We start from the raw sequence: 55999 nt of genomic DNA on the forward strand, positions 1-55999 counted from the left end.
CCGCACGCCGCTTCAGCTGCACATCGATACCCGACCAGGCCTCCTCCGCCATCTGCCGGGCCCGCACGAGGCCGTTATAGACGAAGATGGCGTAGAGGGCGATCAGTACGATCAAGCCGAGAATGATATACATCGCGAATCCCCCGCAACGGAAATAGAGTTGCGGCGAGACTATGCATGTTGCGAAGAATTGTCATCCGGGAACTCACGCGATCGTGAGCTCCCCAAAGCGGTGATTTACGCGGCGTCTTTCGCGAGGTTGACCCCGCCAGCATCCGTCAGCAGGAAGGCTTCGCCGCAGGCCTTGGCGAGCGTGCGGACGCGCAGGATGTAGCCCTGGCGCTCGGTGACCGAGATGACGCCGCGGGCGTCGAGCAGGTTGAAGACGTGGGACGCCTTGATGCACTGGTCGTAGGCCGGGAAGACGCATTTGTGGAGGCGCTGGTTGTCGGCATCGCCGGGGGCGCCGGCGGCGAGCAGCGCCTGGCATTCCTTCTCGGCATCGATGAAATGGCGATGCAGCATCTCGGTATTGGCGAATTCGAAATTGTGGCGGGAATATTCCTGCTCTGCCTGCAGGAAGACTTCGCCATAGCTGATCTTCTCGTCGCCTTCGCGGCCGTTGAAGTTCAGGTCGTAGACGTTGTCGACGCCCTGGACATACATGGCGAGGCGCTCGAGGCCGTAGGTGAGCTCGCCCGCAACCGGCGCGCATTCGATGCCGCAGACCTGCTGGAAATAGGTAAACTGCGAGACTTCCATACCGTCGCACCAGCATTCCCAGCCGAGACCCCAGGCGCCGAGCGTCGGGCTTTCCCAGTCGTCCTCGACGAAGCGGATATCGTGCAGCAGCGGATCGAGGCCGATGGCGGCGAGCGAGCCGAGATAGAGCTCCTGCAGGTTCGGCGGGTTCGGCTTCAGGATCACCTGGTACTGGTAATAGTGCTGCAGGCGGTTCGGGTTTTCGCCGTAGCGGCCGTCCGACGGGCGCCGGGAGGGCTGCACATAGGCGGCCTTCCACGGCTTCGGGCCAAGGGCGCGCAGCGTGGTTGCCGGGTGGAAGGTACCGGCGCCGACTTCCATGTCGTAAGGCTGCAGAACCGCACAACCCTTGTCCGCCCAGTAATTATGCAGGGTCAGGATCAGCGCCTGGAAGGAGCGCTTCGGATTCATATGGTCGGGGATCGATGCAGACATGGGAATTCACCGTTGCTTATTTTGCCGGGACAGGTGCCACGGCGGGGGACAAGGGTCAATAGATAACGTATGATCGCAATGGTTTCGAACGGATACAGGCTATGAACGTCAAGACCACAGTGACGCTGTCGGATGAGGACCTCCGCTTTGCCGAGGAACTGGTGGAAGCCGGGCGCTTTCCGAGCGTCTCCGACGTGATCGGCGAAGGGCTGGCGCGGCTGCGGCTTGAAGAGAGCGGCGAGGACGATCCGGTTGCGGGGATGGCGGATGAGATCCGGCGGCGGATGGAATTGCCGCGGGATCAGTTCATCAACATGGAAGACGACGACCTCTTCGAGCGCGTCCGCAAACGGCTGAACTCCAGGCCCGCGCGATGAGCGAACGCTACCGCCTGCGTTATCACCCAGGCGCGACCGACGATCTCTTCAATATTTTCACGCTGATCGAAGACTATGCCGGGACGGCTATCGCCAACCGGAAGTTTTCCGAGATCGAACGGGTGACGAAAAGCCTGGTCGACTTCCCATACAAGGCAGCCCCTCGGGACGAGGTCTGTCAGGGGCTTCGCATCATTCCGGCCGCCGAAGAGGCGGTCATCTGCTTCACGATCGACGAAGGCGACAAGTCCCTTCTTATATTGGCGATCGGCTATGCCGGTTCGGACTGGGAAGCACGCGTGAAAGAGCGGCGCTAAGGCGCCTACTCATCCTCCCGCTTCACCCGGTACTCGCCGGTCACCGGATCCTTCACCAGCGTGCCGACGGCGCCGGTCTGGCGCTCCCTTTCGGTGCGGCGGGATTTTTCCTGGAGGCGCTGGGCGTCGGAGATGAAGCGGCGGTAGAGCCACCAGCCGGCGCATATCAGGATTGCAATCGTAACAAGCTGCGCCATGGCCCCCTCGCCTATCTCTTCTTATAGCCCGTAGCGGCTCCACAATGCCTTTTCTTCGGCTGTTTCGACAAGTCCCGCCGCAAGACCTGATGCCGCACCTTCGAGCGACATGGTGGAGATGCCGGGAACGCGGCGGCCGAAGAGGCCGCGGGCGGCGGTGACGAGCTCCAGCTTCGTCTTGTGGCCGTAGCGCTTCTTCAATTCCTGGCGCATGTCGCCGAGGCCGTCGATGAGGCCGAGTTCGAGGCCGCGGGTACCGGTCCAGAACAGGCCGGAGAAGACGGTCGCGTCATCCTTCAATTTGCCGGCGCGGCGCTCGCGCACCATCGATATGAAGACCTGGTGGATCTCGAGCTGCAGGGTCTTCAGATACTCGATGTCCTTTTCCTTTTCCGGCTGGAAGGGATCGAGGATCACCTTGTTTTCGCCGGCGGTATAGACGCGGCGCTCGACGCCGATCTTCTTCAGAAGTTCCGGAAAGCCGAAGCCGCCGGAGACCACGCCGATCGAGCCGACGATCGAGGTGGGATCGGCGATGATCTCGTCACCGGCCAGCGCGATCATGTAGCCGCCGGAGGCCGCGACATCCTCGACGAAGACGAGCACCTTCTTCTGCTTCTCGCGGGCCAGCTCACGGATGCGGGTGAAGATCAGGCGCGACTGGACCGGCGAGCCACCGGGCGAATTGATCGAGATCGCCACAGCCGGCGCATCCTTGGCGGAGAAAGCCTTTTCGAGCATCGGGGCGACCGAGGCCAGATTGAGCGCAGGACGAAACTGGTTGCCGCCGCTCATGATGGCGCCCTGCAGCCTGACGACGGGGATCACCACCCCTTCCTTGCGGAAGCGCTTCGGCATCAGCTTTCTCAAAAATCCGGCCATTTTCAAATCCTTCTTCGCATTTCGGCGTCGCAATCCATGTATGCAGCGCAACGGCAAACACAATGGGAAAGCGCCGAAAACCGCGTCAGAATTACCGGAAAAACGCACACTCCATTTTCTTGTTGCGAATGACTTGCATTATCATTCTAATCGGTCATAGTGCCAATATAAGCAACAGGTGGAAATGACATGGATGTTTTGAATCCGCAGAGAAAAGGCGGCTGGCGGTATGAACGCCAGGAAGCCTCGCTCTCCGACGTCTATCGCAGCGTCAATACGAGACGCGACGGATCGAAACTCCGCAGGATCGCCGCCTTTGCCGGCCCGGGCTACATGGTCGCCGTCGGCTACATGGATCCGGGCAACTGGGCGACCTCGCTCGCCGGTGGTTCGAAGTTCGGCTATGCGCTGCTGACGGTGGCGCTGCTTTCCAACCTGATGGCGATCGTGCTGCAATCGCTCTGCGCCCGGCTCGCCATCGGTTCCGGCCGCGATCTGGCACAGGCCTGCCGCGATGCCTTTCCGAAGTGGGTTTCCGTTCCGCTCTGGGCCTTTGCGGAAATCGCCATCATCGCCACCGATATCGCCGAGGTGATCGGCACGGCGATCGGTCTGAACCTGATCTTCGGCGTGCCGCTGGAGCTCGGCGTGCTGATCACCGCGCTCGACGTTTTCCTCATCCTCTACCTGCAGAAGATGGGCTTCCGCTGGGTCGAGGCCTTCATCATCACCCTGCTCGGCGTCATCGCGCTCTGCTTCGGCGTGCAGATCCTGCTTGCCGATCCGCAATGGGGCGCGGTTCTCAAGGGCTTCTTCCCGACGACGGAGATCGTCACCAATCCGGAAATGCTCTACCTGGCGCTCGGCATTCTCGGCGCCACCGTCATGCCGCATAATCTCTACCTGCATTCCGGCATCGTGCAGACACGCGACTTCGGCCACACGCTGCCCGAAAAGCGCGAGGCGCTGACCTTTGCGACGATCGACTCGACGGTGGCGCTGTGTTTCGCGCTGCTGATCAACGCCTCGATCCTGATCCTGGCGGCAGCCGCCTTCAACGCCAATGGCCAGACCAATATCGTCGAGCTCGGCGAAGCGCACTCGCTGCTGGCGCCGCTGCTTGGCCTCGCCATCGCGCCGACGCTGTTCGGCATCGCTCTGCTCTGCTGTGGCCTGAATTCAACGGTGACGGCAACGCTTGCCGGCCAGATCGTCATGGAAGGCTTCATCAAGATGAAGGTCCAGCCATGGGTGCGCCGCCTGATCACCCGGGCGATCGCCATCATCCCGGCCGCCTTCGTCACCATCTGGTACGGCGATGCGGGGACGGCGGAACTGCTGATCCTGACGCAGGTCGTGCTCAGCCTGCAGCTCTCCTTCGCCGTCTTCCCGCTGGTGATGTTCACCGCCAGCAAGGCGAAGATGGGCGAACTCGTCGCTCCCCGCTGGCTCTCGGCGATCGCCTATCTGATCGCCATCGTCATCGCCGGACTGAACATCAAGCTGCTCTTCGACTTCGTGATCGGCTAAAGCCGCTCATAGGCCGCGCGGCCGTTGTTGAAATCATCGACGAGGGGGGAGAACTTGTGGCTCCCCTCTTCGTGCATGATCAGCGGCGCGCGCAGCGACAGCCGTGCCCGCGAGCCCTTGATCGCCGTCAGCAGGATGCGCACGGCGTTTTCGCCCTGGCGGGGATGGATGGCGGTGATTTCGATGCCGCCGAAGCGGCGGCCGCAGGCGGCGATGATCTCGGCGATCGATTCCGGGCGGGCGATCAGCGACAGCTGGCCGCCAGGGATCATGATGGCGCCGGCGGTGCGGATCCAGCTTTCGAACAATCCTTCGGTCATCGCATGCGCCTCGGCCTTCAGGGCATCCGGCGTCTTGCGGTCGCCTGAAGCGTTAAATGGCGGGTTCATGATGACGTGGTGGAAGACCTCGTCGGGAAGCCCAGCATCGTTGCGCGCCTTGGCAGTCAGCGTCACATCGGCCTCGATTACCGAGACGCGCCCGGCCATATGGGCGTTTTCGGACAGAGCGATGCTGCGGCGGGCATAATCCGCCATCTCCGCCGAGCGCTCGAAGAGAACGGCTTCAGCCTTCGGAAGCCGCGAGGCGACGCCGAGCCCTGCCGCACCGGCACCGGCGCCGAGATCGGCAACCCTGACCGGCCTGTCATCGGCGACCAGAGCGGCGAGCAGCATGGCATCCATACCCGACCGGTGCCCCCTGCCCTTCGGCTGGACGATGTGGAAGCCGCCGCGGTGGAAGGCATCGATCGTTTCGGAAACCGGGCTCGTCATAGGTTCACTTTTCCGCGCGCAGCTCGTCTGCCAGACCGGCATCGGTGAGGATGCGGCGGGCCTGAACGGCGCGCTCGTCATCGACAAGCAGGCGGCGCGGCAGCATGCCGAGCGAACCCTCCAGAATGCTCATGCCCTGATCGGCTACGAAGCAGTGAATTCCGGCATCCTTTAACAGGCTCTGCGCAAACGAGAGCAGGACGGGATCGTTGGCACGGATAAGTTCATGCATTTGCGGTCAATTCCGTTTCAAATTTGCGCTACGCGACAATTCACCCCTTGCCGCTTCTGCCGCCCCTTTCTATTGTCAAATTCAAAGAGTGAACAGGAGTCCGGGTCGTTGGGCGTGGTCATACCGCTTGAAGAAAGCAAAAACAAACTGGCATCCGTCAAGCCGCTGGTCGATTTGACAAAGGCGGACATGGAGCGGGTCAACCAGCTTATCCTTTCGAAGGCCGGTTCCGACGTGCAGATGATCCCGGAGGTGGCCAACCACCTGATCTCTTCCGGCGGCAAGCGCCTGCGCCCGATGCTGACGCTCGCCTCGTCCTGTCTGTTCGGCTACAAGGGCGAGAACCACATCAAGCTCGCGACCTCGGTCGAATTCATGCATACGGCGACGCTTCTGCATGACGACGTGGTCGACGAAAGCGACCTGCGCCGCGGCAAGTCCACGGCCCGCACCATCTGGGGCAACCAGGCCAGCGTCCTCGTCGGCGACTTCCTGCTCGGCCAGGCCTTCCGCATGATGGTCGATGTCGGCTCGCTCGATGCGCTCGACGTTCTCTCTTCGGCTGCCTGCGTCATCGCCGAGGGCGAGGTACTGCAGCTTTCGGTCGCCAAGAACATGGAAACGACCGAGGACGACTATCTCTCGGTCATCCGCGCCAAGACGGCGGCGCTGTTTGCGGCAGCCGCCGAAGTCGGCCCGATCGTTGCCGATGCCGGCAAGTCCGGCCGCAACGCGATGAAGTCCTACGGCATGAATCTCGGCCTCGCCTTCCAGCTGGTCGACGATGCGCTGGATTACGGCGGCAAGGCTGCCGATCTCGGCAAGAATGTCGGCGACGATTTCCGCGAAGGCAAGATCACGCTTCCCGTCATCCTCGCCTACCGCCGCGGCACGCAGGAAGAGCGTGCCTTCTGGCGCGATGCGATCGAGGGCGGCAACAGCAGCGATGCGAACCTTGAAAAGGCCCTCGGCCTGATCACCAAATACGGCACGCTGAACGATACGATCGCCCGGGCGGTCCACTATGGCACGATCGCGCGCGACGCTCTGGCGCCGCTTCCCGATACGTCCTGGAAATCGGCCATGATGGAAGTCATCGACTTCTGCATCGAGCGCGTGAACTAATCAAAGGTCTTTGATCGCGGGCTGATTTTGTTGCAGGGCCGCTTCAAAAAAGCCATCCTGTTGTGAATCAGTCATTGCAACTGATTTCGCAGCCGGAGCTTGCCGGCTGCATTGAAGAGAGGTTTTCTAATGCGGCAGAGATTTGCCATCCGTCTTCTTTCGAGCGCAGCCCTTGCAGCCGTTCTTTCGTTCGGCGCATTGACCGGCGCGCATGCGGAAGACGCGGCCAAGCCCGACGATGCCAGCAAGACCGTGATGTTCGACCCGGATACGGTTTCCACCTTCTCCGGCGCCTTCCTCGCCGCCCGCACCGCCGATGTCGACCACGACTACAAGACGGCGATCGAACTCTACAAGAAGGCCCTGCAGATCGAGCCGGGCAATCCTGAGATCCGCCAGCGCCTGATGATCTCGCTGCTGCTCAGCGGCGATTTCAAGGAAGGCGTCAAATACGCCAACGAGCTGAAGCTCGACCCGAGCATCGAGCGCGTGACGACGGTCGTACGCTCGATGGATGCCGTCGGCCGCGGCGACTACAAGGGCGCCGAAGCGATCCTGAAATATGACGGCCCGAACGATCTCGACCGGATGATGAACGACCTGCTGTCGGCCTGGGCGCGTCTCGGCGCCGGACGTGGCAAGGAAGCCCTGGCGATGGTCGAGAAGATGAAGGGACCGGACTGGTTCCGCATCTTCCAGAACTACCATGCCGGCGCAATCGCCATCGTCAACGGCAATGTCGCCTCTGCCCGCAAGCATCTGAACGATGCCGTGCTCGACAAGGATGGCGGCGCCACGGCGCCCGATACCTTCATGCGCTCGATCATGGCGCTTGCCCGCCTCGAGGCATCGCAGGGCAACAAGCAGAAGGCGCTGGACGCGATCTCCGTCGGCGACAACCTGCTGCCGAACTACGCACCGCTGAAGGCACTGCGCCAGAGCATCGAAAGCGGCGAGAAGCCGAAGCAGCAGGTCGAGAATGCCGCGCAGGGTGCGGCCGCCGTGCTGTTCTCCGTCGGCGCCGCGCTGAACCGGGATGGCGCCGAAGACATCGTCTCGCTCTACCTGCAGACCGCCAATGCGCTCGACCCCGACAGCGCCGATACGCTGGTCTTGCTCGGCGGCATTGCCGAGAAGCAGGAACAGATGGACCGCGCCATCGAATTCTACCAGAAGGTTCCGGCGGATTCGCCGATGCGCCGCATCTCTGAACTGCAGCTCGGCCTGGCACTCGCCCAGGGCGGCAAGGTGGAAGAGGCCCGCAAGCATCTGCAGCAGCTGATCGCCTCCGACCCGAAGGATATCCGCAGCTACCTCGCCTATGGCAGCGTCCTTTCCGATGCCAAGGACTATCCGGCCATGGCCGAGAACTACGACAAGGCCGTCGAGGCGATCGGCTCCCTGCCCGGCCGCGCCGACTGGACCGTATTCTTCCAGCGCGGCATTGCCTATGAGCGGCTGAAGAAGTGGGATCAGGCCGAGCCGAACTTCCGCAAGGCGTTGGAGCTCAATCCGGACCAGCCGCAGGTTCTGAACTATCTGGGCTATTCCTGGATCGACATGAACAAGAACCTCGACGAAGGCCTGACGATGATCAAGAAGGCCGTCGATCTGCGGCCTGACGACGGCTACATCATCGATTCGCTGGGCTGGGCCTACTACCGGCTCAACCGCTTCGACGATGCCGTTGCCGAGCTCGAAAAGGCCGCCGAAATCAAGGCCGGCGACGCGACGATCAACGATCACCTCGGCGATGCCTACTGGCATGTCGGCCGCAAGCTCGAGGCCGTCTATCAGTGGAACCGGGCGCTGAACTCGCAGCCCGAGGAAGCCGAGATCCCGAAGATCAAGGACAAGATCGCCAACGGCCTGAAGCCCGAGAACGACGAGGCCAAGTCCGCCGACAAGAAGCAGCCGGACCCGGCGCCGGTGACCCCGCCGCCCGTCGACAAGAAGTCCTGATAACGGATGCCGGATGCGGAGAGCCGCCGTTTCACGGTGACTGAAGACGCGCCTGCGAAAATCAATCTGGCCCTGCATGTGACGGGCCAGAGAGACGACGGCTACCATCTGCTCGACATGCTGGTGACCTTCACCAGTCACGGCGACCGGCTGAGCTTCACCGCCGCCGATGCCGACGGCTTCACCATCGGCGGGCGTTTTGCCGGCGATCTTGGTGGCGATCCCGGCAGCAATCTCGTTCTCAAGGCACGCGATCTTCTGCGCCAGGCCGTGCTTGCCCAGGGCGGCCATGCGCCGACAGTTTCCATCCATCTCGACAAGAACCTGCCGGTGGCCTCCGGGATCGGCGGCGGATCGGCGGATGCGGCTGCGGCACTGCGCGGGCTTCAGCGCTTCTGGAACGTGCGGGTGCCCGCCGATATGCTTTCGGCGCTTGCGCTGCAGCTTGGCGCCGATGTGCCGATGTGCCTGGAAAGCCGGCCGCTGATAGCGCGCGGGATCGGCGAGGAGATCGAGCGGGTGGCGCTGCCACGGCTCTTCCTGGTGCTCGCCAATCCGCTGAAGGGCGTGTCGACGCCGCAGATCTTTCGCGCACTGGCAGAGAAGAACAACCGGCCGCTCGATCTTTCGGCCGGCGACTGGATGCGGGTGATCGAGGTGAACCGCAACGACCTCGAGCCGCCGGCGCGCAGCCTGACGCCCGAGATTGCCGAGATTTCGGCCCTGCTTGCCGGGAGCGGCGCCGATCTCGTCCGCATGTCCGGCTCCGGCGCTACCTGCTTCGGGCTCTTCCCTTCCCTGCAGGCGGCGGAGGCGGCTGCGCAGCAGCTTCACAGCCAGCGGCCGGACTGGTATTTCCAGGCGACGGAAACTGTTTCGGGAGAGTGACATGCCTGGCATAGACGAGAACCGGCCGTTCATTCCCGTCGGCATCGCCGTGCTGACCGTCTCCGATACCCGCACGCTCCAGGACGACAAGTCGGGCGACACGCTCGCTGCCCGTATCGCCGAGGCCGGCCACAAGCTGATCGAGCGCGCCATCGTGCAGGACGACAGGCAGGCGATCGCAGCGCAGGTGAAGGCATGGACGGAGACCGATGGTATCGACGTTGTCATCACCACCGGCGGGACCGGCTTTACCGGACGTGACGTGACGCCGGAGGCACTGGAGCCGCTGTTCGAGAAGCGCATGGACGGCTTCTCGGAAGTCTTCCACCGGATTTCCTACGACAAGATCGGCACCTCGACGATCCAGTCGCGCGCCACGGCCGGTGTTGCCAACGCCACCTTCATCTTCGTGCTGCCCGGCTCGCCCGGCGCCTGCAAGGATGCCTGGGACGGGATCCTGAAGGCGCAGCTCGACTACCGGCACATGCCCTGCAATTTCGTGGAAATCATGCCGCGGCTCGACGAGCACCTTAAGCGCGGCGGCTGATTCTATTTGGCGGCGCGTGCCACCCAGGAAGGAATCAATTCACTGGAAAGCTGACGCAGCTTCTGGCCCTTCGGGAATTCCGACAGCCGCATGCCGCTCTTGGCCGAGGCGATCGCCTGCTTCTTGGGGACAAGATAGGCAAGCTCCAGCGGCGGCAAGGCACGGCCGACCCGCTGCAGGAACGGACGGCGATAGGCGCGCGAGGCGGTGAAACGGGCGGGCAGTTTGTTCAGCGCCACATATTCGGCGATCTCGTCGATCCAGCCTGCCTGCGGGCGCGCGCCGGGCTCGACGAAGAGCAGCCACTCGCCCCGGGCCGAACGCAATATGTCCTTGATATCCCATTGCGAATGGAAACGGCAGCCGGCAGCATCCGCCACCCGCGAGGTGCCGTCGCGCGAGCCGTGATCGAGCACCACGACATCACTTACAAGCCCTTCGACCGCGCCCGCGACCAGCACCGATAAAGTCTGCGCCAGCTCAGGTTCCTGATCCTGGCACTCCAGAACAACCGTCAACATTGCCTATTTATAATGCGCCGCACAAAATTTTGCCAGCGCGACTTTCCTCATTTTGTTCTTGCATTGTTCTCATTTTCTGATTAGGAATTTAATCATCAAGAACGGGCGAAGGCAACGCCTCCGCTGCGGGAGAATCCGATGAACGAACAGTCCCTTGCAGGGCAGGCCGCATTCGCGCCTGCCAACACGGCAGATATTGCCGAAGCGCTGATCGCCCAATCCGGCCTGCGGGTGGATGGCGAGCGCCGCCGCGGACGTGGCGCCGGGCTTAACCCGAGCGGCAGGTTCGAGCCGCAAAGCCGCGAGACGTTCGACGACGGCTGGCAGACGCTGGAAGAGTTGCCGCCGTTCCGCACCGAAGTGCAGATCGAGAAGCCGCGAACGGCGATCACCCGCAACGAGTCTCCCGACATTCCCTTCGACCGCTCGATCAACCCCTATCGCGGCTGCGAGCATGGCTGCATCTATTGCTTCGCGCGGCCGACCCACGCCTATATGGGCCTGTCGGCCGGGCTCGATTTCGAGGCGAAGCTGTTTGCCAAGCCCGATGCCGCCAAGCTCCTGGAGCGCGAGCTTGCCAAGCCCGGCTACAAGCCGCGGGTGATCGCCATCGGCACCAATACCGATCCCTACCAGCCGATCGAGAAGGAATGGCGCATCATGCGGCAGATCCTCGAAGTGCTGAACAAGGCGAGCCACCCGGTTTCGATCGTCACCAAGTCGGCGATGATCATGCGCGACATCGATATCCTCAAGGATATGGCCGCCAAGGGGCTGGTGCGCGCCTCGCTTTCGGTGACGACGCTCGACCGCAAGCTCGCCCGCACCATGGAGCCGCGCGCCTCTACGCCGCCGCGGCGGCTGGAGGCGATCCATGCGCTGAGCGAGGCCGGCATCCCGACCTCGGTGATGGCCGCACCCGTCATCCCGGCGCTGAACGACCACGAGCTGGAGCGCATTCTGGAGGCTTCGCATGCCGCCGGCGCGCGCGAGGCAGGCTATGTGCTGCTGCGGCTGCCGCTCGAAGTGTCGCCGCTGTTCCGCGACTGGCTGCTGCAGCATTATCCGGACCGCTACCGGCATGTCATGTCGCTGGTGCGCTCGATGCGCGGCGGCAAGGATTATGACGCCGAGTTCGGCAAGCGGATGAAGGGTGCAGGCCCCTATGCCTGGCAGATCTCCCGCCGCTTCGAGATGGCCACCAAGCGGCTCGGCATGGTCAGACGCAGCATGCCGCTGCGCGACGATCTCTTCGTGCCGCCGGATGGCAGCGGCGTGCAGCTGTCGCTGCTTTGAAGACTTCGCGCCCGCTGGCACGGGCGCGTGAGGAGCGTTTCGACCGGCCGGCGGGTATGCCGCCGGCAATGACGCAATACCCGCAGGCTGCCGCCGCCCTGGCTGCCTGCACACCGCGGATGGGTCCCCTGCCCCTTCGCGGCCCTAGCCCCCGGCCGCCGCCCTGTTCCGGGGGCTTGCAGGAAATCGGGTTGGCGTGCGAGGTTCAGCCGCATGAAACGTCGCACGCCACCCGATTCTCCTCTGCTTTTCGAAGACGCGCCGCTCACTCCGGATTTCAAGCTGGAACTGAAGGCCCGCAAGGCCGGTCACTGGCCGGTTGCCGGTGCCGATGAAGCCGGACGCGGGCCGCTCGCCGGCCCTGTCGTTGCCGCAGCCGTCATTCTCGACCCGAAGCGCATCCCAGAGGGGCTGAACGATTCCAAGCAGCTGTCGGCCGCCAAGCGCGAGGAGCTGTTCGTGCAGATCCTGGCAACGGCAACGGTCTCCATCGCCTCCTCCAGTGCCACCCGCATCGACGATACCGATATCCGCAAGGCGAGCCTCGACGCCATGCGCCGCGCCATCTGCGGCCTCTCCATTCCGGCGGCCTATGTGCTGACCGACGGCCTCGACGTGCCCCAGGGGCTCGACTGCCCCGGCCAGGCGGTGGTCAAGGGTGACGCCCGCTCCGTCTCCATCGCCGCCGCCTCGATCGTCGCCAAGGTCACCCGCGACCGGATGATGACCCGCGCCCACCTCGTCTTCCCCAACTACGGCTTCGCCGCCCACGCTGGTTATGGGACGGCGCAGCACCGCGCGGGGATCGAGGCGCACGGCCCGTGCCCGCTGCACCGCATGACGTTCCGGCCGTTGCGGAAGGATGGGGTGGTTGCGGTGACGGAGGAGATGTTGCGGGATTAAGGGGTAGGGTGGTTCCGCTTCTGCCGTTGCGCGCGGAGCCCCCTCATCCGCCCTTCGGGCACCTACCGGGGTCGAGCCACTGGTCTCGACCCGTCCTTCGGACCCCCGCTGGGGAAAAGGGAATTGCGCAACGTCTCGATACACCCTCCGGCCCTTGGCTGGGAAAGGGCGAACAGCCTTCTCTTCCCTCCCTTCTCCCCTCGGGGAGAAGGTGGCCCGATAGCGCCGGATGAGGGGGCTGCAGGCACCAGCCTTTGATGTTTCACACGTCCTCTATGGACCGCCCCTAGACGCGGCCCCACGTGCCACCTCGCTCCGCGGCCACCAACTTCTCCTCCCTCATTCCTGTGCCCTTAGGGCTACGCCCACGGGATGTCACAGGAATCCAGTGCGCCCCAGTCCTGGGGCGCGAGAGACTCATTGGTGCGCTGGAAGTCGTCTCGTGTCATTCACGGCGCAGACGTGCCGTGGCTGGATTCCTGTGACAAGCACAGGAATGAGGGAGGTTGGGGAGGTCTCGGTGATCCGATTGACGGCCTGCGTTGGCTGCGCGGCATGAGGGGGCCCTCCCACGGTGAACAACTGTCGCAGCAGATTGCGAGGCTGCTATAGCCGCCACACCCCAAAAACAAAAAGCCCCGCGCAATGGCGGGGCTTTTCAAACTCAATGTCCGAACCTCAGTTCAGGCGCGTCTTCACTTCGCCGACGGCGGCCTTGAAGAGGTCGGTCTGGACCTTGGCGTCCGCTTTCTTGGCGAGAACGGCTTCGGCTGCAGAGATCGCGAGGTCGACGGCGGCCGAACGGACGGCCTTCATCGCATCGGCTTCCGCCTGCTTGATCTTCTGCTCGGAAAGCGCGGTGCGGTTGGCAACGAACTCTTCCGTCTTCTTCTTGGCTTCGGCGGTCAGCATGTCTGCTTCGCGCTCGGCAGCCGCGACGATGTTGGCAGCTTCGGCTTCGGCTTCCTTGCGCTTGCGCTGGTATTCGGCCAGCAGGTGCTGGGCCTCTTCGCGCAGGCGCTTGGCTTCCGCCAGTTCGTTGCGGATCTGATCGGCGCGGTCGTCGAGCGACTTCGCCATCATGCCGGGAACCTTGAGATAGACAACCAGTCCCAGGAAGAGGAACAGGCCGATCATCGCAAAGAATGTTGCGTCAAGTGCCATCGATCAAGCCTCCTTCTTGGCGGCTGCAACGGCAGCGGCAACGTCGGTCTTGGCAGCGGTGCCGCCGATCAGCTGTTCGACGACGGCGGTTGCCGTTTCTTCAGCGATCGTGCCGACGTCTGCAAATGCCTTCGCCTTGATGTCGGCGATGCGGCCTTCGGCGGCCTTCAGCTTTTCAGCAAGGCTGGCTTCGACAGCGCGGCGATCGGCTTCGGCCTTGACCTTGGCGGCGTCACGAGCGGCAGAGCCGATCTGATTGGCCTTGGCGCGGGCTGCGGCGAGTTCGCCTTCATAGGTTGCGACTGCGGCGTCGGCTTCGGACTTGAGGCGGGCTGCCTCGTCCAGGTCCTGAGCGAGCCGGTTATGGCGCTGCTCGAGGATGCCGCCGATGCGCGGTGCGATGACCTTTTGCATGAGCACGAAGAAAACAGCGAACGTAATCACCAGCCAGAGAAGCTGGGATGCGTAGGTCGACGAATCGAACGGCGGGAAAACGCCGCCATGATGCTCGCCACCGGCAACGCCGGTTTCGGTATGGACCTCGCCAGCAGCCGGGGCGGCGTGCGGATCCGTACCAGTGGCTGCACCCGTTTCTGCCGTTCCCGCCGGAGCCTCTTCAGCATAGGCCGGGGTCACAAAAAACATGCTCACCTCCAGGTGTACTGCAAATGCAAAGGATCACGGCTTGCGGTCTGCAGGCCGTGATCCCTCAATCCACCGAAATTAAACGGCGAAGAGCAGGAGGAGAGCGACGAGCAGCGAGAAGATGCCCAGAGCTTCCGTAACGGCGAAGCCGAAAACCAGACGGCCGAACTGGCTGTCAGCGGCAGACGGGTTGCGCAGAGCGCCGGACAGGTAGCTGCCGAAGATGTTGCCGAGGCCGAGAGCCGTACCGGCCATACCAAAGCAAGCCAGACCTGCACCGATGAACTTTGCTGCTTCCGCTTCCATGTTGAACTCCTTTGAAATGGTTGTTGCGGCGAATGACTGACGCCCTTTGACGTCGATGTCGTTATCCTTAGTGCCCGCCAGGGTGGATCGCGTCGTTGAGGTACATGCAAGTCAGTACCGCGAAGACGTAAGCCTGGAGGAAGGCGACGAGGAACTCGAGACCGGTCAGGGCGACGGTCATGATGAGAGGAAGAATGGCACCGCCGATGCCAAGCGCGCCAAGGGCTCCGAGCGAGGCGACGAAGCCTGCGAACACCTTGAGCGTAATGTGACCGGCGAGCATGTTTGCGAAGAGACGAACCGAGAGCGAAATCGGACGGGACAGGAACGAAATGATTTCGATCGCCACGACCAGCGGCAGAAGAATGCCGGGAACGCCTTGCGGGACAAACACATTCAGGAAGTGGAAGCCGTGCTTATAGAAGCCGTAGACCAGAACCGTGCCGATGACGAGCAGCGCCAGCGCGAAGGTGACGATGATCTGGCTGGTGATGGTGAAGAAGTACGGGAACATGCCGAGCAGGTTTGCAGTCAGCACGAACATGAAGAGCGAGAAGACCAGCGGGAAGAACTTCATTCCCTTGGTGCCCGCGCCTTCCTTCAGCATCGAGGCGATGAATTCATAAGACATTTCAGCGACCGACTGCGAGCGGCCGGGAACGATCGCGCGGTTCGAGGTCGAGAAATACAGGAAGCCTGCGGCAACGGCAGCCGAAGCGACCATAAAGAGCGAAGCGTTGGTGAACGAGAAATCAATCCCGCCGACTTCGATCGGCACAATCTTCTGGATCAGGAACTGATGGGTCGGATCGTTAGACACCGCTTGTTCTCTCTTCTTTGGCCCGCGGGCGCGGGATCATTCATAATGAACGAGGCGCTGGCGCGCCCTGCCCTATTTGCTGCCGTTTCCGTTTCCAGGCTCCGGTTTTGCAACCTTGCCTGCGGCACGGAGAACATTCAAAACACCGGCACAAAATCCGAGAAGCAGAAGAATAATCAAACCCCAAGGCGCCGTGCCGACAAAACGGTCGAGGAGATAGCCCAGAAGCGCGCCGACAATGATAGCGGAGATGAATTCGCTCGAAAGCTTCATCGCCTGGGCATAGCCTTTACGGCTTTCCTCGGCGCGGGCCTCGCTCGCCTGTTCCTCTCTCGCCTCTACACGCTTTGCCTTGAGCTCTGCTCCCAGCTGCGTGCGGCGCCTGTCCAGACTTTCTTCCCGGTCATCCGACATGGTTCCTCCTCCTACATCCCTATCCGCAATCCCGCTACCCCGGTCCCGCGGACGTCAGAGACATGGAATATAGAACCTTTCGGCCCGTTCTGAAGTCGCGCGCAACATAGTTTTAGGGATTGGTATAGTCAAGGCATAGGGCGCCCGTGCCTGGACATAAAATAATCGTTTTATATCAGGCACTTGATCTCAATCTCGGCCGCTTGGCAAAATTCGAGCGGGAGAATCAGCTTTATAGCCGGTGGAAGCTGCAGAGAATCCACAGATTAGCGGCGCTCAGCTCCAGCCGCCGCCATAGGTGCGGTAGAAGACGTGCAGGCCGATGCGGCCGACCTTCTCCATGGTCTTGGCCCATTTCGGGCGGACATAGACCGCGTGATAATGCGTGGCGGAGCCAACCTGCGGCAGCCAGATCTTGCCGGCCGTCACCGCCATCGCCACTTCACGGGCCATGCGCCAATGATATTGCGAGTTCACGCGATCCTTGATGTTGTCGCAGGCAAAGGAGAACTGGCAGCGGTTGCGCCAGTCCTCGTTCTGATAGACGACGCCGCAGATGGTTTTCGGATAGGCCGGGTTGCGAACGCGGTTGAGGATGACCTGGGCAACGGCTGCCTGCCCCTTCACCGATTCTCCGCGGGCCTCGAAATAGATGCCGGACGCGAGACATTGCTGCTCGGCGGCGGAAAACACCGTTGGCGGAAGAACGCTTGCGGCCCAGGCATGATCCCTGGCGCCGATCTGCGGCACGAAGCGGCCGTCATTGGCGCCCTTGTCGGCAAGGATCGAATCGAAAGGAGACTGGCGGGAGTAGTCGGGCGCGGCCGGGGCATAGGCGGTTGCCAGCACATCCGGCTTGTCGTTGTTGACGAGATCGGCAAGGAAGGTCGGCACCACGGTTTCCGGCTTGATCGGCTCCTTCTTATAGAAGGCCATGGCGATCTCGATTTCCTTGCCCTTGATCTTCGGCTTCACGAAGGCCGACTTGTCCTTGAGATTGAAGGCCGGCTGGAAGAGCAGCCGGGTGCGCTGGAGAATGGAGCCGGCGGTGAAATCCTTCGGCGGCTGCATCTTCTCGACGGCGACGATGCGGCCCTTCTTCAGGCTGCGGTTGACGCGTTCTTCATCGGTCGTGTCCTCATGCCCCTTCCCTTCGGCGACGAAGGCGACCTTGCGGCCATCGGGAAGAACCATGCCGGCACCGGCGGCGACCGTGCCCGTCACGATCGGGTCTGCGAAGGTGAGTTCGGCCTGGTGGATGGAGCCGGCCGGCGAATTGGTCATCACCATGCGCCAGTTCTCGCGGCTCTCATCGAGGCCGGCGAGCATGGCGGCGAGATCCGCATGCGAGACGATGGAAGGGAATACGAGCCACCCGCAGATGCCGAAGATGGCGGGTGAGACCCAGTTTTTGGGCACAATACGCAGCTTGCCGAGGGAAACGCTCTTTCGACGCAACGCCAGACTCCGGGAACACGGGACGCATGAACTTTGTATCGAAAATCTCTCATTAACCTTGATGGTTGGTTAATTTGCCGTCCCAGAATCTCCCATGAGCATTTTTTCATATAGCGAAACGCAAAAAGCCCGACGCGATGGCCGGGCTTTGAAAGATGTCTTTGCGTCGCGTCAGATGATGACGTGCGATCCGAGCTCGACCACACGGTTGGCCGGCAGGCGGAAATAGTCCGACGGGTTCGCGGCCGCATTGGCGAGCGCGATATAGAGACGGTCCTGCCAGTAAGGCATGCCCGACTTCGCATCGGGAACCAGCTTGCGGCGGCCGAGATAGAAGGAGGTCGACATGATGTCGAACTTCAGCCCGGTCTTGCGCAGAGTGGCGAGCGCCTGCGAGACGTTCTGGGTTTCCATGAAGCCGAACTGCAGTTCGACGCGCGAGAAGCGCTCGGAAATCGGCTCGACCTTGTAGCGGTCGATGCTCGGAACGCGCGGCTTGTTGACGGTGCGGATCGTCAGGATGACGTTCTTGTCGTGCAGAACGTGATTATGCTTCAGATTGTGAAGCAGTGCAGCGGGCGCGGATTCCGGATCGCTGGTCAGGAAGATCGCGGTGCCCGGAACATGGGCCGGTGAGTGATCGCTCTTGCGCTCGATCGAGCTGACGAAGGAGGCGAGCGGAATATCGGTGTGGCGGGTCTTCTCGGTGAGAATGCCGGTGCCGCGGCGCCAGGTCCACATGATGACGATGAAGGCGCTGGCGATCAGGATCGGGATGTAACCGCCGTCGTGAATCTTGAGCAGGTTGGCGCCGAGGAAGATCAGTTCAAGCGCCAGCAGCGGCAAAAGCACGATCGAGGCAACCAGGATCGACCAGTTCCAGCGGGTGCGGACGAACTCGAAGGCCATGATGGTGGTGACGACCATCGCGCCGGTGACCGAGATGCCATAGGCCGTTGCCAGCGCATCCGAGGTCTTGAAGGTGATCACCAGGAACATGACGCCGAGGAAGAGGATGGCGTTGACCGACGGCAGGAAGATCTGCCCGGTATTGGTTTCCGAGGTGAAGAGGATTTCCATGCGCGGCAGGAAGCCAAGGTTGATCGCCTGGCGCACCAGCGAGAAGGCGCCGGTGATGACGGCCTGGCTGGCAATGATGGTGGCGCAGGTGGCGAGCACGACGCCGAAGGGCAGCGCCCATTTCGGGAACATCAGATAGAACGGATCGGACATCGCCTCCGGATTGCCGAGCACGAGCGCGCCCTGGCCGAGATAGTTCAGCGTCAGCGCCGGGAAGACGAGCGCGAACCAGGCCCACTGGATCGGACGGCGGCCGAAATGGCCGAGGTCGGCGTAGAGCGCTTCGGCACCGGTGATCGTCAGGAACACGGCGCCGAGCACGACGATGCCGTAGAAGCCTTCGTTCAGCAGGAAGCTGACGGCATAGTAGGGATTGAAGGCGGCGAGAATGCCGTAGTCGTCGGAGATATGCGACAGGCCGACGACCGCCATGACGATGAACCACAGCGCGGTAATCGGACCGAAGAAGCGGGCCATGGTGCCCGTTCCGCGTGACTGGAAGGCAAAAAGGCCAACCAGGATCGCCACCGAGATCGGCACGATATAGGGCGAGGCATTCGGCGCCACGAGCTTGATACCTTCGACTGCCGACAGAACCGACAGTGCCGGGGTGATCATCGCGTCGCCGAGGAAGAGTGCCGCACCCGTCAGGCCGAGGGCGACGAGGATCGCCGTGTGGCCGTTGGCGGTCTTCATCAGCAAGGCGAGCAGCGACAGCGTGCCGCCTTCGCCTTCGTTGTCGGCGCGCAGCAGCAGCAGCACGTATTTGATGGTGACGATGATGGTCAGCGCCCAGATCATCAGCGAAATGAGGCTGATGACTTCAAAGCGCGTGAGACCGTCCTGGGCCACCGGCTTCAGCGCTTCGCGGAAGGCGTAAAGCGGGCTGGTACCGATATCTCCATAGACGACGCCAACGGAGCCGAGCGCAAGATAGAAGAGCTTGCGCGGCGTCATGTTGCTGTCGTGCGAATGACTTTCGTCGGACATGAAGTAACAAACAGGCTCCTCAGAGCCAGCCTTTCCAGCGGAAAAAGAAAAACGGAATGACGGCGGAGATGACCATCAGGGCCAGCGAATAGGGGTAGCCCGCCGCGAAATGCAATTCCGGCATGAATTCAAAATTCATACCATAGATGGATGCGACAAGCGTCGGCGGCAAGAACACCACCGATGCGATCGAGAAGATCTTGATGATCGAGTTCTGTTCGATGTTGATCAGGCCGAGCGAAGCATCGAGCAGGAAGGTGATATTGCCGGCGATGAAGGATGCGTGCTCGTTCAGCGACTGGATATCGCGCGACACGGTGCGGCAGAGTTCCTTGGTGGCCTGGTCCTGCTGCACCGCCGGCAGCGCATAGAAGAAGCTCGACAGACGCGACAGCGACGCGAGGCTGTCGCGCACCTTGCTGACCAGCCGGTGATGGGCGGCGATGTCGCGGAGCTTCTCTTCCAGATAGTTCGACGGCTTGCGGACCTTCTTGGCGCGATCGCCGAAGACATGGGTCGAGAGGATATCGATGCGGGAGACCGAAAGCTCGAGGATCTCGGCGGTGCGGTCGACGATGGTCTCGAGCAGCTTGGCAAGCAGGGAAGCGCCGTTGCGCCACTGTTCGGGCACGCGATGCAGGGCGGCGATGAACAGCTTGAAGGATTTCGGGTGGGCGTAGCGGATGGTGATCAGCTTGTTGCCGGCCAGGATGAAGGCGACATCGGTCAGCGTCGGAGAGGATGTATCGGCCTGCCAGACGAGCGAGGCGGTCATGAACACGGCGTCGTCCTCGGTATAGAGACGGGCCGACGGTTCGATGTCCTTGAGGTCGTCGCGGGTCGGCACTTCGATGCCGATCACTTTTTCGACGTAGAGCTCCTCCTCGCGCGTCGGCTCGACCATGTCGATCCAGACGACGTCATCCGGAAATGCGGCGGTCTGCGACAGATCGCCAATCTCGACGGATTTGCAATTGGAGCAATAGGCGGTGATCAACGGGCCGGTCTCCAGCCGCGTTCGCGCCTTGCCATGATCGCCATCATCGCACGCCCTTCCATTACGCGGCCGCCGATAGGGCAGCGCCTGCCCTGTAGCCTAACGGAAACGGATAAAAAAAGTTCATACCACTCCGGCTGCGTCCGGCCATTTGCCGGATGCGCATTGTGCTCAACCGCATCGCAGTCACCAATCCTTCAACCGACAAGTCAACTCCGAACATGCAGGCTGGCCGGGAACCCTGGGGCAAAAGGCGGCCGTCATCGAGCATCTGCAGAAGCCGCCCTCATGGCGACGGCGGGGCATATGACGGAAAGCGGTGAAATAATCAAGACGTGTTACGTGAACTGCGCGGTTTCACCACATTTCCCCCGCAATTTGGGGTATGCGGCGCGCGCTCACGAAACCGCGTTTGTGCTATTCGAAGACAATTGCCGGGGCAGCGCGCTGCGGCTGGCCGCCGACTTCCGCCCAGACCTTCGCAGCGATCTCCTTATAGATACCGGCGACGATGCCGTTCGGCTCGGAGGCGACGAGCGGGGTGCCGGCATCCGAGGTTTCGCGGATGTTCATGGTCAGCGGCACTTCGCCGAGGAAGGGCACGCCGATGCGCTCGGCTTCCTTGCGAGCGCCGCCATGACCGAAGATGTCGTAGCGGGTGCCGGTATCGGGAGCGATGAAGTAGCTCATGTTCTCGACGATGCCGAGAACCGGGACTTCCACCTTGCGGAACATGTTGAGGCCCTTGCGGGCGTCGATCAGCGCCAGATCCTGCGGCGTCGAGACGATCACGGCGCCGGCGAGCGGTACCTGCTGGGCCATGGTCAGCTGCGCGTCGCCGGTGCCGGGCGGCATGTCGACGACGAGAACATCAAGATCGCCCCAGGCGACTTCGCGCAGCATCTGCATCAGTGCCGACTGGACCATCGGGCCACGCCAGATCATCGCGGTCTCCTCATCGACGAGGAAGCCCATCGACATGACCTTCAGGCCGTAATTTTCCATCGGGTTGATGATGCGGCCGTCGATCTGCGTCGGGCGGCCGGAGATCTTCAGGAGCCGCGGCATGGACGGGCCGTAGATATCGGCGTCGAGGATGCCGACCTTCAGGCCGTTGGCGAGAAGGCCGAGCGCCAGATTGACGGCGGTGGTCGACTTGCCGACGCCGCCCTTGCCCGAAGCGACGGCGATGATGGCGCCGATGCCGGGGACGCCGATCTTGCCGGAGCGCGGCTGCTGGGTCTGCGGGGCGTGCGAATGGGAATGGCCGTGGTGATCGTGGCCGGCATGCGATGCGGCGGCTGGACGGGCGGCGGGAGCAGATGCCGAGGCAGCCTTCTTGTCCGCCGTCAGCGCCACCAGCGCGCCCTTGACGCCCGGCATTTCCTTGATGACGCGCTCGGCGGCCTGGCGCAGCGGCTCAAGCTCCTTTGCCCGTTCGGCAGGCACTGTGATCGAGAAATAGACCTTGCCGTCGGAGATGAAGACATCCGACACCATGCCGAGCTCGACAATATTATGTTCGAGATCGGGACCGCGCACGGTCTTCAGCGTTTCGAGAACCTGTTCCTTGGTGACCTCAGTCATGCATTCCTCACGCGTATCTTTGTGACACGTAGATAGTCGAGGGCTGCGCCTTCGCCAAACGAAATCAGCATTGAGGGAAACGGAAATCGCGCAATCGAATTCCGTTGCGGCCATCTGGTCCGCCAGGCTTTCGCCTAGATGGCCGCAACGGTCTCCCCGAAAACCAAAGCGATCAGACCCACCTAGCGCAATGGCCCAAAATGACCAGAGCCTAAAGCACACTAATAATTGGGGGGCGGCGATGATCCCGAACCTGCCGTCACAAAAAAGCAACAGCCGCCGCCAGCGACCGGATGCATGAGGAAACGCATCGACAATGCTGGACGGCGGCTGGCCGAAACGGCGCCATTTTTAGCGCTCTTTTCAAAGTCCCCTCTGGACCTCTGCCAAATAAGAAGCAAGGTGCATGCCAAGTGCCGCGCTTGGCTTTGCCGGTACGCGGCTGTATGGCCAGCGGAACCGAAACGGACGACGACGATGGAACTGCCGAGACAATTGCGCGAACGGGTGGAAGCGATGCTGGAGGGCCAGCCGCTGGATGCGCTGAAGCGCGCCTCGGCGCGGCTTTCGAGCCGCTACCGGCAGGAGCTTCGCGACGGCAGCTTCCATATCAGCGACCAGCTGGCGGCGCAGGCCTATCTCGCCGCACGGCTGCCCGCCACCTATGCGGCGATCCGCGCGGCGATGGAGATGATCGCCGAGGTGCGGCCCGGCTTCGAACCCCGCCAGCTCATCGATGTCGGCGCCGGTCCGGGCTCGGCACTGTGGGCGGCCGCCGACTGCTGGCCCGATATCGAGCAGGCGACGATGGTCGAAGCAAGCGAGGCGATCCGGCAGACCGGGAAAAGCCTTTCCGAAGGTCTGGAAGTTGCCTCCACCTGGCTGGATGGCAATCTTATCAAGGCCTTGCCTGACATCGCGCCGGCCGATCTCGTCACCCTCGCCTATGTACTGGACGAGATCGAGCCGCATCAGATCGCCGCATCGATCGGCAAGCTGTGGGCGCTGACATCAGATACGCTGCTGATCATCGAGCCGGGGACGCCGGCGGGATGGGAGCGGATTCTGGCGGCGCGCGACGTGCTGCTGTCGAAGGGCGCGCATATTGTGGCGCCCTGCCAGCATGCCAAGGACTGTCCGATCGTGGCGCCCGACTGGTGCCACTTCTCGCGGCGCGTCGCCCGCTCGAAAATCCACCGGCTGGTGAAGGATGCGGACGTGCCTTGGGAAGACGAGAAGTATATTTTCATCGCCGCCAGCCGCGTCCCCTCGCCTCTGCCGGAGGCACGCGTCATTGCGCCGCCGCAGGGTTCGGGCAGCGTCATCCGGCTGAAGCTCTGCCGCGAGGATGGCAGCGCGGCCGAGCAGATTTATTCGAAGAGAGACGGCGCCGCCTTCAAATGGGCCCGCCGTGCGGATTGGGGCGATGCCCGGGAAAAGGACAGCGGCTGATCCGGCTGCCCATCTTTGAGACGCGCTGCCGATTTTTTCGGCAGCTTACTTGATCAGGCCGATGCGCAGCGCCTTGGCAACCGCCTGGGTGCGGTTGACCGTATCGAGCTTCTTCGTCGCCCGGTTCAGATAGTGGTTCACCGTATGCTCGGAGAGGCCGAGAATATCGGCGATCTCGGCGCTGGTCTTGCCGGCGGCCGTCCAGTTCAGGCAATCGACTTCGCGATCGGTGAGCGTATCGGTCAGCCGGTTGTCGAGATTGCGGATCTCGGCCAGCCGGTCGAAGACGTGGATGGCGATATAGGAGAGATTGCGCATCTCTTCCGGCGTGTAGGGCTCGCGATCTCCGGCAAAGGAGACGGCGCCGCGCAGGCCTGACGGCTCGTGCGTCGGGAAATAGGCGCAGCGCACCATGCGGAAACGCTCGAAAAGCCCGGCGACCATCGCCGACTTGCCGTCGTCGCGGACCCAGCCCTTCGACGTGTCATGGAAGAAGGGCAGAGACGAGGTGCGCAGGCGGCGCAGAACCGGGCTGTTCATCATCAGCCCTTCCTGATCGTAGAGCGACAGCAGTTCGGCCGGCCAGCTGGTAATGACGGTCGTGCTCTGCAGTTCGAAGGAGGTAATCGGCGGCAGGTTGAGAACCATGAAGGCGCGGCTGCCGAAAGCATCCGTCACGCGCTTCATGAAACGGAAGATATCGAACTGGGTCTTCAGACCCGCTATCTCCTGGACGTATTCATCCGTCTGATCGGATGCTTGAGACAAGGCCATCTATTCTTCATCTTCCCGAGCTTGCGGTTCAGATCAACTGCGCTGCTAAATTGCTAAACCTATTGAAAAAATATGGTCTCCCGGCCTTAAAATGCACGGCCGGTCGAAGCTTGTATCTCTTTTGCGAGTTATCGCAGTTGGTGTGATTCGCCACCAAATCTCAATATGGTCCTCATCATAAGCATGCTCTTCTTTTGCGTCCACCCGATGAAGCCATCACGCCCGCGTTACCGGCGCGGGCCGAGCCGGATGCGCATGCCTTCCATGATGCTTTCGGCCGCCGCTCGGACGGGGCCGGCCCACTCGGCAAGCCGCTCCATCGTCAGCCGGTAGGCGGGGCCGGTGATCGAGACGCCGCCGACCAGACTGTGATCGGCCGTCCAGATCGGCGCGGCGACGCAGCGGATGCCCTGCTCGTGCTCCTCCCGGTCGAAGGCGCAGCCCTCCCTGCGAATATCGGAAAGCTCGGCGAGCAGGCTTTCGGGTGAAGCCAGCGTGTGTTCGGTGAAGCGCTGGAACGGGATGGCGGCCGCAAGCGCGGCAACGGTGGCGTCCGGGAGCACGGAAAGAGCCGCCTTGCCGACGCCGGTGCAATAGACCGGCGAGGCATTGCCGATCTGCGAATACATACGGACGGATTGCTGGCCTTCCACCTTGTCGAGATAGATGATCGAGGTACCGCGCAGCACGCCGAGATGGACGGTCTCGCCGCTCATCGCCTGCAAGGCGCGCAGATGCGGCTCGGCGATCAGGCGGAATTCGTTCTTCGCCCAGCTGCGGGCGGCGAGATCGAGCAGGCGCAGTCCCGGCGAATAGCGGCCGTCGGCATCGAGCTCCAGCAGCCCCTCCTCCACCAGATGACCGAGCTGGCGGTGCAGCGTGCCGCGCGGCTGGTTGGCCTGCGCCAAAATGTCCGTGAAGCGCAGCGGCCTTTCGGCATGGGTCACCAGATCGAGCAGAACCATCAGCTTGCCGAGGGTTCCGGTGTCGTTTTCGCCTTCCGTGCCTTTTCGCGGAGCCATCGATCGCCTACCGTTGTGACCGCCTGCGGTCTTGACAGAGAGGCCAGCGTAAATCGATAATTCCACATAGTCAAATTAAGTTCCAAATAATGGAACTTCGGGAGGAATGCGGTGACGGGCGTATCGGCACAGTTTCCGGAATTCAGGGATCGCACGGTTCTGGTGACCGGCGGCGGATCGGGCATCGGCGCGGCGATCGTCGAGGGCTTCGCGCGACAGGGTGCAAAAGTATCCTTCATCGATGTCGCCGAAGACGAGAGCCGCGCGCTTTCCCTGCGGCTTTCGCGCGACAGCGAGCATCCCGTGCATTTCTTCAAGGCCGATCTTCGCGACATCGAAGCGATCCGCCAGACCGTCGATGCGGTGGTGGCGCAGTCCGGGCCGATCACGGTTCTCGTCAACAATGCAGCGCGCGACGACCGGCATGATTTCGATACGGTGACGCCCGAATACTGGGACAACAACCAGGCGACCAATCTGCGCCATGTGTTCTTCACCGCCCAGGCCGTGGCGCCCTCGATGCGCGAAGCGGGCGGCGGGGCGATCGTCAACATGTCGTCGATCGCCTTTCTGCTGAACATGCCCGATTTCCCGGCCTATTCCACCGCCAAGGCCGCCGTGATCGGCCTGACGAAGAGCATGGCGGGCAAGCTCGGGCCGGACAATATCCGCGTCAACTGCATCCTGCCCGGCATGATCGTCACCGAGCGGCAGATGAAGCTCTGGCTCACCGAGGAAGGGATCGCCAAGACCGTCGAGCGACAGTGCCTGAAAAGGGTGCTGAACGCCGATGCGATCGTCGGTCCCGGTCTATTTCTTGCATCCGATTGCGCGGCGGCAGTGACCGCGCAGTCCATGATTGTCGATGGAGGCATTTTCTGATGGCAAAACCCGCATATGTCGCGGTTGACTGGGGTACGAGCAGTTTCCGGCTCTGGCTGATCGCCGACGATGGCAGCGTGCTCGGCGAAAGCCGCGGCAGCGAGGGCATGACGGTGGCGGCGAAGACAGGCTTTGCCGAAGTGCTTGCCGCGCATCTCGACAAGGTTTCGGCACCGGCCGATCTGCCGGTCATCGCCTGCGGCATGGTCGGCGCCAAGCAGGGATGGGTGGAAGCCGGTTACACCGATATGCCGGCGTCGCTCTCGTCGATCCTGACGGGCGCTGTCTCCGTTCCCGGCCAGAGCCGCGATATCCGCATTCTTCCGGGCCTTGCCCAGCGCGACAAGGCATCTCCCGATGTCATCCGCGGCGAGGAAACCCAGCTGCTCGGCGCACTCGGCCCTGAAAGCACAGGCGCGCAGGCGGTCTGCATGCCCGGCACGCATTCCAAGTGGGTGCATGTGCAGGACGGCGAGGTCATCGGTTTCTCGACCTTCATGACCGGCGAGCTTTTCGACGCGATCACCAAGCATACGATCCTGTCGCATGCCGTTGCCGGCGCCGACCAGTCGCCCGCCGACAACTCCGCCTTCAAGGCTTCCGTCACCGCCGCCTTCCGCCAGCCGGCGATGGCGACGAACCTGCTCTTCACCGCCCGCTCCGGCCAGTTGCTTCATGGCGTGACGCCGGCTGCGGCACAGGCAAAGATTTCGGGCACTCTGATCGGCCTCGAAATCGCCGGGGCGCTGTCCGATGCCGCCAACGATACGCCGATCGCGCTCGTCGCTTCCGGCCGCCTGCAGACGCTTTACGAAACCGCCTTCAAGTCCCTGTCTCTTAAATTCACGACGATAGATGCCGATACGGCCGTTCTTCGCGGCCTCTCGGCCGCTGCTGCCGCTATCTGGTCAAAGTAAGAAAGTTAAAGCCATGAACCGTATTCCTTTCCCCTCCATGAAGCGCCCGCTGATCGCCATCCTGCGCGGTATCAAGCCGGAAGAAACCGCTGGCGTCGTCGGCGCGCTGATCGAAAACGGCCTGCAGGCGATCGAGATACCGCTGAACTCGCCGGAGCCCTTCAAGTCTATCGAAATCGCTGCGAAGATGGCGCCTGCCGACGTGCTGATCGGTGGCGGCACCGTGCTGACGGTCGAAGCGGTCGACAACATGCACAATGCCGGCGGCAAGCTGCTGGTGACGCCGAATGTCGAGCCCGACGTCATCATCCGCGCCCGCGGCTATGACATGGTATCGATGCCCGGCGTCTTCACGCCGACGGAAGCGCTTGCCGCAGCGCGCGCCGGCGCCACCGGCCTGAAGTTTTTCCCGGCAAGCGTGCTCGGCCCGTCGGGCATCAATGCGATCCGCGCCATCCTGCCGCCGGAGCTCGTCATTGCCGCCGTCGGCGGCGTTTCCGACAAGAACTTCTCCGAATACACCGATGCCGGCATCAAGGCCTTCGGCCTCGGCACCAGCATCTACAAGCCGGGAATGACTGCCGCAGAGGTTGCCGAGCGCGCCAAGGCGACCATTTTAGCCTATGACGCAGCCGTAGGAGCATAGGCATTATGACCGCTATTTATGAGTTTGAAGGCAAAACACTTTGCGACACCAATTCCGTACTTGGCGAAGGCCCGACCTATGATCCGGCGACCGATACCGTCTGGTGGTTCAATATCCTCGGCAAGGAACTGCATGAACTGACGCTGTCGAGCGGCGCGAAGAAAGTGCACGCGCTGCCGATGATGGCGAGCGTTCTGGCGCGGATCGACAGCAAGCGGCAGCTGCTCGCCACCGAAGAAGGACTGTTCGTGCGCGATGTCGCCGACGGCAAGCTCACTTTCTATGCGGCGCTCGAAAACGACATGCCGGAGAACCGCTCCAACGACGGGCGCACGCATCCCTCGGGCGCGCTGTGGATCGGCACGATGAGCAAGCGCGCCGAGAACCAGGCGGGCTCGATCTATCACGTCGCCTCCGGCGGCAAGGTCACCAAGATTTTTGCCGGGATCAGCATTCCGAACTCGATCTGCTTCTCGCCCGACGGCACGATCGGCTACTACACCGATACGCGGATCAGCCGCCTGATGCGGGTGATGGTCGATCCGCAGACCGGCCTGCCCTCCGGCGAGCCGATCGTCATGGTCGACAGCATGGAAGATCCGGGTGGCATCGACGGCTCGGTCTGCGATGCCGACGGCTATATCTGGAACGCCCGCTGGGGCGCCGGTGTCGTCGACCGCTACAGCCCGGACGGATTGCGGATCGCCCGCTACAAGGTGCCGGCCGCCCAGCCCTCCTGCCCCGCCTTCATCGGCAAGGACGCGGACCGGCTGGCAGTGACGACCGCTTGGGAAGGTCTCGACGAGACGGCCCGCTCCACGCAACCGCAGGCCGGTGCACTTCTGGAACTCGGCGTTGCCGTCAAGGGCGTGTTCGACCCTGCTTTTGTGATCTGAAACGGGTCAGAAACGTTGACGAAGGGCATTCCCGGCGCGAGTGCCCTTTTTCTATTCCGGCGGCAGAATTCTGCAGCCGATGCGATAAATGTTCCCGAAAAATCGCGAAATTTTAGAGATTTTTGAGAGGAACCAATAGCCTACCCACCCATTTTCCCTTTCGAACCGGCACGGCAGAGACGCCCGAACAGAAGCGGCAGCCGCGCTAGAGATCACACTAGGGAACACAAAGGTAGGTTCGAAATGACACGCAAACTCCTGACGACCGTTGCTGCTGGCGCCCTGTTTGCCACGGCTTTCGCACCGGTGGCATTCTCGCAGAGTGCTCCGCAGCCCGCGGCCCGGGCGCTACCCAGTCGGCTCCGGCCGATGCGACGGCACCGAAGATGCCTGATGCGACGGCTCCGGCCGGTGACGCAGCCCAGGCTCCGGCGCCTGCAGCGTCCACTGACACTGCACAGGCCGGTGGCGGCACCTATCTCACCGAACAGGGTGCAGATCAGGTCAGCGCCAACACCTATATCGGCCAGTCGGTCTATACCGGTCAGAACGAAAGCATCGGTAACGTCACCGACCTGATCATGAAAAAGGATGGTGGCCTCGTTGCTGCCGTGGTCGGTGTCGGCGGCTTCCTTGGTATCGGCCAGAAGAACGTCGCCGTGCCGATGGAAAAGATCACCGTCGCCCAGAACACCCAGGACGGCAGCGTCAAGCTGACGACCACGGAAACGGCCGACAGCCTGAAGGCTGCACCGGAGTTCAAGACCCTGCAGATGCAGGCAGCCGAAAAGGCTCCGGCCGCAACGGGTGGCACGATGCCGACCGACTCGACGGCAACCGGCTCGACCACCACCAAGTAATACCGGGCGGGAAACCGCACGGGAGTATAGCGTAGATGGCGGCGCCCTTCGGGGCGCCGCCATTCCTGTTTCTAGAGCAGCGAACAGAAGCGCAGCGCGTCGTAGATCGCCGCGTGAACATTGCGGCTGGAGACGGCGTCGCCGATGCGGATCAGGTCGAAGGCGGCCTCGGCGTTCTTGACCGGGATAGGCTGCTTGCGGGCGATGAGCGATGCGTAGTCGACCGCCCCCAGGTTTCGCGACAGCGGCTTCAGCTCCAGATAGAGATCGGCATTGGCCATGGTGCCGTGCTCGACGACGACCTGGGCCACACGCCGCTCGCGCGTTACCGCACCGGCATAATCCGAGCCGAGAACGGCGACCAGGCCGTTGCCGTCGCGGCGGACCGATTTCAGCCGGGTGTTGATGGTGACGCGAACATCCTTCTCGGCGAAGGTCTTGGCATAGGGCACATGGTTCATGCCGCCCATTTCGGGGGCGAAGAAGCGTTCGGGCGAGACGAGCTCCAGATCGGCGCCGCCATTGGCGATGACCTCGGCGGCCGACATGCCCTGATGGCCGCCATTGTCGTCGAAGAGCAGGACCGAACTCTCGGGCTTTACGGCGCCGGCAAGAATATCCCAGGACGAGGTGACCAGCTCCTCGCCTGCCTCCAGCTCCGGCGACTGGGCAATGCCGCCCGTGGCGACGACGACGAGATCGGGAGAGAATTCCAGGACTTCATCGGCACCGGCATAGACATCGTAATGGATGGCGACGCCGAGGCGCTCGAGCTCTTCCAGCCGCCAGTCGATGATGCCGATCATTTCCTTGCGGCGCGGATTGCGGGTGAGCAGGTTGATCTGGCCGCCGGCCTTGCCGGTTGCCTCCAGCACATCGACGCTGTGGCCGCGCTCGGCGAGCACGCGGGCCGCCTCCAGGCCCGCGGGACCGGCGCCGATGACGACGGCCTTCCTTTTGGCCGCTGCCTTCTCGATCTCATGCGGCATCTCGGCCTCGCGGCCGGTTGCGGCATTGTGGATGCACAGTGCCTCGCCGCCTTCATATATGCGGTCGAGACAGTAGGTGGCGCCGACACAGGGGCGGATGCGCGCCTCCTCGCCCGCCATCACCTTGCGCACGATATGCGGATCGGCGATGTGGGCGCGGGTCATGCCGACCATGTCGAGCTTGCCTTCGGCAATCGCATGGCGGGCGGTGGCGATATCGGCGATACGGGCGGCGTGGAACACCGGGAAGCGGGTCGCGGCCCTGACCTCGCCGGCGAAATCCAGATGCGGCGACGCGGCCATGCCCTGGATCGGGATGACGTTGTTGAGATCGGCATCGTGATCGATATGGCCGCGGATGATGTTCAGGAAATCGACGCCGCCGGATGCCACGAGGCGGCGAGCGATCTCGATCCCCTCTTCGCGTGAAAAACCCTTCTCCCAATCTTCGTCCGCCACCATGCGGATGCCGACGATGAAATCGGGGCCGACGGTCTTTCGCACCGCATCGGTGACCATCAGCGAGAAGCGCATGCGGTTTTCGAGCGAGCCGCCGAATTCGTCGTCGCGGCGGTTGGTGGCCGGAGACCAGAAGCCATCCATCAGGTGGCCGTAGGCTTCGAACTCGATGCCATCGAGCCCGGCTTCCTTCATGCGCTGCGAGGCGGAGACGTAATCGGCGATGATGCGCTCGATATCCCACGCCTCGGCTTCCTTCGGAAATGCGCGGTGGGCGGGCTCGCGGATCGGCGACGGCGCCAGCACCGGCAGCCAGTCGCCCTTGTTCCAGCCGGTGCGGCGGCCGAGATGGGTGAGCTGGATCATCACGGCGGTGCCGTATTCATGACAGTCGTCGGCGAGCTTCTTCAGCCACGGCACGATCTCGTCGCGATAGGCGTGGAGATTGCCGAAGGCGGGCGGAGAGTCGGCCGAGACGACGGCAGAGCCTGCGGTCATCGTCAGCGCGATGCCGCCCTTCGCTTTCTCCCTGTGATAGAGCCGGTAGCGGTCGGTCGGCATGCCGTCTTCTGAATAGGCGGGCTCATGCGCCGTCGACATGACGCGGTTTTTCAGCGTCAGATGCTTGAGCTGAAAGGGCTGTAACAAGGGGTCTTTGGATGACGTCATGAGACACTCGCTTTTCGCGCCGAAGCAAGCGGGGATCATGGCGCAGCGGCGCTAAAATAGAAATGTCTGATGACGCCGTGGACTAGCCTCGATGCGGCTTATGCAGGGATGCGGTCGGCGCCTGCCGAGTCGTAATTCTCGTGCAGGAAGCGCAGCGTGGCGATGCTGTCTGCCGGTTTGCCGAAATGGTAGCCCTGGCCCATGCCGCAGCCGAGCGCGCGAAGCTTCACGGCCTCGGAATAATCCTCGATGCCTTCGGCGACCACCTCGAGATCGAGGCCCTCGCACATCGTCAGGATCGCCTTGATGATATGTTCGGAGGCACGGTCATTGTTGATGCGCGAGACGAAGGCGCGGTCGATCTTCACCTTGTCGAAGATGAAGTCGCGCAGGCGCCCGAGGCTCGACTGGCCGGTGCCGAAATCATCGAGCGAGACGCGAACGCCGGCCTGGCGCAGATCGGAGATGATGCGGTGTGCCGTGTCGGCGGAGCTCATCACTGCGGTTTCGGTGATCTCCAGCTCCAGGCGGTGCGGATCGAAACCGACGCGGCCGAGGATGGAGAGGACGTTGGCGCTGGTGCCGGGGTCCATCAGCTGCGCCGAGGACAGGTTGAAGGAGAGGAAAAGCTCGCGCGGCCAGGAAAGTGCGGCCTCCGCAGCCTTGCGCAGCAACGTTTCAGATAGTGCGTCAATAAAGCCGCGCTCTTCGGCGAGCGGCACGAAGACGCCCGGCGAGACGAAGCCGAGATCCGGATCATTCCAGCGGGCGAGCGCCTCGAAACCGACGACCTGATTGTTGGCAAGCGAAACGATCGGCTGGAAGTGCACGTCGATCGCATCCGAGATGATGGCGTTTCTGAGCGCCTGCTCCAGCTGCGTCGCCCGCTTCATCTCCTGCGCGATCTCGCGCGAATAGACGGTGATCTGGCTGCGGCCGCGGCGCTTGGAACGGTAGAGCGCGGTCTCGGCGCTCTTCAGGAGCTCGTCGAACTCCTCGCCGGCAAACGGATAGATTGCAAAACCGAAGGATGCAGAGAGGCGCACGTTCCGGTCGCCGAGATCATAGGGTGCCGACAGCACTTCGCGGATCATCTGGCCGAATTTTTCGGCACTCGCACGCTCGAAGATCAGCGGCAGGACGAAGGCGAACTCATCGCCATCGTGGCGCGTCACAAGCGCGCCGTCGGGGATGCAGGCCTTCAGGCGGTGAGCGACCTGGCAGAGGATCTCGTCGCCGGCGGCGGATCCGAACAGGTCATTGATAGGCTTGAAGGAATCGAGATTGGCGATGCCGATGGTGAACGGCGCCGGATCGTTGGCGCGCTCGGCCGAAATCTGGGTGACCCGGTCGCGCATACGATGGCGATTACCGAGTCCGGTCAACGGATCGGTATAGGCCATGGCCTGGAGCTCATTCTGGCTCACGGGCATAAAAGGTACGTCCACCGGTTTCATATTTTGACCTGAGATTTCACTCCCTCCGGGGAGAATGGCGGCCAAGTCTTAATAAACCGATAGTGGAAAAGCGATGTTTGGGATTGTTGGCGCCCCAAAATCTGGGGAGTTGACCAGAGTTTCGATCAGCAGACCGCGCGCATCTCTTCGCGCTTCAGATGCTTCTGGAAGATTGTCTCCAGTATATCCGGGCTGACGGGCTTCATGATGACGTCATCCATGCCGGCTTTTGCGCATTCGGCATGGTCGCGCTCGAAGGCCTGGGTGAGCACGCCGATGATCGGCGTCCTGACGCTGCCGCCTTCTTCGATGCCGCGGATCATGCGGGCGGCCTCGAAACCGTTGAGACCGGGAAGCGAGATATCCATCAGCACGATCTGCGGCTTGTGTTCGGTCCACAGACGCACCGCCTCGTCGCCGCTGGAGGCGATCATGTAGCGATAGCCGAGGCCTTCGAGGATCTGCGAAAAGACGATCTGGTTGATGTCGTTGTCTTCGGCGACCAGAACCTGCAGCGTGTCGCTATCGGCCGATGTCGAGATCTCCCAGTCGGCTTCCGGCTCGTTGCTCGTGCGGTTGTTGCGGTTGAAGTGGCGGGCGACCTGGAAGGTCAGCTCATTGGCCAGCTGGAAACCGTCCATGACGAGCGCCGGAATGCCGTGCTGGCCGGAAAGCTCGAGGCAGCGCATGCCCATCTGGTTGTCGATGATGATCAGGTCGAGATCGATGCCGGCCGAGGAGGCGATTTCGAGGAAATGCTCCTGCTCGTCCTCACCGCGCACGGCACAGGCTTCGAAGCCGTATTTGGCGAGCGTGCGCAGCGCCGCGGTCTCGGCGGCGAGATCGCCGGTGACGACGAGGATCTTGCGGCCCGAGAAATTCTCCGGGACGATCGCTTCCATCGCCGCCGGTTCGCGGCGCTGTGCATCGCCGTTCAGCGGCACATAGGCGCGGCGATAGGACTGGTGGCTGGAGGCGGTGACCGAGGTGGCGCGGTCGAACTCGTCGAGATCGGCGCCATCGCGCGGCAGGTCCTGCATGGTGGAAACCAGGAAATAGCGGCCCGGCTTGCCGATGCGGTGCTTGCGGCTGACGATGTCGCGCTCGGCACCGTCACGCGAGACCTGGCGCTGGCGCGAGATCGACATTTCGCCGGTTTCCAGAACGTGGCGGTCGCTTTCCTCGAAGCGCTTGGCGATATCGGCGGAGAACAAGTCGCCGCTCTTGCGGCCGAGCACTTCGTCCGGCGTCGTCTGATATTTCTCGCAGAAGGCAATGTTGACCGCGACGTAATTGAGATTGCGGTCCTTGACGAAGAGCGGGAACGGCAGGTTGTCGAGAATATCCTCGGTCAGCTGCACGCGCTCGAGATCGGCGCGCCACTGCTCCTCGCGCTTGCGCTCCTCGGAAATGTTGCAGATCATCGACACGCAATAGCCGCTCGGCAGGCGGCGCTTGACGAGGCGGATCCAGCGATCCGGGCCATGCCGCTCGACGATCTCGAAGCGCTCGCGCCAATGCGAGGCGATCTTCTGCGACAGCCAGTCCTCGCGGCCGAGCACGCCACCCGGCTGCTTGGCGGCATATTGCTGGCGCACGCCGGTATCGAAAACGGCGCCCAGGAAGTCGCGCAGGCGCGTGCCGGGCTTCAGCATGGACGGCGAAATCGGGAAGAAATCGAGAACCTGACGGCTCGCGAAGATCATCTGGTCGTTCTTGTTATAGACGATGAGGGCGGCGGCGAGGCCATCGGAGACGGCATCGAAAAGCGACGACTGGAGATCGGGCTCGGCCGGCAGCTCCCCGCTCACGGATGATGCGTCCGTCTCTTCAAAGCCGGCACTCATTCCTCAAAATCCCACATCTATCCGATTTAACAGCACTATTTGGTGGTATGCGTCCAAAATGCCAGCTTTCTCCTAACGGTCGCTTAACATTAATCTACCCAAATCTTGGGGTCTGAGACGCGGCTTTGGAGACCGGCTTTTTCACCCTTCCATCGCGCCTGCGAATCCACGAAAATGGCGCATGGCCATCAGACAGCTCTCAGAAACGCTCATCAACCAGATCGCCGCCGGCGAAGTCATCGAACGCCCGGCGAGTGCGGCGAAAGAGCTGATCGAAAACGCTCTGGACGCAGGCGCGACGCGCATCGAGATCGCCACATCGGGCGGCGGCAAGGGACTACTGCGCGTCAGCGACAATGGCTCGGGCATGGATGCCGCCGATCTCGAGCTTGCGGTAAAACGTCACTGCACCTCGAAAATTTCAGAAACGCTCGACGATATCCGCACGCTCGGCTTTCGCGGCGAGGCCCTGCCCTCGATCGGCTCGGTCGCCAAGCTAAGCATATCGAGCCGCCGCAAGGATAGCACCGGCGGCAGCGAGATCGCCGTCTCCGGCGGCAAGTTCCTGCATTTGAGGCCTTCGGCCCTGAACCCCGGCACGATCGTCGAGGTGCGCGACCTGTTCTTCGCGACACCGGCGCGGCTGAAATTCCTGAAGACCGAAAAGGCGGAAGCGGCAGCGATCACCGAAATCGTCAAGCGGATGGCGATCGCCTTTCCGGGCGTGCGCTTCGTGCTCTCCGGCACCGACCGCAGCACGCTGGAATTTCCGGCGACCGGCGACGACCATCTGGCGCGCATGGCGCAGATCCTCGGCAAGGATTTCCGCGACAATGCGATCGAGATCGATGCCGAGCGCGAGGACGTCAGCCTGACGGGCTATGCCGGGGTGCCGACCTTCAACCGTGGCAATTCCGGCCACCAGTATGCCTTCGTCAACGGCCGCCCGGTGCAGGACAAGCTGATCCTTTCGGCGATCCGCGGCGCCTATGCCGAGACGATCCCGGCCGGGCGCTACCCTGTCGCGGTGCTCTCCTTCAAACTCGATCCGGCGCTTGTCGACGTCAACGTGCATCCGGCGAAATCCGATGTGCGCTTCCGCGATCCCGGGCTGATCCGCGGGCTGATCATCGGCGCGGTGCGCGAAGCGCTCGCCCGCGACGGCAGCCGTGCCGCCACGACGGGTGCCGACGGCATGCTGCGCTCCTTCCGCCCCGGTTTCCAGCCGAATGCCTATCAGCGCCCGGCGCAGGCGCCATGGTCGCCGGAGACCTCGCCGTCCCGCCCCTATCAGGCCGCCAATACGGGCTTTGCCGAGCGGCCGCAGGCATCGTTCGACGGGCTGGTGACGCCGACGGCGCGTTCCGAACCGCAGCCGCAGAGCTGGCAGCAGCCGGTGGCCGCGCCACGCGAAGAGGCACCGCAGCGCTTTCCGCTGGGGGCCGCGCGCGCCCAGCTGCACGAGAACTATATCGTGGCGCAGACCGAGGACGGTCTTGTCATCGTCGACCAGCATGCGGCGCATGAGCGGCTGGTCTTCGAAGAAATGCGCAAGGCGCTGCATTCCAAGCGCCTTCCCTCGCAGGTGCTTCTGATCCCGGAGATCGTCGACCTGCCGGAAGAGGATTGCGACCGGCTGATGGTGCATGCCGAAGGGCTCGGCGAGCTCGGGCTGGCGATCGAGCGCTTCGGGCCGGGCGCCATTGCCGTGCGCGAAACGCCGGCGATGCTCGGCGAGGTCGATGCCAACGGCCTGATCCGCCAGCTCGCCGACGAGATCGCCGAATGGGACACGGCGTCGGGCCTATCGCAGAAACTCGAATATGTGGCGGCGACCATGGCCTGCCACGGCTCGGTGCGCTCCGGCCGGCGCATGCGGCCGGAGGAGATGAACGCGCTTTTGAGACGGATGGAAGTGACGCCGGGTTCGGGCCAGTGCAATCACGGCCGGCCGACCTATATCGAGCTCAAGCTTTCCGACATCGAGCGGCTGTTCGGCCGGAGCTGACGGCAGCAAGCCGAAAAATACTGGCAATCGCCCGTGCCGCGCGCTATGGCAGGACGATCAGAGCCGCAGGAATGGAGCAGGATGAACTTGTTTGAAGGTCACGGAAACCGCGAGGCGAAAATCCGCTATCTCGACGCCGATTTCCAGATCCTGTCGCCGGGCTCCTACGTCGTCTGCGCCATGACCGGCAAGCATATCCCGCTCGACGAGCTGCGCTACTGGAGCGTCGCCCGTCAGGAACCCTATGCCGACGTCATCGCCTCCTTCGAGGCCGACAAGCGCGCAGGCGTGCTGCCGGTGCAGAAGCGCTGACTTTCCCTGATGCGTGACTTCGGCCGGCCGATCGTCCATTCGCCACGCCCCTTTCCCGAGCGGATCGTCCATAGCGGACGCTCGGTCAGGCTTGATCCGCTGACACCGGCGCATGCCGAGCCGCTCTGGCCGCTTGCCGCCGCCTCGCCGGAGAGCTTCGGCTATCTGCGCTATGGTCCATTCGAGAGCCTCGGCCCGTTCACCGCCTTCGTCGCGGACCTCGCAGGGCGGGCCGACCAGCCGTTCTGGGCCGTCGAACCTCTCGGCGCCGGAAAGCCTGCGGGATGGCTGTCGCTCTGCGATGTCTCTCCGGCGGATTCCTCGATCGAGATCGGCAGCATCTGGTTTTCACCGGAGCTGCAGCGCACGCGCGCCGCGACCGAGGCGATCTTCCTCCTGATGCGCCACGCCTTCGACGATCTCGGCTATGAGCGGCTCGTCTGGCGCTGCGCCGCGCTCAACGAAGCGTCGCGCAAAGCGGCGCTGCGCTATGGCTTCGTGTTCGAGGGCATCTGGCGCAATGCTGCGATCGCCAAGGGCTATCAGCGCGACGTCGCCTGGCACAGTATCCTGAAAGACGAATGGCCGGCGCACCGGGCCGCTCTGGAAGCCTGGCTCGACGACGGCAATTTCGACGCCGATGGCCGCGCGGCATCCGGGCTTGCCGATATCCGCAAACGGCTGGCGCTATAGGCCGGATTGCTCTTTCAGCCTGCGGGCACGGCAGGCCTCGATCGCCCGGTCGATGATCAGGCCGGGCGCCTGCGGGTCCTCGAAGGCCATTTCCACCTCGATCACCTTCGACTTTTCGGCAAGCTCCTGCGCCCGTCCGTGATGGCCGGCAAGGCGGACGAAATCTTTCGAGGTGGTGACGATCTGCAGCTGTTCGCGTTCGGCAACGGCAATGAGATCGGCGATCTCGTCGTCGCTCAGGTGCTCGTGGTCGCCGAAGGAGCGGGTGGCGGCGATCTCGGCACCGAGCGATTCCACCGTGCGGAAAAACTTCGTGGGATCGGCGATACCGGCAAAGGCGAGCACGCGGCGGCCGGAAAGCTCGTTCATGCCGACCGTCTTCAGCGACGCCGTGAAATAGGGTTTTGCGGCGCGGGCGGCCATGCGGACGATGGCGTCCGCGGCATTGCCGTTGCCGACCTTCAGGAGTGCCGTCGCATAACGCATCTGCACCGCGATCGGCGCGCGCACCGGGCCGCCCGGTACCGTATGGCCATTGCCGAGGCCGCGCGTCGTATCGATGACCAGCAGCGCATAATCGAGCGCCAGTCTGGCGCTCTGGAAGCCGTCATCCATGATGATCAGGTCGGCGCCTTCCTTGACGAGACGCTCGGCGCCCTCGACCCGGCGGCGGGAAATGACGGTCAGTGCCTCGCGGGCGAGCAGCAGCGGCTCGTCACCGACGGCCATGGCGCGGTGATGGGCGGGATCGACGACCGTCGTGACATCGAGCGAACCGCCGTAACCGCGGCTCAGAAATCCGGGCTTCAGCCCCTTCGCCTTGGCCGCCTGAGCGATCGCCAGCGCTGTCGGCGTCTTGCCGGCACCACCGACGGTGAAATTGCCGATGCAGATGACGGGAATGGGCACCGAGGCACGGCGCGCATGCTTCATGCGATAGCCGGCGACCTGCCCGTAAATCAGCGAAAAGGGCGACAGCGTCCAGGCCCGCCAATCGGCTTTCGTCCACCAGAACGGCGGCGCTTCGGATACCATGATCTGCCTGTCCTGCGCTCATCCGGCGCATCCCGCCCGGAAATCCCCTTCAATTGGCGGCAAAGAGAGGGCAAAACCGAAGAAAAAGCAAGCCTTTGCCGGATTTTGATGGGTGGGGCGGGTGGACGGTGGCGGTGGTTCGTCGCATTGGCGATTGGGGCGCGGGACGTCGCGAGTATGGGCGCTTGCAGAGAACACGGCGGCACGTGACGCTTACCCAGCCCGTTCAAAGGAGTCATTCACGGCACGGACGCGCGGTGGCTGGATCCCTGTGACGAGCACAGGGATGAGGGAGTTTGGGGTTGGTCTCAGCGAACAACGGCGATGTCGAGCGTGCTGAGGGACAAGGAGTCGTTCAACACTCTCCACCGGACAGCTTGCCCCTAAGGCACATCCCCAATCCTCCCTCATTCCTGTGCTTGTCACAGGAATCCACCCGGCGTGCGTCTGCGCGGCGAGAGACTCCCGCGTCAACCTCCACCGCGAAAACGTTGCTCACCATTCCACCCCGCCAGAATCAGTGCTAACCCTTTCACCTGATTTGATCTCAAGGGCATCCAGTGTTTCGATTTCCGCTATTTATCGCGATCACGCTGATCGTCGCTTTCGGCGGCGGGATCATGGTTTCGCGGTATGCGCTGGATGTGACGCAGGGTTTCGGGGCCATCAAGCTCGGCGCCTGGGAGGCGTTTCCGGAGCTGCAGACGGCCGATGCCGATCCTTATGCGAAATCGCACCGGGCGCGGGCGGGCAAGCTGCTTTACGGCAGTGCCGAGGGACTAACCTTTACGGCGAGCGTCGACGATGGCGGGGAGCGGCTCAATGCGGGCTGCAGCTATAGGATCAGCGGGCAAACGCCGGCGGCGCGGTTGTGGACGCTCTATACATCCGACAATGGCGGCAATCCGGCTTCCGTGCGTCCCGGTCTGCCGGGCGCGCTGAATTCCTGGACTGTGCTGCGCCAGCCCGACAGCAGCTTCGTGATCGACGTCTCGGCCAATGCCCGGCCGGGCAACTGGCTGGCGCTGCCGGCCGCCGGCACGTTCCGGCTGGTGCTGACGCTGTTCGATACGCCGACGGCGGGCAGTTCCGGGGTTATCGATCTTTCCATGCCGAAGCTCGAGAAGACCGGGTGCGGCAATGCTTAGGATCGTCTTTGCCATCATCACCGGCCTGTTCGGCGCCGCCCTGCTGCACCTGATCATCATTCTGGCGCTGCCGCATTTCACCGGCAAGGATGCCGAGACGCGGGTGATCGCCGAGGGCGATCCGAACAATTTCTATCTGCTGTCGTCGAACTACGACGATGCCGGGCTTTCCAACAGCGATCCCTTCGTGCGCACCGCCGTCTGCTCCTTCGATCTCGAGGATGGCCCTGTGCGCTTCACCGCCAAGGGCAGCGTGCCCTTCTGGTCGATCGCCGTTTATGACGGCGCCTCGAACGAGGTGTTCAGCATGAATGACAGGACGTCTGTGGGGGGCGCGCTCGATGTGCTGGCGGCAAGCCCGATCAAGCTGACGGAGCTGCGCAAGTCGCTGCCGCAGGATCTGCAGCAGACCATCCTGGTGGAGATGACGCATAATGAGGGCTATGCGGTGCTGCGCACTCTTGCGCCGCAGGCGAGCTTCGATGACGCAGCCAAGAATTTTCTCACCGAGGCAGGCTGCGAGACCTACGGTTCGGACAACTGACGCCTACTTGGTCTTTACACGCGATGCGCGCGACGGGGCGCGACGCTTCGGGCTCTCCACGAGACGCTCATAGCGAACGCCGGTGAACAGCAATATCTGAGCCTCGACGGGCTCCCGGTCTTTTCGGCGCGGCTGTTGCGAGCGCCTGTCAGCCAATGCGACTATAGTGGCCATTCTCGTCTCCATGCACTGCCCGAGACGGATGAAGCAAAGCGGATTTCACCCTGCCCGCCTGTGCGGGCCAGCGCGTCCTGCAATGCCGGAAACCGGAACCGAGGTCATTCGCGCCTTTCTCACGGCACCTGTTTGAATACCGTGATGTGGAATCTTTACGGCCGAAGCATCGAACCGCGCCGTTCCTGTCCGAATTGAGACATACGATAGTTAACAGTCTCCTAATATTTCAGCCCTGTTGTAGGGCTGTTCAATAAACGCTGCGAGCTGGCTTTTAGTTTCAATCGGCAATAAGTCAGATTTAATTAGGAAAAACTTATGAATTCATAGGCTTGACCAAGTACAGCCGATCACCTTTACGTCATAAGGATGTGTTGCCGATTTGCGTCACCGAAATATCAATTGCAGTTCAGGTGAATAGGCGTATGGTCGGCGCATCGGTCAAAAGTTTTATGGCGATGACCGCTTGAGAGACAACCCATGCTCTTGCCGTAGATACGGAGGGCAGAAAATGTCTTTATTCATGAACCCGACATTCTCTCCTGAAGACCTGGATGTGCTGCGCGGCGCGCTCGATGCGTGGTGCTCGGAAAAGCGTCTGGATATCAAAAGCCCCGAGGCCCAGTTTGCAGCTTCGGCTGCGCTCGACCTCTATCAGGCCGGCCATAACGACGGCGAAAAGCTGCTTTTGGCTCTGCGTGCCCACAAGGGACTCTGACATTCATCTCCAGGCCGGAGCGATCCGGAAAGACGGTGGCGCCTCGTATCTGCGGGGCGCTTTCTTTTTGTGCGCCATCCACAGCTGAACACGTTCTGCGTGTGCCATTGCTGCGCATTTGATTAAAATCTTCAGCAAGCATTAACCCTGCCGGTGTAGGATTTGTTCATATTCGTCTGAGCCCGGCCTCCGTCCAGCCGGCACATTCGATCCCTCAGTATCGGCGTTTCCGGGGTATTCTTTGTGCGTGACCGGTTTAGAGACCTAGAAGGGCCTATGGCCAGCCGCAAGAAGGACGTGGTGTTGATGGCAACCGTGAGCAGCTTCGAGGGATTGGCGCATCCGACGCGATCCGAGCTGCGCCAGTTCGCCGAGCTCTTTACCCCGCTGTTCCAAGCCTCTTCCGACGAAGCCCGCCGCCAGGCCGTCGCCGCCCTCTCGCAATGCCCGGTCATTCCGCAGGCCGTGGCTCTCTTCATCGGCAACCTGCCGATCGCCGTTGCCGCACCGTTTCTGACGGCCTCGCAGGCGGTCAGTGACGATACGCTGATCATGATCGCCCGCACGCAGGGCACCGCCCATATCCGCGCCATCGTCAGCCGCGACAATCTTTCGCCGAAAGTGATCGATGCGCTGGTGGCGCTGCGCCAGGCGACCGCCCGCCCCTCGCCCGCCGACCTGACGCTTCCCGCCATCGAGGAACAGCTGGCCGCAGCACCGGCGCCGGTCTTTGCGCCCGTCGCAACCGAACCGCCGGCCGTCGATCCTGACTTTGCCGAGCGCCTCGCCAATGAAGAGGCGATGCGCCAGAAGATCCGCGGTCTCGCCAACCATCTCGGCCGCGATGACGACGACCGGCTGGGCCTGAGGACGATCTCCGACATCCAGGAAGCGCTGCTGGTGCGCTTTGCCCGCTCGCGCGAGGCGAGCCACTTTGCCAGCACGCTTGCCGATGCACTGTCCGCCAGCCGCTGGCTGGCCGAGCGCATCATGCTCGATCTCTCCGGCCAGCAGCTGGCCACCACGCTCGTCAGCCTCGGCATGGGCTTTCTCGATGCCGTCTTCGTCTTGGAGAAGCTCTATCCGCATCTCGCCGAACCGCAGCACAGCGTGACCCGCGCCTGGATGGTGCTCGATGCGCTCGATCCGGAAGAATGCCATGAGCGGGTGGAAGCCTGGCGGCGCGCCGACAGCTATACCTACAAGCCGGAAGAAGGCGAAAACCCCGCCGCGCCTGCCGCCGCCGGCACGATCTCCCGCACAGCACGCCTGATACCGCCGGCCCGCGACCTGAAGACCGTCGGCCGCCGCTGATCTCTTTCAGAGCGGGTTCTTCTTTTCTACCGCCAGCGGCAGCAGCGATGCCGCATCTGCCGTTTCGAGCTCGACGATCCACAGATCGGGATCGAACCTGCGCTCGCGCTCCAGCAATTCGCGCACGGCATCCGGCTCCTGCCGGTCGAGGCGGATCTCGAACAGCCGTCCGGCACTCTCCTCCTCATCGAAGAAGCTCTGCGGCGCTGGGCCGTACAGCGTCTCCAGCCCGTCGCGGAAATGCTGGCGGATGAAGACCGCGCCCGCCTCTTCCGCGCCCTTCTTCTCCACGGCGGCGAAATCGCCCATGGCGAAGACCCGGCGCAGCAGGGCGGAAACGAAGATGTCGGTGCGAAGTCTCATGCGTGACGTATAGGATGAATGGCGGCGGTTACGCTAGACCTTGACCGCCAGCCGCAACCCGCCCCAATGCCGTCCGCGGACGGTGATCGGGGCGGAGATGTCCTTCATCATCACGAAATTGCCGCCGCCCATGTCGCGCCGTAGGTCTGCACCAGGAAGGGTGCGGTGCTTCTGCCTGCCGAGAGGCCGACGCGATCGTTGAAGATGCGGCGGTTGCGGCAGTTGGCGGTGTTCCAGGCGGTGTCGCCGGGGCGCTGCGGCTCGGAGAACTTGCGGTTATGGGTCGGCAGATAGCCATTCTCGTCGATCGCGGCGCGGAAGGCGATGCGCTCGTCGGATGTGGCGACCGGCTCCTGGATCGGCGGCAGAAGACGGTCTGTAAGTTCGGTAAACCCTGCCATCAACTGCACCGGATCGGTGCCGGGGATCGGCCGATAGTTTCGATCGAAGAGCGCTTCCAGGCGGATCTGGCCGGATGACAGCGCCCGCTCGAAGGCAGTGGAGATGTCGGCGGCGACCGATTGGGCGCGGGCGATCCAGCGGCTGTCGGCGGTTTCGACACCGGCGCTCGCCGTCAGCTGCACCAGCTTTTCCGACAGGCCGACGACGCTATCGACGCGCTTGGCGGCGTGCTGCAGCTTGCCGTTCGATTCCAGCACCTCGGCCGACATTTCGCCGAGCGCGGCGACGAAGCCGGCGCATTGGCGATCGACCGCTTCGGTGGTGTTGGCCATGACCGAGGAGCTGTCGAGGATCTGGGTGATCACCTGCTCCATGCTGTGGAAGGCGCCGTGCATGGCCTGCGACTTCTCCTTGACGCTGGCGGCACTATCGCGCGCGCCGCTGCCGGCGGCCGAGAGCCTGCCGATCTTGGCGCGCAGCTGATCGAGCGTTTCCTGGATCAGGCCGGTCGCCTTGGAGGTCTGCAGCGAGAGGGCCCGGATCTCGGAGGCGACGACGGCAAAGCCCTTGCCTGCCTCACCGGCCCGCGCCGCCTCGATCGCGGCATTTAGGGCAAGCAGGTTGGTCTGGCGGGCGATGGTGCCGATCTCGCCGGCGACGGTGTCGACATCGGAGAGCGAGCGGGCAAACGTGCTGATCTCGGCGCTGATCTCCTCGGAGGAGCGCAGCATATGGCCGATCTCCTCGACCGACCCCGAGAGCCGCCCGGCCGATTCCTTCAGCATGTGGCGGGCATCGGCGGCGGTCTGGTCGGTCTCGCGCAGCGACACGGCAACCGCCCGGTTGGTTTCGGCAATCGAGAGCGCCGTGCGCGTCACGTCGTCGAAGGCATTGGCATGGCGGGCGGACATCGCCGCCATGTCCTGGATGGCACCGGCGATATCGACAAGGTCTATGCCGAGCGTCGACGCCTCCTCGGCCAGCTTCGACAGGATATGCCGCAACGCCGGGTCCTCCGGCTGCGCATTCCCCTCTTCAGATACATCGACCGCCCTCATTGCCTGCATGACAAAGCTCCCCCGGTACATTAGCGGAGCGTCAGGCATTATGGTTAACAAGTTGCAAAAATTACGGGGGCTTAGACTTAGGTTGTAGGCGGCGGTATCAGACATTCAGGCCTGCGATATTTTTCCGCCAGCATGTCGTGAGGCTGTAACATGTTCGCGACATTGAGGCGCTGTACCCGCCGGGCCTCTTCATGTATCAGTGCCGCAGGGATAAAAATAACAGATGTGCGCGCAGGGGAATTGTGAGCTCGAACACCGAAGAAAAACCGAAGCGCCCGCGCGGACGCCCGAAGAGCATAGACCTGGATCAGCGCCAGGCTGATATCATCGAGTCCGGTACCGACGTCTTTATCGAACTCGGCTATGCCAATACGACGGTCGATATCATCGCCGCCCGCTGCGGTATCTCGAAGCGCACCTTCTATGATTTCTACGAGGCCAAGGGCGACCTGCTGTCTGCGGCGATCAAGGCGCGCAGCGGTTCGATCTTCCACTTCCCTGAGGCCGACGCCGCTCTCGATGTGCTCCTCGGTCAGGTCTTCTATGTCGACGCCGACGATGCGCCGAGCCCGGCCAACATGCGCCAGTATTTCCTGATCGAAGTTGCCTGGGAAGCGACCGAATATGTGCCGCAGCTGCGGCAGGATTTCGATGCGGCGCGCGCCGAGCTTGCAAGCTGGCTGCGGACGCTGAGCGAAAGCGGCAAGATCATCGCCATTGATGCGGATGCGGCGGCCACGATGCTGATCGGCATCGTCTTCGGCAGCCTCAGCATCGACCGGACGGGCGCCGATCTCGACGTGCGCGCCAAGCGCACCAAGGCCTATCTGCGCTCCAGCCTGAAGATCTTCGCCAACGGGCTGCTGCCTTAAGGCAGCCGCTGCGGCCCCTGCCCTCAACGGCAACTCATCCAGTAAAAACAAGAAGAGCCCGGTTGGGAACCCGGGCTCTCCTTTCGAAACCGATTTGGAGGTCAATCTAATCGGTTGTCAGCGTATGATTAGAAGTCACGCTGCAGACGGAAGAAGCCTTCCGTGTAGCTTGCATCCGGACGGCCGTCGTCGAACTTGTCGTTGACGTAGGTTGCCGTCAGCTCGGTCGAGAGGTTCTCAACGATCTTGTAGTTGAGCGTCAGACCAGCGCGCCATTCATGGCCACCGTCGAAGCTGTCGCCGAGAGCGCCACCCGTCTGGATGTCGTCGATGTACTGAGCGCCGGGGGTGATGGTCAGCTTGTCAGTTGCCTTGAGGGCGTACTGAGCAGCAACAGACCACTTACCAGCGTCGTAGTAGTTGTTGTAGCCGCTGGAGTAGATGCCAGCGATTTCAAACGTGCCCGGACCAACGTCGGCGCCGAGCTTGACGCGAACTGCGCCTTCCTGGGCCTGCGTGTCGTAAGAACCGAGAACTTCCCAGGTGAAGGCGTCGAACTTGCCGCCAACTGCACCGTCGATACCAGCGTCGCTGCCGCCGTTACCGGACGGAGGAGCGTCGGTCTGAACCAGTTCTTCAGCTGCGATACCAGCGTAGAAGCTGCCGCCGTCATACTGATAACGGATTGCGTTCGGCTTGGTCGTGCCATGGAGGGTAGCGAGGACGTCCGTCTCGCCGGAGAAGTCGTTATCCCACCAGTTAGCGAACTTACCAACCGTTACACCAGCAATGCTGATGAACGCTTCGTCGATTGCCGTGCCGTTGCCAGCGCCGCCGAGGGTCGTGGAGTTGCCAACCGTCGGGCTGACTGCATCGCTGCCGCCGGTGCTGGTGCCGCGGTAGTTGGTTTCGAGAACGATACCGCTGGTCAGCGTGCCGTATTCGGTGTCGCTCTTAGCGGTGAAGGTTACGTGCGAACGGGTGTGGGCAGCCCAGTCGTCCTGATTGTTGCCGTCGTAAGGATCGCCAGCGCCGAAGCCGACATCGAAGCGGAGGTAGCCGCCGATCTTGAGGCAGGTTTCCGTGCCCGGGATGTAGAAGTAGCCAGTGCCGTAGGCGTCGCAAACCTTGACGTATTCTACTGCTTCCGGTTCGGCGGCGACGATAGCGTCGGCAGCCTGTGCACCGGATACTACTGCGAGGGCAGCAGCGGAGCCGAGAAGGAGGCTCTTGATGTTCATTTTCTGTCTCCGTTCCAGAGGCCAACCCCAAGGTTGGCTCTTTGCTTAGCGCGATGGATGCGGTCCCCTGAAATTTCAGTCCGCCATGCGTTTCCGAACATTTGCTTCGGTCACGGGCTGGATATGAACAGGAGGCCCCGGAGTCGTCAATTATTTAATAAACGTATTCGTACCAAAATTATCCCGGAAGTTTTTCTCGTTGTATTTTTACCACATTGTGGCCATCCGGGGCGGCTCTTCTGTGTATAACCTCGCGAGCACGTTAAGAAATAATTAAGGAAAGCAAAGCGCTAGCGGCACGGCTTTACGGAGTGGAGTAGGAATTCCGGCGTATCGCAATGCGGGCCGGATGATGGCAGCGAGCCGGCCGCACGATGGCGGCCGGATCCGGCATATCAGGCATCGTGGCGGCGGCAGCCGCGCACGAAGAGCTGGATGCAGCTCTTCATATATCCAATGAGAGAAGCGCGATCCGGCAGGCCTTCACCGGCGCTCATGCGCGATGCGAAGCCGCCGAACATCATCGAGATCAGCATGGTCGCCGCATGGCCGGCATCGTCCACCTGGAGGATCTGGCGGACGTCCTGGAAGGAGAGCCAGTCGGCGAGGTTCGACATCGTCGCCTGTGCATCATTGCTCTGCTGGCCGCCACCGAGCCGCGGGCCGGACGGATAGAGCGCTGCAATGCAGGTCGTGATTCGACGCTCGGTCTCGGCCGAATCGTTGAGATCGAGATGGAAGATCGACATCAGCACGTCTTCCGGCGCCCGCGGCTCGTCGAGCGGCCGAGGGAGTGCCAGCAGCTGACGGGGTGATGCGACGCGCGACGTGCTCCACTGCAGACCGTCCTTCGCATATTTCTTCGTCCGCGAGTTGAGCGAACGGGTGACCGCCGCAAAACGCGAAATATCCGAGTAGGTGATCTCGAAGCTCAAGTCGTTCAGCCCGCGGTGCAGGCGGAACGTCTGGCCGCCGCCGAGATGAAACTCGGATGCGCCTGTTTTGGCAGATACCGGATAGACCGCCGCAAAATGATCGTGCAGGGCCTTGTAGAGCCGGGGATTATTGAGATCGGTCAACGAAGCGATCGAGCGGTACATGGCGCGCTCAGCGCCATCCTGCTCGGCCAGGCCACCGTAAGAAGGTTCACGCAACATTTGATTGATCCTGGCGGGCAATGGCTTCGTTCCGTTCGAGGAACTCGGCTGATGGCCCGCTGCGTGGCGACGAGAGAAAGAAACCATCCGCGTGGCGTCTTTCAGGTGCGGGAAAGTGACATATAGGTCACAGTGTTATGCTCCTCACTGGCCCCCCGGTCGCACTTGGATGAATAGCACCAAGCTCACCCAGTACTTATATCATATTTTTGTGAGCGTAATACACGGATCCCTAATAGAGGGCGCGTTCTGAAACGGCTGATTGCAAAGCTTTCTCAGCTTTTCCCGCGTTTACAGCGCTTTAGACAGTCATATCATCCATTTGCGAAGTATTGCCGCCGCCTGCCCGCGCAAGTCATCTGCGACAATCTGTCATTATTTGCGGAACGCATATGTACCAAAACGCGAGCACGAACACCGCCAAAGGCGTGCCATGCAGCCGTTCATGCAATTTTCGAGTGAATTCCGACTCAGCGCTAAATCGCGCCGATTTCCTTGAGCTTCCTCAGCACCGCCTCGTTCGGCTCGCCATTCTCGGGCAGATTATAGTGCTTCTGGAAGTGGCGGATGGCGGCGCGGGTCTGTTCGCCGGCGACGCCGTCGACGCCGACATTGGCGTATGCCATGTTGGCGAGGCCCTTCTGGATCTTCAGGACCAGGTCGACGCTGGTGAGCTCGCCCGAGGTGACCTGCTTGGGGGCGGCGGGTGCGGTCTTCACCTGCTTTTCGGCGCTGCGGATTGCGGCAGCGACCGGGTCTTCCGCCGAGGCCTGGGAGGTGACGTCCTCGCGCGGCTTTTCGGCGGGGATGGTCGAGGGGCCGACTGAATCGGTCTTCAGAGCGGCCAGCACATCCGGCGTGGCGTCGCCGCTCTGCGGCATGCCGACGGTTTCCTCGAAGAACAGGATGGCGGCGCTGGTGCGCGGGCCGATGACGCCGTCTGCGGTGCCGTTATAGAGGCCGCGACGGATCAGCTCCTTCTGGATATCCATGACCAGCTGATTCGGCTGCTGCCCGCTTACCGCATTGGCGGGCGGCGTGGCGTTGGTGGTCGAGGCATCGCCCTCTTCGCCGGGGCGCTCGATCTTGAAGGTGGTGACGTCGCCCGGATGCGGCTCCTCTATCGACGGACGGCCGATCGAGAAGGGCGAGGTCAGATCGCGGGTGCGGAAGAAGGGATGCGGGTGGTTGCCCGGCTGATACCAGAGCGCATTGGCGGCAACGAAGGAGAAGATAACGACGAAGGCGACGGTGCCGCCCGCGACCGATGGATTGCGCGCAACGACGCCGCCGAGCATCGAAGCGCCCGTCATGCCTACGCCGCCCAAGGCGGCTGCCCCCGTGAGAAGCAGACCCGGCTGCTGCCGGCCCCTCTTCCCCTTAGGCGATTTTCGCTTGCGCGCGGCCATCGAACAGCCCCTCTTCCAAACCGGCAGCCGGTGCTGCCGCAGTCTTCAGGCGCGGCGGAAACTCGACGGCCGTCTCCCGTGCCGCATCCGCGGCAGAGGCGCCGGAACCATCCGCCGCGATCGATATGGTGATAATGGTGCCCTCGCCCGGTGCACTGGCCAGCGCAAAGTGGCCGCCATGCAGCGCCACCAGCCCCTTGACCAGCGACAGGCCGAGGCCCGTGCCTTCATATTGGCGGGTATAATCGTTCTGGATCTGCATGAATGGCTGGCCGAGCATGGCGAGCTTGTCCGTCGGAATGCCGATGCCGGTATCGCTGACGCTGAGCTGCAGGATGCCGCCGCGCATCGACGCATCGACGGTGACCGCCCCGCCCTGTTCCGTGAACTTGACGGCATTGCCGACGAGATTGATGAGGATCTGCTGGATGGCGCGCTGATCGGCAACGACCTCGTCGAGATCGCGCTGGATGCGGCTCGTCAGCGTCACGCCCTTGCTCTTCGCCTGCAGTGCCAGCATCGCCTCGCAGGAGCGGATCGAGGCGCCGATATCGAAGGGCTCGAGCATCAGCTCGTAGCGCCCGGCCTCGATCTTGCTCATGTCGAGCATGGTGTTGACGACCGACAGCAGATGGGCGCCGGAATCACGCACCAGGCCGACATATTCGCGCTGGCGCTCGTTCTCGAACTTGCCGAAATACTCGCCGAGCAGGATATCCGAGAAGCCGAGGATGGCGTTCAGCGGCGTACGCAGCTCGTGGCTGACGGCGGCAAGGAAGCGGGACTTGGCATCGTTGGCCGATTCGGCATCGGCGGCGCGGCTCTGCGCATCGAGGCGCAGCTGCTGCTCGACCGAGACATCGCGCAGCTGGGCGACGACGGCGGCAAGCTGACCCTCGCCATCGCGGCGCGCAGTCATATCCATGCGCAGATAGGCGAACTGGCGCAGATCCCGCGAGACGCCGGGACGGTCGAGCCTGAGATCGACGCTAACGGATTCATCGCCCTGGCGCAGCTGGTCGAGCGCCTGCAGGAAGAGGATGCGGTCGGAGACATGCACCTGCTCGATGAAGCCGCGGCCCTTGGGCTCGCGCATCCAGGCGAGATAGTCGCTTATATCGCGGCCGCCGGACGCGGTGACGTTGCCCTGCGCATCGAGGAAGAGAACGAGGCCGGCGCTGTTTTCCAGAAAGAAGTCTTCGGCCGGCTGCGAGGCAACCGAAACCGTCGCCTGCGTCTGGCGCGACAGCGCGATGCTGCCGACGGCCGAGAACAGGAAGGCGGCGCAGACGGTGGCGACACCGGCAGGCAGCGCCACAGCGGGGCTGGTTATAAAGGAGAGACCGGCGGGCGCCGCAATCAGCGCACCCGAAGACAGGAGAGCGAGGCGGCGCAGGATGGCAAGTTCGCGTTCGGCCACGGCCTCGCCGCTTCCCGTGCGGGAAAGCCAGCTGGCCGCCGCCCGGTCCACGAGGGCTGCTGCCCGGTTGCCGATGTCACTCAATACTCGCACGCAATACCCGCCCGAAAAGGCTCTTTAACAAGACCGGACAATAGGCCCTGGCCGCTTAAAGAAAGGATAAGGCAAAGGCCGCCTCCACAGCCGGAAGGCGGCAAAAGTCCCATTTTGGACCATCCGGAAGCTCCTTTGTTTTTTGTGGTTAATAGGGGGTAAGCGATGGATTTCGCTCGCATTTCAGCTTCGCGTTAACTTTTGCGGCGAGCCCCCCATTGAGATTCCCTGCAATTACAGGCGGCAGGTCCCGCCATGCTTAACGCCGATGGCTACAATTTGACTGAAATACGGTCCAACGGCCTTTATTTAAAATTCGAATTAAATTTGCCGCAAATGCCGCGGAGTTTCGAAAAGTGGCATTCGCACTTCCGCGCTAGGGTGAAAGCACACCGGAAACGGACCCTGATTCGGCAACAAGACCGGACGGGAAAACAGGATGGGCAACGACAATGAGACTACTGATCAAAGGAAGCTTCTGGTTCGGACTTGTGCTGGTGCTGCTGCCGCTTTTCAGCTCGGAAAGCTCGACGCGCCTCGCCAACGACCCCCAGGTTCAATTTTCCGACGCCTTCACCGCCGTCAGCGGCGCCTATGACTATATAACCGGCATGTGCGGCGAGAAGCCGGAAGTCTGCAGCAAGGGCGGCGAAACGCTGACTGCGCTCGGCTACCGGGCCCGCGAAGGCGCCCGCGTCGCCTACCAGCTGATCGACAGCCAGCTTTCCGGCGACGAGAAGGACAAGCCGTCCGCCAAGATCGCCGCAGGCGCCGTCGCCGCACCGCTCGCCAACCTCAGCTCGGTTGCAGCGCCCACTCCTTCCGCAAAGGAAGAGAAGACCGCCGCGCTGAACCAGCCGATGCCTTACCGCCCGCCGGTCGATGATGCGAGCGCCTCCGACACCGTCGTCACCGGAACCGTTCCGTCCGTCATCCCGACGCCGAAGCCGCGCCCGGTCTCCTGAATTTTCGCGGGAGGCCTCCCGCCCCAAAGCTTGCACCGGTGGTCCGCATGATGCGGAGGTACCCCGTGCCTGACGTGCCTGCCCTGTTTATTTCAGCAGTTTGCTGTACGCCGTGAGGATGCCCATCCTTCACGGCGTTTTCTTTTTAATGGTTCAAAACGGCGGCCACTTCACCTATATGCAGGGCATCACGGAAAGGCCCGCGCTCCCATGGCATCGCTCAACGAAATCATCGACGACTTCTCCTTCCTCGACGACTGGGAAGACCGCTACCGCTATGTGATCGAACTCGGAAAGGCGCTGCCTGACCTTGCGGACGACAAGAAGACCTCGGAGAACAAGGTGATGGGCTGCGCCAGCCAGGTGTGGCTGGTGACCCACACGGACGGCAATGCCGACAATCCGGTGATGACCTTCGAAGGCGATTCCGACGCCCATATCGTGCGCGGCCTCGTCGCCATCGTGCTCGCCACCTATTCCGGCAAGACCGCCTCGGAAATCGCATCGCTCGACGCCTTCGAAACCTTCTCGAAGATCGGCCTGGTCGAAAACCTTTCGGCGCAACGCTCCAACGGCCTGCGCTCGATGGTCAACAGGATCAGGGAAGAGGCACGCGTGCGGGCTGCTGCTTGAAGCGTCAGCCTTCGAGCAGTTCGCTCGCTTCCTGCCGGCGCCCCCTCAGCCGCCCCGCGTCGCGGGCCGGTGACTGGCCGAACTGGCGGGTGTATTCGCGGCTGAACTGGGTGGCGCTTTCGTAGCCCACCGAGAATGCCACGCGGGCCGTATCGCCGGGATCGGCGAGCAGGCGGCGGCGGGCTTCGTGGAGCCTCAGCTTCTTCTGGTACTGGATCGGGCTCATTGCCGTCACGTCCTTGAAGTGCTTGTGGAAGACCGACGGGCTCATGCCGGCGATGCAGGCGAGCATTTCGACGGTGATTGTCTTGTCGAAATTCTCGCGGATATGGCCGATGGCACGGCGGATCTGGCAGAGCCGGCTGTCGCTGACGACGAGCTGGCGCAGCGCCGGGCCATGCGGCCCCTGCAAGAGCCGGTAGATGATCTCGCGCTCCAGCATCGGCGCCATGACTGGAATGTCGGCCGGCTTGTCAAACAGTTTCACCAGCCGCAGCCAGGCATCGGCAAGCTCCGGCGTCACCGGGCTGATGCCGAAGCCCGGGCCATCGGCAGGCGGCGGCAGATCGGGCATCGTCAGGATGATGTCGCTGACCACGGCGATATCCAGCGTCAGCGCCAGCGCCAGATAGGGATGATCGGGTGCGGCCTCGACGATCTGGCAGGCGCCGGGCACCTCGATGCTGGCGACGAAATAGCTGGCGCGGTCGTAATGCAGCGCCCTGTCGCCGATGATGGCGCATTTCGAGCCCTGCAGCACGAGGCAGAGCATCGGCTCGTAGATGCCTGCAATCATCGGCGTACGCGCCGAATCCCGGGTGATCGTCACCCGCGGCACCGGCGTCTGCGTCAGGCGGCCGTCTGCGTGTTTCAGCGCACGATCGCGCAATTCGTCCATCACATCCATCATGGACATATGGTGACATGGCGGCCGGACGCAAGACAAGGCGCGCAGCGGGCGCGCATCACACGTCAGGAGGAATAGGCAAGAAGCCGGGACTTTAGGGCTCACGCAGGAGGTGCGATCGACACGATCTCTGTTGCTCCACAAACGGAGTGCGAACATGACACATACGAAGACTGCAGTGGTAACCGGCGCCAACAAGGGCATCGGTTTCGAAATCGCCCGGCGGCTGGCGGCGGAAGGATACCGCGTCTTTCTCGGCGCCCGCGACCGGGACCGCGGCGAAGCGGCCGCCGCCAAGCTCAGGGCGCAGGGCCTCGACGCCCACTGGCTGGAGCTCGACGTCACCGACGACAGAAGCGCCGCCTCCGCCGCCGAGACGCTGGCCAAAGAGACCGGCGCGCTCGACGTACTCGTCAACAATGCCGGGATTGCCGAGGGCTTCGGCATCTCGCCGCTGGAAGAGCCGATCGAGACCACCAAGAAGGTCTACGAGGTCAATGTCTTCGGCCCGATCCGCGTGACTCAGGCCTTCATGCCGCTCCTCAAGGCCTCGAAGGCCGGGCGGATCGTGATGATGAGCAGCGAGCTCGGCTCCATTCAATCACTGCTGGATCCCGGCAACGAATTCTACGCCGTCAACGCGCTCGGCTATAACAGCTCGAAATCGGCGCTGAACGCCGCCACCGTCTCGATCGCCAAGGCCGCCGAACCCTTCGGCATCAAGGTCAACGCCGCCGACCCCGGCTATACCGCGACCGAGATGAACGGCAATAGCGGCTACCGCACGGTGGAACAGGCCGCCGAAGTGGCGGTCAAGCTCGCCATCCTCGGCGAGGACGGGCCGACGGCGGGGTATTTCAACCATAATGGGGTGTTGCCGTGGTAGGCTTTGAGGCTGGCTTCCCCGCCGGTCTATGATGCGTCACTCCGCGCTATTGCCAGATAGCGCGGGACAAACCCTAATCGAGAAGACGCATTGTGGGGTATAAGTATTGGATCACAGCGGCGACGGGCGGCCATTGCTTTGGATAGCGTTGATCTTCTTGAGCAGCTTCAGCGGTTGGTCTTGGTACTGGTTTATCCGGTCGATCATCTTCTACATGAGAAACGACTTCGATTTCAGCATCGATTTCGGTCCGAAGATCTATATGTCTGAAATCGACGATGAACGATATGTCGTAACACCGAGGCAAAAGCTGGTGATCGCTTGGCCGATGATCGTCATCATAAGCTTGGGCATGGTGGCCGGCGTCGTGCTGGCGTTGACGGGCGTCCTAAACGTCTGCCGCGACTGCGTCTCGCTTTGAGGCCTTAGCGGCAGATGCCTTCCGCCTGAGCCACCGCCCCCGGGCGACCGGCGGCCAGAGGCATCGGAAGGCCTCTGGCTTACCGGTCCGGTTGATCACAGAACGGAAACGTCGAGCGGCGGCGGGGGCGGTGGTGGCGGTGGAGCAACGGCCGCCGGAGCCGTGCGAAGCGACGGGCCGCCCTTCCTGTCGCTTCCCTGGTCCGTTCTGGAATCGCTGAAGAAGCCGCCTGCCTGGCAACCTTGAGTGCGATGATTGCGATGCTGTTCCGATGTGACGAAGCGATTGCCGTCACACCCACGGTGCCTGTTCTGATCCGTCGCCACGCAACCGCTTGCGATGACGACGAAAGGCAGGATGCAGAGCGTGTAACGCATTGTCATGATCTCTTCCTTTCGAGGTTGTTACCCCTCTGAGGACAAAATCCACAACCTGGCGTACGTTCCGAATTGCAGCGGCATCAGGCGCTACATCCTGTGATTTGGATAATCTTGGATAAGGATGGGTTTAAGCTGTTGATGGCATTGGGGAAAACTGTTTGATTTTGGGGCTGCGGCGCGTGTTCCGGTGGCTGCGATGAAGCGCGTTCCCGACAACTCACTTCATCTTCAGATCATGCCAACAGCGTTTGCAGATAAAGTTGCGAGGCCAGACGAGCTTGATGCCCGCGGGTTCCCCACAATAAGGGCATGACTGGGCTTTTGCCTTAAAATCAAGACCCCAGCCGAACAGCAACCAAGCGATGAAAGATGCCATAACAAAATACGTCTCAATCTGCTTGTCATACACACCTAGAAGATGGGTGAGGATGTGAAACGATAGAACAACTGCCAAAACTACAGCGGCCGATAGGTTATACACCTTCTCCAAAATTCTTCTCTTGGCGCGAAAAGCCACAAGTTCTTCTCCGATATTGCGTCCCCTCATCCGGCGCCCCCTATGCAAGAACACAATGCCATGGTCGATCACATACGAAAATCGGAACCTATCAGCGAGCGGCGCCGAGCCTTAACGGCAGCGGATACCTGACGGTAGAGTGAGCTGCCGAAGTGGCGGTGAGGCTCGCAACCTCCGGCGAAGACGGGCCGACAAAGCACGTGGCTGCTTTGCGCCAAGCGGGCTTGGGCAGCATGAGATGT

57 protein-coding genes and 2 pseudogenes (1 of these 59 only partly in view) are annotated in these 55999 nt (G+C 62.6%); 27 read left to right on the top strand and 32 right to left on the bottom strand.

The genetic code is table 11. The features are described 5' to 3' along the window. Together F2982_RS03830 and F2982_RS03835 are read right to left on the bottom strand one after the other, a co-directional pair. Nucleotides 1-133: the start of a LemA family protein gene (locus F2982_RS03830; protein ID WP_199626520.1), read on the bottom strand. 419 nt of this gene lie to the left of the window's left edge; 133 of the gene's 552 nt are visible here — the first part of the coding sequence; its start codon is at nucleotides 131-133; the stop codon falls past the left edge of the window. Nucleotides 134-237: 104 nt separating this feature from the next. Continuing rightward, nucleotides 238-1197 carry a glycine--tRNA ligase subunit alpha gene (locus tag F2982_RS03835; RefSeq protein WP_112719098.1) on the bottom strand — a complete coding sequence of 320 codons (960 nt, stop codon included), beginning with the start codon at nucleotides 1195-1197 and terminating at the stop codon, nucleotides 238-240. A 101-nt stretch (nucleotides 1198-1298) separates the two neighbouring features. Here F2982_RS03835 and F2982_RS03840 point away from each other — a divergent pair, with 101 nt between their 5' ends. Both F2982_RS03840 and F2982_RS03845 read left to right on the top strand, forming a co-directional pair. Continuing rightward, a complete protein-coding gene (locus F2982_RS03840; protein ID WP_112719099.1) occupies nucleotides 1299-1574 on the top strand; it encodes a hypothetical protein in 276 nt (91 codons plus the stop codon). Beyond that, nucleotides 1571-1891, top strand: coding sequence for a type II toxin-antitoxin system RelE/ParE family toxin (locus F2982_RS03845; RefSeq protein ID WP_203429289.1), 321 nt, complete (start codon nucleotides 1571-1573; stop codon nucleotides 1889-1891). The genes F2982_RS03840 and F2982_RS03845 overlap by 4 nt, the downstream gene beginning before the upstream one ends. Before the next feature lie 5 nt (nucleotides 1892-1896). Here F2982_RS03845 and F2982_RS03850 read toward each other — a convergent pair whose 3' ends face one another. Further along, on the bottom strand, nucleotides 1897-2088 hold the full coding sequence (locus tag F2982_RS03850; protein WP_112719101.1) for a hypothetical protein: 192 nt from the start codon (nucleotides 2086-2088) through the stop codon (nucleotides 1897-1899). Nucleotides 2089-2109: 21 nt separating this feature from the next. After that, nucleotides 2110-2970 (bottom strand): S49 family peptidase, encoded by an 861-nt coding sequence (locus tag F2982_RS03855; protein ID WP_199626518.1) that lies wholly within the window; start codon nucleotides 2968-2970, stop codon nucleotides 2110-2112. 189 nt (nucleotides 2971-3159) lie between these two features. Here F2982_RS03855 and F2982_RS03860 point away from each other — a divergent pair, with 189 nt between their 5' ends. Then, nucleotides 3160-4500, top strand: coding sequence for an Nramp family divalent metal transporter (locus F2982_RS03860; RefSeq protein WP_112719102.1), 1341 nt, complete (start codon nucleotides 3160-3162; stop codon nucleotides 4498-4500). Here F2982_RS03860 and F2982_RS03865 read toward each other — a convergent pair. Both F2982_RS03865 and F2982_RS03870 read right to left on the bottom strand, forming a co-directional pair. Beyond that, nucleotides 4497-5273: a methyltransferase gene (locus F2982_RS03865; protein WP_203429290.1), complete on the bottom strand. Its 777-nt coding sequence runs from the start codon at nucleotides 5271-5273 to the stop codon at nucleotides 4497-4499. The two genes, F2982_RS03860 and F2982_RS03865, sit on opposite strands and share 4 nt — an antisense overlap. 4 nt (nucleotides 5274-5277) lie before the next feature. Then, the gene (locus F2982_RS03870; protein WP_112719104.1) at nucleotides 5278-5505 is read right to left on the bottom strand and encodes a DUF2007 domain-containing protein; all 228 of its coding nucleotides are present in this window, start codon (nucleotides 5503-5505) and stop codon (nucleotides 5278-5280) included. Between the two features lie 108 nt (nucleotides 5506-5613). Between F2982_RS03870 and F2982_RS03875 the strand changes: the two genes are divergently transcribed. The 4 genes from F2982_RS03875 (at nucleotide 5614) to moaB (ending at nucleotide 10027) form a co-directional block, all read left to right on the top strand. After that, the gene (locus F2982_RS03875) at nucleotides 5614-6630 is read left to right on the top strand and encodes a polyprenyl synthetase family protein (protein ID WP_199626515.1); all 1017 of its coding nucleotides are present in this window, start codon (nucleotides 5614-5616) and stop codon (nucleotides 6628-6630) included. 129 nt (nucleotides 6631-6759) lie between these two features. Further along, nucleotides 6760-8592, top strand: coding sequence for a tetratricopeptide repeat protein (locus F2982_RS03880; protein WP_112719106.1), 1833 nt, complete (start codon nucleotides 6760-6762; stop codon nucleotides 8590-8592). A gap of 6 nt (nucleotides 8593-8598) precedes the next feature. After that, complete coding sequence (locus tag F2982_RS03885; protein WP_203429291.1) at nucleotides 8599-9480, top strand: 4-(cytidine 5'-diphospho)-2-C-methyl-D-erythritol kinase; 882 nt, start codon at nucleotides 8599-8601, stop codon at nucleotides 9478-9480. A 1-nt stretch (nucleotide 9481) separates the two neighbouring features. Next, nucleotides 9482-10027 (top strand): molybdenum cofactor biosynthesis protein B, encoded by a 546-nt coding sequence (gene moaB, locus F2982_RS03890; RefSeq protein WP_203429292.1) that lies wholly within the window; start codon nucleotides 9482-9484, stop codon nucleotides 10025-10027. Between the two features lie 2 nt (nucleotides 10028-10029). Here moaB and F2982_RS03895 read toward each other — a convergent pair whose 3' ends face one another. Then, a complete protein-coding gene (locus tag F2982_RS03895; RefSeq protein WP_203429293.1) occupies nucleotides 10030-10548 on the bottom strand; it encodes a glycosyl transferase in 519 nt (172 codons plus the stop codon). A gap of 138 nt (nucleotides 10549-10686) precedes the next feature. On the opposite strand from F2982_RS03895, the gene F2982_RS03900 reads away from it, so the two are divergent. Together F2982_RS03900 and F2982_RS03905 are read left to right on the top strand one after the other, a co-directional pair. Next, nucleotides 10687-11844, top strand: coding sequence for a PA0069 family radical SAM protein (locus F2982_RS03900; RefSeq protein WP_203429294.1), 1158 nt, complete (start codon nucleotides 10687-10689; stop codon nucleotides 11842-11844). 213 nt (nucleotides 11845-12057) lie between these two features. Beyond that, nucleotides 12058-12747 carry a ribonuclease HII gene (locus F2982_RS03905; RefSeq protein ID WP_203429295.1) on the top strand — a complete coding sequence of 230 codons (690 nt, stop codon included), beginning with the start codon at nucleotides 12058-12060 and terminating at the stop codon, nucleotides 12745-12747. A gap of 678 nt (nucleotides 12748-13425) precedes the next feature. On the opposite strand, the gene F2982_RS03910 is transcribed toward F2982_RS03905, so the two are convergent. From F2982_RS03910 to apbC, 9 genes are all read right to left on the bottom strand, one after another. Continuing rightward, a complete protein-coding gene (locus tag F2982_RS03910; protein ID WP_112719112.1) occupies nucleotides 13426-13911 on the bottom strand; it encodes a F0F1 ATP synthase subunit B in 486 nt (161 codons plus the stop codon). A 3-nt stretch (nucleotides 13912-13914) separates the two neighbouring features. Further along, nucleotides 13915-14556: a F0F1 ATP synthase subunit B gene (locus F2982_RS03915; RefSeq protein WP_112719113.1), complete on the bottom strand. Its 642-nt coding sequence runs from the start codon at nucleotides 14554-14556 to the stop codon at nucleotides 13915-13917. Nucleotides 14557-14634: 78 nt separating this feature from the next. After that, nucleotides 14635-14862 (bottom strand): F0F1 ATP synthase subunit C, encoded by a 228-nt coding sequence (locus F2982_RS03920; protein ID WP_003588243.1) that lies wholly within the window; start codon nucleotides 14860-14862, stop codon nucleotides 14635-14637. Nucleotides 14863-14929: 67 nt separating this feature from the next. Then, nucleotides 14930-15682 (bottom strand): F0F1 ATP synthase subunit A, encoded by a 753-nt coding sequence (locus F2982_RS03925; protein ID WP_112719114.1) that lies wholly within the window; start codon nucleotides 15680-15682, stop codon nucleotides 14930-14932. 72 nt (nucleotides 15683-15754) lie between these two features. Continuing rightward, nucleotides 15755-16096, bottom strand: a complete 342-nt coding sequence (locus F2982_RS03930) for an AtpZ/AtpI family protein (protein ID WP_112719115.1) — start codon at nucleotides 16094-16096, stop codon at nucleotides 15755-15757. A 276-nt stretch (nucleotides 16097-16372) separates the two neighbouring features. After that, complete coding sequence (locus tag F2982_RS03935) at nucleotides 16373-17554, bottom strand: cell wall hydrolase (RefSeq protein ID WP_246777505.1); 1182 nt, start codon at nucleotides 17552-17554, stop codon at nucleotides 16373-16375. A 171-nt stretch (nucleotides 17555-17725) separates the two neighbouring features. Continuing rightward, nucleotides 17726-19624 carry a potassium transporter Kup gene (locus tag F2982_RS03940; protein ID WP_203429296.1) on the bottom strand — a complete coding sequence of 633 codons (1899 nt, stop codon included), beginning with the start codon at nucleotides 19622-19624 and terminating at the stop codon, nucleotides 17726-17728. A gap of 19 nt (nucleotides 19625-19643) precedes the next feature. Beyond that, entirely contained in the window at nucleotides 19644-20621 is a 978-nt protein-coding gene (locus F2982_RS03945) for a magnesium transporter CorA family protein (protein ID WP_203429297.1), read from the bottom strand. A gap of 417 nt (nucleotides 20622-21038) precedes the next feature. Next, nucleotides 21039-22208: an iron-sulfur cluster carrier protein ApbC gene (apbC, locus tag F2982_RS03950; protein ID WP_112719119.1), complete on the bottom strand. Its 1170-nt coding sequence runs from the start codon at nucleotides 22206-22208 to the stop codon at nucleotides 21039-21041. 477 nt (nucleotides 22209-22685) lie between these two features. On the opposite strand from apbC, the gene F2982_RS03955 reads away from it, so the two are divergent. Continuing rightward, nucleotides 22686-23660: a small ribosomal subunit Rsm22 family protein gene (locus tag F2982_RS03955; protein ID WP_203429298.1), complete on the top strand. Its 975-nt coding sequence runs from the start codon at nucleotides 22686-22688 to the stop codon at nucleotides 23658-23660. Between the two features lie 45 nt (nucleotides 23661-23705). Here the strand turns inward: F2982_RS03955 and F2982_RS03960 are convergent, their stop codons facing one another. Beyond that, entirely contained in the window at nucleotides 23706-24434 is a 729-nt protein-coding gene (locus tag F2982_RS03960; protein WP_112719121.1) for an autoinducer binding domain-containing protein, read from the bottom strand. Nucleotides 24435-24661: 227 nt separating this feature from the next. Beyond that, complete coding sequence (locus F2982_RS03965; protein ID WP_203429299.1) at nucleotides 24662-25456, bottom strand: IclR family transcriptional regulator; 795 nt, start codon at nucleotides 25454-25456, stop codon at nucleotides 24662-24664. 111 nt (nucleotides 25457-25567) lie between these two features. On the opposite strand from F2982_RS03965, the gene F2982_RS03970 reads away from it, so the two are divergent. The 5 genes and pseudogenes from F2982_RS03970 (at nucleotide 25568) to F2982_RS03990 (ending at nucleotide 29657) form a co-directional block, all read left to right on the top strand. Continuing rightward, a complete protein-coding gene (locus F2982_RS03970) occupies nucleotides 25568-26338 on the top strand; it encodes an SDR family oxidoreductase (protein WP_203429300.1) in 771 nt (256 codons plus the stop codon). Beyond that, nucleotides 26338-27255, top strand: a complete 918-nt coding sequence (locus F2982_RS03975; RefSeq protein ID WP_203429301.1) for a 2-dehydro-3-deoxygalactonokinase — start codon at nucleotides 26338-26340, stop codon at nucleotides 27253-27255. Before F2982_RS03970 ends, F2982_RS03975 begins: the two co-directional genes overlap by 1 nt. A gap of 13 nt (nucleotides 27256-27268) precedes the next feature. Beyond that, on the top strand, nucleotides 27269-27901 hold the full coding sequence (locus F2982_RS03980; protein WP_112719125.1) for a 2-dehydro-3-deoxy-6-phosphogalactonate aldolase: 633 nt from the start codon (nucleotides 27269-27271) through the stop codon (nucleotides 27899-27901). Between the two features lie 5 nt (nucleotides 27902-27906). Continuing rightward, a complete protein-coding gene (locus F2982_RS03985) occupies nucleotides 27907-28797 on the top strand; it encodes an SMP-30/gluconolactonase/LRE family protein (RefSeq protein WP_112719126.1) in 891 nt (296 codons plus the stop codon). A 243-nt stretch (nucleotides 28798-29040) separates the two neighbouring features. Further along, nucleotides 29041-29657 (top strand): annotated as a pseudogene (locus F2982_RS03990) (PRC-barrel domain-containing protein). A 71-nt stretch (nucleotides 29658-29728) separates the two neighbouring features. Here the strand turns inward: F2982_RS03990 and F2982_RS03995 are convergent. The 3 genes from F2982_RS03995 to F2982_RS04005 form a co-directional block, all read right to left on the bottom strand. After that, nucleotides 29729-31774 (bottom strand): NADH:flavin oxidoreductase, encoded by a 2046-nt coding sequence (locus tag F2982_RS03995; protein ID WP_203429302.1) that lies wholly within the window; start codon nucleotides 31772-31774, stop codon nucleotides 29729-29731. A gap of 98 nt (nucleotides 31775-31872) precedes the next feature. Further along, the gene (locus tag F2982_RS04000) at nucleotides 31873-33231 is read right to left on the bottom strand and encodes an EAL domain-containing protein (RefSeq protein WP_112719129.1); all 1359 of its coding nucleotides are present in this window, start codon (nucleotides 33229-33231) and stop codon (nucleotides 31873-31875) included. A gap of 125 nt (nucleotides 33232-33356) precedes the next feature. After that, the gene (locus F2982_RS04005; RefSeq protein WP_130278707.1) at nucleotides 33357-35078 is read right to left on the bottom strand and encodes a response regulator; all 1722 of its coding nucleotides are present in this window, start codon (nucleotides 35076-35078) and stop codon (nucleotides 33357-33359) included. 181 nt (nucleotides 35079-35259) lie between these two features. Here F2982_RS04005 and mutL point away from each other — a divergent pair, with 181 nt between their 5' ends. The 3 genes from mutL (at nucleotide 35260) to F2982_RS04020 (ending at nucleotide 38091) form a co-directional block, all read left to right on the top strand. Continuing rightward, complete coding sequence (gene mutL, locus F2982_RS04010; protein WP_203429303.1) at nucleotides 35260-37086, top strand: DNA mismatch repair endonuclease MutL; 1827 nt, start codon at nucleotides 35260-35262, stop codon at nucleotides 37084-37086. 81 nt (nucleotides 37087-37167) lie between these two features. Continuing rightward, nucleotides 37168-37398, top strand: a complete 231-nt coding sequence (locus F2982_RS04015) for a DUF2093 domain-containing protein (RefSeq protein ID WP_112719132.1) — start codon at nucleotides 37168-37170, stop codon at nucleotides 37396-37398. A gap of 9 nt (nucleotides 37399-37407) precedes the next feature. After that, nucleotides 37408-38091 (top strand): GNAT family protein, encoded by a 684-nt coding sequence (locus F2982_RS04020; RefSeq protein WP_203429304.1) that lies wholly within the window; start codon nucleotides 37408-37410, stop codon nucleotides 38089-38091. Here the strand turns inward: F2982_RS04020 and lpxK are convergent. Next, entirely contained in the window at nucleotides 38086-39126 is a 1041-nt protein-coding gene (gene lpxK, locus F2982_RS04025; RefSeq protein WP_203429305.1) for a tetraacyldisaccharide 4'-kinase, read from the bottom strand. The genes F2982_RS04020 and lpxK overlap by 6 nt on opposite strands. A 560-nt stretch (nucleotides 39127-39686) precedes the next feature. Here lpxK and F2982_RS04030 point away from each other — a divergent pair. Together F2982_RS04030 and F2982_RS04035 are read left to right on the top strand one after the other, a co-directional pair. After that, on the top strand, nucleotides 39687-40274 hold the full coding sequence (locus tag F2982_RS04030; RefSeq protein ID WP_112719134.1) for a DUF1214 domain-containing protein: 588 nt from the start codon (nucleotides 39687-39689) through the stop codon (nucleotides 40272-40274). Further along, entirely contained in the window at nucleotides 40267-40818 is a 552-nt protein-coding gene (locus F2982_RS04035; protein WP_112719135.1) for a DUF1254 domain-containing protein, read from the top strand. Before F2982_RS04030 ends, F2982_RS04035 begins: the two co-directional genes overlap by 8 nt. Nucleotides 40819-40821: 3 nt before the next feature. Here the strand turns inward: F2982_RS04035 and F2982_RS04040 are convergent, their stop codons facing one another. Further along, entirely contained in the window at nucleotides 40822-40992 is a 171-nt protein-coding gene (locus tag F2982_RS04040) for a hypothetical protein (protein WP_165402615.1), read from the bottom strand. 511 nt (nucleotides 40993-41503) lie between these two features. Between F2982_RS04040 and F2982_RS04045 the strand changes: the two genes are divergently transcribed. Both F2982_RS04045 and F2982_RS04050 read left to right on the top strand, forming a co-directional pair. Next, nucleotides 41504-41710, top strand: coding sequence for a hypothetical protein (locus F2982_RS04045; protein WP_112719136.1), 207 nt, complete (start codon nucleotides 41504-41506; stop codon nucleotides 41708-41710). A gap of 243 nt (nucleotides 41711-41953) precedes the next feature. Continuing rightward, nucleotides 41954-43024, top strand: coding sequence for a DUF2336 domain-containing protein (locus F2982_RS04050; protein ID WP_203429306.1), 1071 nt, complete (start codon nucleotides 41954-41956; stop codon nucleotides 43022-43024). Between the two features lie 6 nt (nucleotides 43025-43030). On the opposite strand, the gene F2982_RS04055 is transcribed toward F2982_RS04050, so the two are convergent. Continuing rightward, nucleotides 43031-43387, bottom strand: a complete 357-nt coding sequence (locus F2982_RS04055; protein ID WP_112719138.1) for a DUF1491 family protein — start codon at nucleotides 43385-43387, stop codon at nucleotides 43031-43033. Nucleotides 43388-43420: 33 nt separating this feature from the next. After that, a pseudogene (locus tag F2982_RS04060) lies at nucleotides 43421-44856 on the bottom strand (methyl-accepting chemotaxis protein). A gap of 242 nt (nucleotides 44857-45098) precedes the next feature. Here F2982_RS04060 and F2982_RS04065 point away from each other — a divergent pair. Then, nucleotides 45099-45728: a TetR/AcrR family transcriptional regulator gene (locus tag F2982_RS04065; RefSeq protein ID WP_203429307.1), complete on the top strand. Its 630-nt coding sequence runs from the start codon at nucleotides 45099-45101 to the stop codon at nucleotides 45726-45728. Between the two features lie 128 nt (nucleotides 45729-45856). Here the strand turns inward: F2982_RS04065 and F2982_RS04070 are convergent, their stop codons facing one another. The 4 genes from F2982_RS04070 to F2982_RS04085 all read right to left on the bottom strand — a co-directional run bounded on the left by F2982_RS04070 (nucleotide 45857) and on the right by F2982_RS04085 (nucleotide 51048). After that, complete coding sequence (locus F2982_RS04070) at nucleotides 45857-46969, bottom strand: porin (RefSeq protein ID WP_199626496.1); 1113 nt, start codon at nucleotides 46967-46969, stop codon at nucleotides 45857-45859. 395 nt (nucleotides 46970-47364) lie between these two features. After that, nucleotides 47365-48126, bottom strand: coding sequence for a hypothetical protein (locus tag F2982_RS04075; protein WP_112719142.1), 762 nt, complete (start codon nucleotides 48124-48126; stop codon nucleotides 47365-47367). A gap of 476 nt (nucleotides 48127-48602) precedes the next feature. After that, entirely contained in the window at nucleotides 48603-49535 is a 933-nt protein-coding gene (locus F2982_RS04080) for a peptidoglycan-binding domain-containing protein (RefSeq protein ID WP_203429308.1), read from the bottom strand. After that, entirely contained in the window at nucleotides 49507-51048 is a 1542-nt protein-coding gene (locus tag F2982_RS04085) for a HAMP domain-containing sensor histidine kinase (protein WP_203429309.1), read from the bottom strand. The genes F2982_RS04080 and F2982_RS04085 overlap by 29 nt, the downstream gene beginning before the upstream one ends. 452 nt (nucleotides 51049-51500) lie before the next feature. On the opposite strand from F2982_RS04085, the gene F2982_RS04090 reads away from it, so the two are divergent. Both F2982_RS04090 and F2982_RS04095 read left to right on the top strand, forming a co-directional pair. Then, the gene (locus tag F2982_RS04090; RefSeq protein WP_203429310.1) at nucleotides 51501-52013 is read left to right on the top strand and encodes a DUF5330 domain-containing protein; all 513 of its coding nucleotides are present in this window, start codon (nucleotides 51501-51503) and stop codon (nucleotides 52011-52013) included. Nucleotides 52014-52223: 210 nt separating this feature from the next. After that, complete coding sequence (locus F2982_RS04095; protein WP_203429311.1) at nucleotides 52224-52646, top strand: SufE family protein; 423 nt, start codon at nucleotides 52224-52226, stop codon at nucleotides 52644-52646. A gap of 4 nt (nucleotides 52647-52650) precedes the next feature. Here F2982_RS04095 and F2982_RS04100 read toward each other — a convergent pair whose 3' ends face one another. Continuing rightward, nucleotides 52651-53544 carry an AraC family transcriptional regulator gene (locus tag F2982_RS04100; protein WP_246777506.1) on the bottom strand — a complete coding sequence of 298 codons (894 nt, stop codon included), beginning with the start codon at nucleotides 53542-53544 and terminating at the stop codon, nucleotides 52651-52653. A 166-nt stretch (nucleotides 53545-53710) separates the two neighbouring features. Here F2982_RS04100 and F2982_RS04105 point away from each other — a divergent pair, with 166 nt between their 5' ends. Continuing rightward, nucleotides 53711-54439, top strand: a complete 729-nt coding sequence (locus F2982_RS04105) for an SDR family oxidoreductase (protein ID WP_203429312.1) — start codon at nucleotides 53711-53713, stop codon at nucleotides 54437-54439. Between the two features lie 106 nt (nucleotides 54440-54545). Continuing rightward, entirely contained in the window at nucleotides 54546-54860 is a 315-nt protein-coding gene (locus tag F2982_RS04110; RefSeq protein ID WP_246777507.1) for a hypothetical protein, read from the top strand. 95 nt (nucleotides 54861-54955) lie between these two features. On the opposite strand, the gene F2982_RS04115 is transcribed toward F2982_RS04110, so the two are convergent. Both F2982_RS04115 and F2982_RS04120 read right to left on the bottom strand, forming a co-directional pair. Next, nucleotides 54956-55243, bottom strand: coding sequence for a hypothetical protein (locus F2982_RS04115; protein WP_203429313.1), 288 nt, complete (start codon nucleotides 55241-55243; stop codon nucleotides 54956-54958). Between the two features lie 214 nt (nucleotides 55244-55457). Next, nucleotides 55458-55787 (bottom strand): hypothetical protein, encoded by a 330-nt coding sequence (locus tag F2982_RS04120; RefSeq protein WP_203429314.1) that lies wholly within the window; start codon nucleotides 55785-55787, stop codon nucleotides 55458-55460. Between the last annotated feature and the right edge of the window lie 212 nt (nucleotides 55788-55999).

Source organism: Rhizobium sp. BG4 (assembly GCF_016864575.1).
Classification (GTDB): Bacteria; Pseudomonadota; Alphaproteobacteria; order Rhizobiales; family Rhizobiaceae; genus Rhizobium.

Coding starts and splice junctions, on each gene's coding strand:
- F2982_RS03865 (WP_203429290.1), bottom strand. CDS start 5,273: ATGACGAGCCCGGTTTCCGAAACGATCGATGCCTTCCACCGCGGCGGC.
- mutL (WP_203429303.1), top strand. CDS start 35,260: ATGGCCATCAGACAGCTCTCAGAAACGCTCATCAACCAGATCGCCGCC.
- F2982_RS03840 (WP_112719099.1), top strand. CDS start 1,299: ATGAACGTCAAGACCACAGTGACGCTGTCGGATGAGGACCTCCGCTTT.
- F2982_RS03980 (WP_112719125.1), top strand. CDS start 27,269: ATGAACCGTATTCCTTTCCCCTCCATGAAGCGCCCGCTGATCGCCATC.
- F2982_RS03895 (WP_203429293.1), bottom strand. CDS start 10,548: ATGTTGACGGTTGTTCTGGAGTGCCAGGATCAGGAACCTGAGCTGGCG.
- F2982_RS03965 (WP_203429299.1), bottom strand. CDS start 25,456: ATGGCTCCGCGAAAAGGCACGGAAGGCGAAAACGACACCGGAACCCTC.
- F2982_RS04020 (WP_203429304.1), top strand. CDS start 37,408: ATGCGTGACTTCGGCCGGCCGATCGTCCATTCGCCACGCCCCTTTCCC.
- F2982_RS04045 (WP_112719136.1), top strand. CDS start 41,504: ATGTCTTTATTCATGAACCCGACATTCTCTCCTGAAGACCTGGATGTG.
- F2982_RS03845 (WP_203429289.1), top strand. CDS start 1,571: ATGAGCGAACGCTACCGCCTGCGTTATCACCCAGGCGCGACCGACGAT.
- F2982_RS03860 (WP_112719102.1), top strand. CDS start 3,160: ATGGATGTTTTGAATCCGCAGAGAAAAGGCGGCTGGCGGTATGAACGC.
- F2982_RS04095 (WP_203429311.1), top strand. CDS start 52,224: ATGGCATCGCTCAACGAAATCATCGACGACTTCTCCTTCCTCGACGAC.
- lpxK (WP_203429305.1), bottom strand. CDS start 39,126: ATGGTATCCGAAGCGCCGCCGTTCTGGTGGACGAAAGCCGATTGGCGG.
- F2982_RS04015 (WP_112719132.1), top strand. CDS start 37,168: ATGAACTTGTTTGAAGGTCACGGAAACCGCGAGGCGAAAATCCGCTAT.
- F2982_RS03960 (WP_112719121.1), bottom strand. CDS start 24,434: ATGGCCTTGTCTCAAGCATCCGATCAGACGGATGAATACGTCCAGGAG.
- F2982_RS03975 (WP_203429301.1), top strand. CDS start 26,338: ATGGCAAAACCCGCATATGTCGCGGTTGACTGGGGTACGAGCAGTTTC.
- F2982_RS04080 (WP_203429308.1), bottom strand. CDS start 49,535: ATGGCCGCGCGCAAGCGAAAATCGCCTAAGGGGAAGAGGGGCCGGCAG.
- apbC (WP_112719119.1), bottom strand. CDS start 22,208: ATGACTGAGGTCACCAAGGAACAGGTTCTCGAAACGCTGAAGACCGTG.
- F2982_RS04000 (WP_112719129.1), bottom strand. CDS start 33,231: ATGAAACCGGTGGACGTACCTTTTATGCCCGTGAGCCAGAATGAGCTC.
- moaB (WP_203429292.1), top strand. CDS start 9,482: ATGCCTGGCATAGACGAGAACCGGCCGTTCATTCCCGTCGGCATCGCC.
- F2982_RS03930 (WP_112719115.1), bottom strand. CDS start 16,096: ATGTCGGATGACCGGGAAGAAAGTCTGGACAGGCGCCGCACGCAGCTG.
- F2982_RS04115 (WP_203429313.1), bottom strand. CDS start 55,243: ATGACAATGCGTTACACGCTCTGCATCCTGCCTTTCGTCGTCATCGCA.
- F2982_RS03905 (WP_203429295.1), top strand. CDS start 12,058: ATGAAACGTCGCACGCCACCCGATTCTCCTCTGCTTTTCGAAGACGCG.
- F2982_RS03985 (WP_112719126.1), top strand. CDS start 27,907: ATGACCGCTATTTATGAGTTTGAAGGCAAAACACTTTGCGACACCAAT.
- F2982_RS04120 (WP_203429314.1), bottom strand. CDS start 55,787: ATGAGGGGACGCAATATCGGAGAAGAACTTGTGGCTTTTCGCGCCAAG.
- F2982_RS03885 (WP_203429291.1), top strand. CDS start 8,599: ATGCCGGATGCGGAGAGCCGCCGTTTCACGGTGACTGAAGACGCGCCT.
- F2982_RS03880 (WP_112719106.1), top strand. CDS start 6,760: ATGCGGCAGAGATTTGCCATCCGTCTTCTTTCGAGCGCAGCCCTTGCA.
- F2982_RS03855 (WP_199626518.1), bottom strand. CDS start 2,970: ATGGCCGGATTTTTGAGAAAGCTGATGCCGAAGCGCTTCCGCAAGGAA.
- F2982_RS03900 (WP_203429294.1), top strand. CDS start 10,687: ATGAACGAACAGTCCCTTGCAGGGCAGGCCGCATTCGCGCCTGCCAAC.
- F2982_RS04055 (WP_112719138.1), bottom strand. CDS start 43,387: ATGAGACTTCGCACCGACATCTTCGTTTCCGCCCTGCTGCGCCGGGTC.
- F2982_RS04040 (WP_165402615.1), bottom strand. CDS start 40,992: ATGGCCACTATAGTCGCATTGGCTGACAGGCGCTCGCAACAGCCGCGC.
- F2982_RS03915 (WP_112719113.1), bottom strand. CDS start 14,556: ATGTTTTTTGTGACCCCGGCCTATGCTGAAGAGGCTCCGGCGGGAACG.
- F2982_RS04005 (WP_130278707.1), bottom strand. CDS start 35,078: ATGAGTGCCGGCTTTGAAGAGACGGACGCATCATCCGTGAGCGGGGAG.
- F2982_RS03870 (WP_112719104.1), bottom strand. CDS start 5,505: ATGCATGAACTTATCCGTGCCAACGATCCCGTCCTGCTCTCGTTTGCG.
- F2982_RS04035 (WP_112719135.1), top strand. CDS start 40,267: ATGCTTAGGATCGTCTTTGCCATCATCACCGGCCTGTTCGGCGCCGCC.
- F2982_RS03910 (WP_112719112.1), bottom strand. CDS start 13,911: ATGGCACTTGACGCAACATTCTTTGCGATGATCGGCCTGTTCCTCTTC.
- F2982_RS03995 (WP_203429302.1), bottom strand. CDS start 31,774: ATGACGTCATCCAAAGACCCCTTGTTACAGCCCTTTCAGCTCAAGCAT.
- F2982_RS03835 (WP_112719098.1), bottom strand. CDS start 1,197: ATGTCTGCATCGATCCCCGACCATATGAATCCGAAGCGCTCCTTCCAG.
- F2982_RS04105 (WP_203429312.1), top strand. CDS start 53,711: ATGACACATACGAAGACTGCAGTGGTAACCGGCGCCAACAAGGGCATC.
- F2982_RS03850 (WP_112719101.1), bottom strand. CDS start 2,088: ATGGCGCAGCTTGTTACGATTGCAATCCTGATATGCGCCGGCTGGTGG.
- F2982_RS04090 (WP_203429310.1), top strand. CDS start 51,501: ATGAGACTACTGATCAAAGGAAGCTTCTGGTTCGGACTTGTGCTGGTG.
- F2982_RS04070 (WP_199626496.1), bottom strand. CDS start 46,969: ATGAACATCAAGAGCCTCCTTCTCGGCTCCGCTGCTGCCCTCGCAGTA.
- F2982_RS03920 (WP_003588243.1), bottom strand. CDS start 14,862: ATGGAAGCGGAAGCAGCAAAGTTCATCGGTGCAGGTCTGGCTTGCTTT.
- F2982_RS04075 (WP_112719142.1), bottom strand. CDS start 48,126: ATGTTGCGTGAACCTTCTTACGGTGGCCTGGCCGAGCAGGATGGCGCT.
- F2982_RS04100 (WP_246777506.1), bottom strand. CDS start 53,544: ATGGACGAATTGCGCGATCGTGCGCTGAAACACGCAGACGGCCGCCTG.
- F2982_RS03955 (WP_203429298.1), top strand. CDS start 22,686: ATGGAACTGCCGAGACAATTGCGCGAACGGGTGGAAGCGATGCTGGAG.
- F2982_RS03940 (WP_203429296.1), bottom strand. CDS start 19,624: ATGTCCGACGAAAGTCATTCGCACGACAGCAACATGACGCCGCGCAAG.